Origin of the sequence: Acidithiobacillus sp., assembly GCF_027322205.1 — a bacterium.
In the GTDB taxonomy this organism is placed as follows: Bacteria; Pseudomonadota; Gammaproteobacteria; order Acidithiobacillales; family Acidithiobacillaceae; genus Acidithiobacillus.
Genome location: NZ_DAHVHY010000011.1, coordinates 1 through 44,202, shown reverse-complemented (window position 1 = coordinate 44,202; position 44,202 = coordinate 1). Strand labels below are relative to the sequence as shown.

Genomic DNA, 44,202 nt, shown 5'->3' with positions numbered 1-44,202 from the left:
CGTGCCCGCAAGCTGGTCGGTGCCGCCGGAAATGGATGAACGGGGATAAATGGTGAATGTCCTGAACCGGATTTTTCAACGCCTGAACTGGCACACCCTGGCGGCGCCGATCCTGGTGGTCATGGTTCTCGCCATGCTGATTGTTCCGCTGCCGACTTTTCTCCTCGATATTTTCTTCACCTTCAATATCACCCTAGGCCTGATCATTCTTCTGGTGAGCCTCTACATGGTGCGCCCCTTGGAGTTTGCGGCATTTCCTACCGCCTTGCTGCTGACCACATTGTTGCGCCTCTCCCTGAACGTGGCGGCGTCGCGAATTATTTTACTCCATGGCCAGAATGGCCCTGGTGCTGCAGGTCAGGTAATTGAATCATTTGGTGAATTTGTAGTTGGCGGGGATTATGTCGTAGGCATTATTGTTTTTGCGATTTTGGTAATCATCAATTTCGTGGTTATCACCAAGGGCGCCGGGCGCATCGCCGAAGTCAGCGCCCGCTTCACCCTGGATGCCATGCCGGGCAAGCAGATGGCTATTGATGCCGATCTCAATGCTGGCATCATCAATCAGGAAGAGGCCCATAAGCGGCGTAGCGAAATTGCCCAAGAGGCAGACTTTTTCGGCTCCATGGATGGTGCCAGCAAGTTCGTGCGTGGCGACGCCATTGCCGCGATTATGATTTTGTTCATTAACTTGATTGGTGGCCTGATTATTGGCATTTGGCAGCATGGCCTCAGTCTGAGCACCGCAGCTCATGACTATACCCTGCTCAGCATCGGCGATGCGCTGGTAGCCCAGATTCCCGCATTGGTCATCTCCATTGCTGCGGGCATTGTGGTGACTTCAGTCAATATCGGTCAGGATTTGGGCAGGCAATTAATCAGTCAGATTTTTCAGAATCGGGATGTGCTGGTGATCGTCGCGGTGATTCTCGGCATTCTCGGCCTGATTCCGGGAATGCCGCATCTGCCCTTCCTGGGGGCGGCGGCGGTGCTGTGGGGCATTATCTGGTACCGCAAACGCCAGCAGCCCAAGGCTGAAGCCGCTGATGCGTCGTTGCCAGTGGCAGAGTCCGAGGAGGTGACCTGGGCCAGTGTCGAACCACTCGATCCCCTCGGCCTGGAGGTCGGCTATCGGTTGATTCCGCTGGTGGACAAAGGGCAGGGCGGTGAACTGCTGGCGCGAATTCGCGGGGTACGCAAAAAATTTGCCCAGGACTTCGGCTTTCTGGTGCCGGCAGTGCATGTTCGTGACAACCTCGAATTGCGCCCGACGGCGTACCGGATCACGGTCAAAGGCGTTGAAGTAGCCGGGGGGGATATTTTTCCCGATTTGCTGCTCGCTATCGACCCGGGCAACGTCCTCGGCAAGCTGGATGGCACTCCGACCACTGATCCGTCCTTCGGTTTGCCGGCACTGTGGATCAACAAAGAGCAGCGCGACAAGGCCGTTGCCCTTGGTTACACCGCTGTTGATCCGGCCACGGTGATCGCCACCCATCTGCATCAGGTGCTACAGTCTCACGGCGCGGAATTGCTCGGTCGCGAAGAGGTGGAGGGATTGCTGTCCCATCTTGCTAGCCGATCCCCCAAGCTGGTAGAAGATGTTATCCCGAAGATGCTCTCCCCCGACAAGCTCAAGAAGGTTCTGCAGAATCTGCTGAATGAGGGCGTGCCAATTCGCGACATGCGCACCATCGTCGAGATTTTGGCGGAGCATGCGCCACAGAGCCAGGATGTTGACGAGCTTACCGCTGCGGTGCGTACCGCGTTGGGACCTTACATTGTGCAGGGGCTCTTCCCTGGACTGGGCGAACTGCCGGTCGCGGTGCTGGATGGACAGTTGGAACACTTATTGCAAGAGAGCCTGCGCAACAGTAATGGCGAGGTTTTGGAGCCAGGGCTGGCGCAGCGGGTACTGGAGCGGGCAGGGGAGTTAATGCAGCAGATGGAGGCTGGCGGTATGCAGCCGGTGTTGTTGGCGATGGCCCCCATGCGCGCCTTTCTCGCGCGTTTCCTGGCGCGGACGGCACCGCGAATGCGGGTGCTCTCTTATGCGGAGATTCCCGAAAACAAACGAATCAGGGTGGTGGCAACACTTGGAGCTTAAAGGGTGGGACCGCAATCCGTAGGGAGAAACAAACCAGTGAAGATCAAGCGATTCAGCGGGTCGAGTACCCGAGATGTGTTACAGCAGATTCGTATGTCTTTGGGTCCTGACGCCGTTATTCTGTCTAATCGTGACGTGAATGGCGAGGTGGAAATTGTGGCGGCCATCGACTTTGATGAGCAGCAATGTACAGAGGCGCATGCAACTCCGACCTGGCCAGGGCCGCTACAGGTTGGAGACTTGTCACCCACCCCGGAGCCACAAGTCTCCAGCCTGCAGCGGACTGTGGCTATCCCCGAAACCAGCGTCCCGGTAGTCAGTTCGGTGGCGCCGACGTCGCCCCTGCGTAGTGAGCTCCAGGCATTACGGCAATTGGTAGAGAAGCGCTGGGGACATTCCCTGTCTGGCAAACCCGCCAAAGACAGCCTGACGGATATGGGGTTTTCTGTTGACTGGGCTGCCCATCTGGTTCAGCAGTGCCCGGAGGCAGACTGGGAAAAGACGTTAAAGTCGACCCTGGAAGATCAGATTGGCCTGAGCAGTGTTTCTCTGGAGAAAGGCGGGATTTTTGTTTTGCTGGGTCCGACGGGCTCGGGGAAAACCACAAGTATTGCCAAACTTGCCGCTGCCCAGGTTCTCCGCCATGGTCCCCATTCTGTTGCGCTGCTGACCACGGATACCTATCGTATTGCGGGAGTCGAACAACTGGAGATCTATGCGCGGATTTTGGGTGTGCCACTGGAAGTGATCAGGAGTCCTGAAGATCTTCTGCAGGCATTAAATAAGCACAATCAGCGCCCCTGGATTTTTATTGATACCATCGGCATGAGTCCGCGTGATCCCCGTCTCGGCGAGCAACTGCAGTGGCTGGCAGCTTTGGGGACGGGGGCACATCGTTTTTTGATGATTCCTGCCGGGTTAAGTGGCAAGAGTTTGCCTACCGTACTGGCCCCTTATGCAGGCATTCCTTTGGCCGGAGCCATTCTTTCTAAAGTGGATGAAACCCCTGCTTTTGGTGGCGTACTGGAGTGGTTGGCGCAACAACATTTACCCGTCGCATATTACAGTGACGGGCAGAAGGTTCCGGAGGATCTGCATGAGGCGCAGTGGGAGAGCTTGATGCGCTTGTTGCAAACGTCTTCGGAGAGCACCGCGCCGGGCAGCAAGGCCCAGAATCACTCCCATCATGGTGCATGAAATGCAAAAATCGGCAGGTGCAGATATCCTCTTGGATCAGGCGGAGGGGTTGCGCAGGATGCGAGTGCAAAAGGCGGTTAAGGTAATCGCTGTGGCCAGCGGTAAGGGGGGGGTAGGCAAGACCAACATTGCGGCTAATCTGGCGATAGCACTCGCACAAAAGGGTGCGAAGCCATTGTTGTTCGATGCGGATCTGGGGCTGGGGAATATAGACATTCTGCTCGGGTTGAGTCCCCGCTATAATCTTTCCCATGTCATTTCCGGTGAAAAGAGCATTCAGGATGTACTGGTGACTGGTCCGCGGGGAATTCGAATATTACCTGCCGCCAGCGGTATTGCGCGCATGGCCGTTCTTGACAATCAGGCTCAGGCGAGCCTGATTCATGCGGTCAGCCAACTTGATATAGAGGTGGATTATCTGCTCATTGATCTTGCCGCCGGTATCGCCGGGGATGTACTGACGTTTAGTCGTGCCGCGCAAGATGTGATTGTGATCGTTTCCAACGAGCCGGCTTCTATTACCGATGCCTACGCGCTGATCAAGGTGCTCAGCCGCGATCATGGCGTTAAGCGTTTCCGGGTATTACCCAACATGGTACGCGATCAGCACGAAGGCCAGTTGCTTTTTCAGCGGGTGGCGGCGGTGGCGGATCGTTATTTGGACGTTACGCTTGATCTGGTTGGCACGGTCCCCATGGATATGGCGCTGCGGAGCGCTGTGCGTTCACAACGGGCTATCGTGGATCTCTATCCGGATAGCCCAGCGGCGTGCGCGATACGAGAACTGGCGAGCACCGTGCGCAGTTGGCCACTGCCCAGTGGGTCGGCGGGACACATGACGTTTTTCATGGAACGTCTGCTCTCCGCCGAGAGGGCGCAGCAAAGTTTATGAGCGCGGGCATAGCGATGGACCGGATTGCCGAATTGAGTGCGCAGGTCGCACGCTACACGCCTCTGGTACAGCGTATCGCCCAGCGTATCTGTGCCCGGTTGCCGGCCAACATTGAGCTGGCAGATCTCCTGCAGACAGGGTTACTCGGCTTGATGGACGCCCTTGAAAGCCAGTCTGGAGATGATAGCGAGGCTTTCATCGCTTATGCCAGCACGCGGATTCGCGGCAGCATACTCGACGAATTACGCGCCCAGGACTGGTTGCCGCGCAGAGCGCGCGCCAAGGAGCAATCCATTCGTAAGGCCATGAGCCGACTGGAGCAGCGTCTTGGCCGGGCTCCCGAAGAAGAAGAAATAGCCGAGGAGCTCGGCTGGACCTTGGGGGCTTACCAGACAGCCGTCCGGGAGGGTGGCGGTCAGATGCTTTATCTCGAAGACCTGGCCACCGACAACGAGGCTTTCGTTGGTCGCTATTTGCGGGATGCGTCGGCGGATATTCAGAGCGTCCTTGCTTCGACGGAGTTCGCCCGAGATCTGCAGAGTGGAATCAGCACGTTGCCAGAGCGGGAGCAGTTGGTTCTCGCCTTGTATTATCAGGACGAACTGACGCTGAAAGAAATCGGCAGCGTGCTGGAAGTCAGTGAATCCCGTGTCAGCCAGATCATGCGCCAGGCGGTGTTGCGGTTGCGGTCGAGTCTGGGAGACTGGTGCGATGGCGATGATTAAGGGTTTTTGGCTGAGGCAACCGAAGAAGAGAGGCCCGTTGTGGATTTTTTGACCGTGATTGGTCTGGTGGTGGCCTTCGGGGGGATTTTTGTTGGTCAACTGCTGGAGGGAGGGAAGCTCAGCTCTATTCTTCAGTTGACCGCCTTTATCATCGTGATCGGTGGTACCACTGGCGCGGTGATGGTGCAGTATACCCTGCCTGTATTTATACGCTCGCTAAAAATGCTGCCCTGGATGGTACTGCCCCCTAAAACAGATCCGCAGCCGGTTATCGCGCAGCTTCTGGAATGGAGCAACACCGCACGGAAGAACGGCTTACTGGCATTGGAGAGTTTGATCGATGGTGTCAGCGACCCCTTTTTACAAAAGGGCTTGCAGATGCTGGTTGACGGCGCAGAGCCCGGTAAAATCCGTGCCACTCTGGAAGTCGACCTGGATTCCCGTTCCGAAATGGGGCGGCAGGCAGCTAAGGTGTTTGAATCGGCGGGTGGATACTCGCCCACTATTGGTATTCTTGGTGCAGTTCTGGGCTTGATTCATGTCATGGAAAATCTCGCCGACCCGGCAAAACTGGGGGCGGGTATTGCAACAGCATTCGTTGCTACTATTTATGGTGTCGGATCTGCCAATCTGCTCTTCCTCCCCATATCTAACAAGCTCAAAGGCGTCGTCCATCAGCAAAACTACTTGCGCGAGATGGTCATTGAGGGTTTGGTCGGTATTGCTGAGGGTGAAAATCCCAAGATTATTGAAGGACGGTTGCAGAGTTTTTACACACGCTGAGCTTCTCGGGTATAGAAATCAATCAGATGTTGCGATAGCCTAAAGGCGTACGTGTTCGGCACGATGTCTGGAGTATCGCATTCATGGTCGATTTTCCGCTCAAACCCACAGGTGATGGTATACAGCCGGTACAGCCGCCCCTGCGTCCGGTTTTCAATAAAGGACGTAAGGATAGCTCCCGCTCCAAACCTTCTCGTCAGCGTGAAGAAAAAGCACCGGATCCTGGACATCAGATTGATGAGTTTGCCTGAGCAGCCATATAAATTCGGCATCTGCCCTCATGCTTGGCGCGATAGAGGGCTTCATCGGCTATAGCAATGCTTTGTTCCTGACTGAGCCCCTGTTGCCATGCACTGATACCACCGCTAAAGCTCACCCGCAGAGGGTGATCCCGGGTTACGAAATGGTGGGTACGCAATCGCTCCTGTACTCGTTGTAAAATGCGGTAGGCCGCTGCGGATAAGGTGTCCGGCATGAGGATGACGAACTCCTCTCCACCAAAACGCGCTATGGTGTCGCTGCCGCGCAGGGTTTCGCGTAGAATTTGGGCGATTCCCCGGAGCACCTGATCCCCCAGATCGTGGCCATAGGTATCGTTGACACACTTGAAGTGATCCAGATCAATAATGGCCGTTGCCAGTGGCTGTCCCAGCCGTTGCGCCCGCGCCATTTCACGGGCAAATGCGGCCTCCAGGCCTCGCCGGTTGAGGCTCCCGGTGAGTGGATCAATATGCACGAGCTGGCTTACCGCGGTCATTTCTTCTTCCAGGTCGTGAATTCTGGTCTGGGCAGATCGCAGGCGATTTTTTGCCGCAAGGAGCGCCTCTCGCATCTCAGTCGACTGGGTTTTAATGGTTTTGCTGGTGTCAATGACCGCTGCCACGATTTGCTGAATATGTTTCCAGTCGTCGGCCTGATTCAGCTCATCGGCCAGGCGTTCCAATTGCTGGTGCGCATTTCCGCTCTGCCCGGCCAGACTATCAATAGTGATTAACACCAGATTGACGAGGTCACGAATCGCCTGTCTTGCCTCTTTTACGCCGGTTCTGAGCTTGCCTTGCTGATAAAGAACTTCTTTTACTCCCGCTATGGCCCGATTCATTGCGGACATGTCCTGAGGGTCGCGGGCAAGCTCCTGAATAACGTGAATTTGACCGGAAAGCCATTGATTTTCTTCGACGAGATCAGACACATTATCCAATAACAGGCGCAAAAGTTGTTGTAACCCTTCACGCAAGCTTCGTTCGTCAGTTTCCATCTGATCGGCGTAATCCCAGAGGCGTCGGGCATGGGGCAATAGCATTCCGGGATCAATATCCGGTTCCGCCAACAGGTCGTCAAGATGTTTTAATGTGTCGGTAATCCTGGGATCATTCAGCATACTGGGGGCTAAGGTCTGACGAACACTTTTTATCCAAAGTTGCCGCCAGGGCTGACAGTCGCCAGGTGCAGCGGAGCTGATCCCGGAGGGCGGCCCGGATTCTGCGCACTGTGTGGGCATACGCTCCCATTGGGTGAGTAATCCGGTCAGATTATGCGCCACAGTGTCGAGGCTTTGGCCTTCCAGGGCGCGGTCTCTCGCCATCAGCTTTTGCAGGTAAGAAAGGCCGGTTTGGGGGCGATCCCATTCACGGATCAGGCGGCGACAAAGTTCCGGCCAATCGGCAGGTACGGGTGCGCGAGGCGCGGCAGTGCAGGAGGCGCGCACGCCTATGGGCATTCCCTGAATCTCCCGATAAAAACGTTCGAAATGTTCTGGGGTAGGGGAGAGTTGGGCTTCGGCTATGCGCTGCAGGGCTTTTCGCGCGATTTCGGAAGATTTTTCGATGGTCACGCGCGATTGATCTCGGTCAGGGAGCTGCATGGGTAAGCCGATATAATAGCGGAACTTAAAAACAATGGAATAGCGCTCTGGGTTATGGTATCAGGCGTGCCTGATTCCTGCCCTCCTGCTTGGCCTGATACAGCGCCGCGTCGGCGATATGCACTATCCCTTCGGGAGACATATGGCTGGCGAGGGGGGCGATTCCTATGGAGATGGTGATAGAGATGGGATGGCCATCTGTCGCCTGAAAAGGATCCATCGCGATTTTCTGGCAGAGCCGCTGCACAGTGAGTAACGCACAATCTTTTCTAAGTCCTGGAAAAATAGCTAAAAACTCCTCGCCGCCATAGCGGTACAGGCCATCATAATGACGTAAAGCAAAGCGCAGGCGGCGTGCGATTTCGCGCAGCACGATATCGCCGACCGCATGGCCATAGGTGTCATTGAGCGATTTGAAGTGGTCTACATCTATCATGGCAATGAAGCCAGTAGCCCCGCGATCTATCAATGCCTGTTCTCGTGCCAGATCTTGCTCCATACGCCGACGGTTAGGTAAATTGGTGAGGAGGTCCATCTCTCCCAACTTTTTACTAAAGGTGACAATTTCCTCAAAGCACTGTTGTTCCAGAAGGTTGGCAGCATCCATGATGGGCACTAGCGCGGAACAAGGACAATTTTTTGACGTGTCTTCAGATGAACTCTGCAATCGATGCAAAATATCGTGATAGGAGGCTTCTAAGGCATGCCAATATACTTTTTGGGAGGATGGTATACGAGCCTCAGGACCATGTAATGCCTGTAAAACCGGCTGTTCTGTGTGGCGTGGCAACATTTTGCCCTGCAGGTATGCACGCAGCCAAGTCTGCCAAAACTCCTTCCAGACATTATAAAAGTGAATCAAGTCATCTAAATACATGCTTTCTTCAGCAAGAGAGGGGTTTGCTCTGCCAGAGAGAGAAGTATTCTGTAATTGGGCTGTCATGGGATCACCTCCTGTCGGTACCAAAAAGCAAAAATCATGCCATTGATTATGTGAGACTCCTTTCCATTCCATACAGACAATCACCGCTTCAGCGGCAATAGAGCGCCACTTTTCCTGCTTTGTCACCTTCAGTTTTTCCTGCGATGTGCCGTTACTTCTCATCAGGGGAGGAGGGAGAACGTGTTATGCAGCAGATACCCATTGCTACATCGGCGGCCTTGAATCCGGATGTGGTACGATTTAATACAGACGGACTCATTTTGCTGGGTCTGGACGGTGTTGAGAAATATATTCGCCAGATTCGGCGGGCCATAGAGCAGCAGGATTTCGCCGCAAAACAGCGTGCGATGGATCGTGTCCAGCAGGTCGTGCAGCATCTGCTGGTCATGCTGGATGAAAATCTCCCAGTGGCGCATTTACAGCGTCTGGATAGCCTCTATCGATACCTTCTGCTCAAACTGGCGCATGTGAATTTGTTCAGTGATCTGCAGGGGATTGCCGAATGTAAGCCCATCCTGAGTGATTTACGTTTAGAATGGGCGGCGATTCTCTATCCCTTTACCAATGACCAGCGAGACCGGCTGAAGCAGGTCGATTTTGCGCAGTTTCTGCTTGGCTGAATGGGAAAGATCGAGTATATAAGATCCGGGTAACGTATTCATACATTAGGAATGACAATAGGCAAGGAAGCCATGGCAGAAGAGAAAAAGTCCGGTAAAGGCAAACGGTTGATCTTCCTGATCATTGCGGTAGTGCTGCTCATCACCGGGGCGGGCTCTGTCTGGTGGTTTTTAATGCGTCCGGCGACTGCACCAACGCCTGCACAAATCGCCAAAGAAAAATTGCAAGACACGAAATTTATTAATCTGGGTTCTATGGTGACCAACCTGCAGAGCAGTGATGGGAGCACCCACTACATTCAGGTGCAGATCCAGTTGAAGACCTATGATCCCGCCGTCGAAAGCTCCGTAAAATCATTTATGCCGGAAATCCGCAACAGCATTCTGATGCTCCTCAGCGCCCAGAGTGCCAACAAGGTTAGTGAGCCAGCGGTACGTGATCAGTTGCTGCAGCAGATCAGGCAGCAGGTGAACAAAATCCTGGAGACGGATGGTGGCACCTTAAAAATGCCAGTGACGGAAGCGAACCCGCCCATCGCCGCGGTCTACTTTGCCAGTTTCGTTGTCCAGTAAGCGGATGGTGGCATTATGTTCTTGATCATTGGCTATGTAATCGCCCTCGGCGCCATTTTTGGTGGATTCGTATTGGAGGGTGGAAAAATCGGTGCGCTGATTCAACCCTATGAACTGTTGATGATTGGTGGTGGGGCTTTCGGTGCCTTTTTTGCAGCCACTTTCCCAAGAACCTTTAAATCCGTGCTCAAATCGCTACCCATGGCGTTCAAGGGCTCCAAGTATAGCAAGGCAGCTTATATGGAGCTCCTAAGCCTGCTCAATGAGTTGTTCGCAAAAATTCGTCAGGGTGGCCTGATGTCTATTGAGGGTGATGTGGATGATCCGCAGTCCAGTGAGCTGTTCAAAAAATATCCTCGCATCATCGCTGATCATCACGTGCTGGAGTTTCTGACGGATTATTTACGCCTTATGGTGGGCGGAAATCTGGGTGCATTTGAGATGGAGAATCTCATGGACGTCGATATCGATACCCATCACCGGGAACTGGAAATCCCCATTCATGCGCTGACACGTACCGCAGACGGTATGCCTGCATTTGGTATTGTGGCAGCGGTGATGGGCGTAGTGAACACTATGGGGTCCGTAGACAAACCACCCTCGGTATTGGGTGAATTGATTGCAGCCGCATTGGTGGGAACATTTTTGGGGATTCTTTTGGGTTATGCCGTGGTATCGCCGTTGGCTGCACGGCTGGAGGATCGCGCTGCTGAAGGGAGTAAAATGTTCGAGTGTATTAAGGTCGCCTTGCTGGCGACGATGAATGCCTATCCGCCCCAAGTCGCCGTCGAGTTTGGGCGCAAGGTGCTTTATTCGACAGAGCGCCCCAGCTTTCAGGAGTTGGATACCCATTTACGTGAGCTGAAAGGGAAGTAGTGTCTCATGGCGGGTAATGATAAAAACCGACCGATAATCATCAAGCGCATAAAGAAAGTGAATGGTGGTGGCCACGGTGGTGCCTGGAAAATCGCCTATGCGGATTTTATTACGGCCATGATGGCCTTTTTTTTGCTGATGTGGCTCTTGGGATCAACCACAAAAGCGCAGTTGCAAGGTATTGCACAATGGTTTAAAAATCCTGAACAGGTTTCTCTTATGGGTGGTCCGGGTAGCGGGTCTGCCAGTTCCATTTTATCAGGCGGCGGTAGCAATCTGAATAAAACTGCCGGTGAAGTGCAACGTGGTCAGAAACATCAGGTGATTGCGAGCAATGAGACACCAGCCAATGGCTCGGAACATGTCGATCAGCATAACCTCGAACATCTTAAAAAAGTACTGGATGCGCAAATTGCCAGCAATCCGGCGCTGGGGGCATTCCGTAAACATCTGCTTATCAATATCACCCCGGAAGGATTGCGTATTCAGGTTGTGGATAGCACGAAAAAATCCATGTTTCCCAGCGGGAGCACCATACTGGAACCGTATGCCCGCGCCATTTTTCAGGCTATAGCGCCGACCCTAAATGAATTACCTAACGCGATCAGTATAACGGGCCATACAGACGCATTGCGTTATCTCAATGGTGGGAAAGGCTACAGTAACTACAATTTATCCGCAGGTCGGGCAAACGCGGTGCGGCAGACCCTGGTACAAAGTGGACTGGATGAAAGCAAGATCCTGCGGGTTGTCGGTATGGGATCGGCGGTACTATACGTTCCCAATGAACCGGATTCCCCGTTGAATCGCCGGGTAAGTATTGTGGTGCTCAGTCAGGAGGCGGCCAGACGTATTGTTCATAATCAGCAGGCAGAAAGCAATGTGGCATCATCCGGCGCAGCAAAGCAGGTCTTACAAAAGGTTTCACTGAAGGCTGGTGTCGTTGCTCCAGCCATTAGCTTATTTTAAAGTCGCTGCCCAGGCCATGGACTCCAGCGACATGTTGGTGATGTCTGCTACCGATAAGCCCAGCGCTTGACCAACATTCCGCACGACCTCGATATTGCCACTTTCGGCCGCCTCGACGATAAGGAGCAGCATGCCATCTTCCCCCTCATGCCGCAGTATGGCGGCATGCATTTCCCGTGATAGTCGCAACTCATCCAGCAGTTCAGGCAGTGGTTGATTGAGGCAGACATCCAGCAGGGAGAGCATACCCGCTAAAAATGAGCGATGCAGTGCCAGTGGTTGCGCATCCAGTTTAGGAGAACGCTCACGTAGCAGCTCAGCAAGGCGTGCGCGAGTCGCGGCCATCGTCAGCAACGGCGTTTTACGCGCACCTTGGCTGGCAAAAAGCAACAGCGTTAACCAGCGTTGCAAGGGGTGTCTGCCCAGTAAAATGAGCGCCCGGCGAATACTGTCAATTTCCTGGCCACGGGTCAGTCCTGCAGAATTCAGATAGCGGAGTAACTGAAAAGATAAGCCAGGATCGCGGCGAAAAGTTTCTTCGATATCACCGACTGGATTTTCTTCGGCAAGCAGGTTTAACAGATTGAAGATGGTGCGCTGATTGGCAGCAAGACTTCTCCCAGTGATGATTTCCGGACGCATGAAATAGTAACCCTGGCTATAATCTACCCCCGCCTCAAAGCAGTGTCGCGCCATGTTTTGGGTCTCAACCCGAGTAGCGATAATGGCTGGAGTATTTGCAAGATCAGCTTTGCGAACTAGTTTTATCCACGCCTCCCATTCGCTGGGTTCATTGAGATAGGTATCTATTTTGACGAAATCCACGACCTTGAGTAAACCGACCTGCCATGGCGCCGCTTCAAAACGGTCCAAAGCGAGGCGAAAGCCGCATTTGCGTAAATTTATAATATTATCAATAAACTCACGTGTTGGCGCTTCGGTAATGGTAAATTCCGGAATCACTTGTGTGGCTGGAAAAAGTTCTAAGCTTTTTTCATCAAAATTGCTATTGGTAAAATTAATAAAAGCTGGTTTTCCACCGAGTAACTGTTCGATATTGAATACGCTGAATGTTTTTATCAGTACTCGGGCCGAGCAAAGGAACGGATCTTCCAGTGGTCCGCTGGCTTCTTCTCGCGCAAACAGTTCATAGCCTATCACCTCGCCATGGTGACCCAGAATGGCTTGGCGGGCAACGAGTTCTTGGGTAGCATCGAGCGTGGGCGTGTTCGCAAATTCCGAGTTCATTTCATACCGTCATGAGGCGATCTAACAAGGTTTTTGAGATGCCGGTTACTTCCAGCAGGCGTGCCGTATAAGCGCGGTCCGTGAGATACTGACAGAGATCCAGCATGCGCAGGATGGCCGCTGTTAAAGCGCCTTCGCTGTATTGTTGAGAAACGCCGTGGGTACCTAATAATTGCGGTAAAGCGGCTCGCAAAAAGCTCATGGCAAAAGCGGTATAGAGCGGTGGAATGCGTTTCTGCACATTGTTGCTGCCCTCCTGATGCTGGGCTTCCAGGAACTGCTGATCGTGGGGACCCGTGAACAGGTTGCCTAACCAATGCGTCAGATGTCGCGGAAAATCCTGATGTGCAGCAGCGAGCCTCTGCTCTACTTCGGGGACAGTCTTCAGGTGCTGCAGGAAGAGGGCAACGACTTCCGGCAGCAGCGCCAGTGCCTGGGGTGCAGCAGACTGAATGAGATGCACATCTGTCTCTTTCAGCCCTGCCATCTGCACAAAAATCGCCAGGTTCTGATCTTTGTTCACGATGTCTAAAAAATCCATACACTCTCCCCCCGTCTGTCTCACTGATGTTCTACCCCAGTCTGGTGGAGATTAGACGAGATCGGCAAGATTGCCAGACTGACGGGACAGGTCGACCGAGTGCTGCTAAGATGATAGAAAAGCAGGGGTCTGGTGTGACAGGCAGGGCCGGTTGGAATCCCGGCCGGGAGACAGAGAGGAAAACAATAACGATGACGGAACAGATTCATGAGGCCCGCCAGCACCTCTTTGCTGAACGCTATCGGGTCAGTTCTTGGTTGCATGCGACTAACATCCTGAGTAGCCTCATTCGGGATCATACTTTTTGTACCTTGTGGCTGGACGATCACACCGAGAGTTTCAATACGCTACTGCTCGATATGCAGGAGAAGTTTCTCTGGGTGGATGTCCCGCTCAATTTTCCGCAGAACATGCGCCCGGAATCGTTTGTTACGATTATTGCCCGTCTTGATGGTCTGCTTAGCGGATTCCGTAGCAGCATAGTTCGGATGGAAAAAGAGGTGGTCGTGATCCGCCACCCAGATGCCCTTTATCAACTGCAGCGTCGGCAGTTATACCGGGTCCCGCCGACCGTGCAGGATCCGGATCAGGTAGAGGTGTATCGGCAGGGCGCGCAGATGATTACAGGACGGATGCAGGACATCAGTGCAGGTGGCTTGCGCATTCTTAGCCGTCGTCCAAAAGATTTCCCTTTTTTGCCGGGGGAACAGATACCGCAAATCATTTTCGGTATTCGTGACAGTGCGCCACTGCATATGCCAGCCATCGTACGTTTTGTGGATACTTATGCGACGGATGTCTCTGGTGTTATTCTGGGAGTTGCGTTTCAGGATCCACCCGCTGCAGATCAGGGGAAAGTCGCGCAATATGTGCAGACCCGTGACCGGGAAATCTTACGTTTGTTGAACATTGGGTTACGCAGTTCTGCCAAGGCAGAACCCGCGTCCTGGAAAGGCAGGATCAAGCGCTGGTGGGAAACATGATCACAAAGGATGCAAGCTGATGTGGTTTATTTTGCTGGTTATCGCGTTGATTATCATTGCTGCTCAAGCGATGCTGTGGCGTTTGCAGCGTCACCTGTTGGCTGCTTTGCAAATTTCTCAAGAACGCACGCGCGCGTTGGAGGAGGCGGTGCAGCGTATCATTGGCGGTCAGTCGCAAAAAGAAGCTGAAGCACCCCAGCGCGCGCGCAACGCGCCTGACAGAGCAATTGATGCTTGGTCCTTGCCGGAGGAGGGTGACGAGGTAAACCGCTATCAGCGCGCCCATATGCTGGCCGATTCCGGGCGCAACGCGCACTACATTGCCAGCACCTGCCAGATCGGGGAGGAAGAGGCAGAGCTCCTGATCCGCCTTAAAAGTCGGCCATCACCCTGATGACACCCTCCGCTAATGCCTTGGTGCCCATGCGCATTGTTGATGCGGTACTTAATTCCCATGTGGCTACGGCACTGGCGAAAAGTATAACACCTGGCACCACCCTGGAGGGGCGGGTTTTGCGAAGCTCTCAGATGCAGACGCTCATAGAGGTCGCAGGTAAAACGCTGGCTTTTCACTTGCCCGGCCAGTGGGCAACGGGAGAGCGCTTGCAGTTGCTCTACTTGGGTGGTGGCGCCCGCCCCACCTTTCTGCTTGCGACTTCGGCAGCAGTGCGGTTACCAGACCGTGTAGGTTTGTCGAATACTGTGCAATCTCTTCTCGATTGGCCTCCAGCAGAGGGTGGCAGCGCGCTCCGCGGAATCCAGCCCCTGCTGCCCCAACCTCCCATAGAAAGTGCGTCGCTGGCGCAAATGCTGCAACAGTCCATAAATCAGAGCGGACTCTTTTATGAAAGTCACCTGGCAGCTTGGGTGCAGGGTCAACTGCCGCTGCAAAATCTGCGCGCAGAGCCACAAAATGGGCCGTTATCCCCGGTGCCGACACCCGTGAGTCAGGGCGCTCGGAGGGTAATCTCTGCTCTGTCGGTCAGTCAAGCCTCGGGGCCGGTCTTGCCAGGTCGTGTCGCAGGGGCGATGACATACGCGCAGATTGCAAACCTCGGAAGACCGCCGGTCAGTTTTACGTCTGCCGCGTTGCCCGGAGCTCTCACCGGCCTTGTGGGCCAGCAGATTCAGGTGCTGAACCAGCAGCAAATCAACTGGATCGGCCCAGTATGGCCGGGGCAGTTCGTGCAATGGATGATCAGTCGACGCGATGAGCATACGGGCGATCATGGACAGGCAGCGACTGCGGATCGGGAGGCCACCCAGCATTGGGACAGCACATTGACATTGCATCTGCCTCATTTGGGGAGTATTCAGGCGAAGCTGCGCTTGCATCGCAATACACTGAGTTTGGCTATCATGGCGGATCGGGCGGACGCCCTAAGAAGTCGCTGGGGGGATTTGGAGGCGGCTTTGCAGGCACTGGGTTTGCGCGTAACGCAGCACAAGATCCATACAGGCGATGGGGGATAAACCGGAAAACTCACGCAATGCCGTGGCCTTGCGCTATCCTGGCAAGGATTCGGCCCCTATGGTGGTCGCGAAGGGGCGGGGGCTGGTTGCTGAGCAAATCATTGCGAAAGCCCGTGAAGCAGGGGTTTTCGTGCATGAGTCAAAGGAGCTAGTCAGCCTGTTAATGCAGATTGATCTCGATCAGCAGATTCCGCCACAACTCTATCAGGCGGTTGCGGAGATTTTGGCATGGGTTTACCGCATAGAACAGGATGGGGCCGCGAATCTCCAGGATCATATCAAATAGGGCTGAGACCTGCCCTTGTTGGACAAGTAAAGGATCATCCCGCAAGATACGCCCAATATGCGGGTTGGTGCCCGGCGGCTGCTTTTGGAGGGTACTTTGGATTGCAACACATGATTAAACAATGCGGCAACAGCGTTGAGGGACGCTGCATGGGTATAAAAAAAGCAAGCAAGAAATCTGGTAGATTCCTTGCTTGCTCTGTTTGTGGTACCGGGGACTGGATTCGAACCAGCACAAGCTTTCGCTCACTAGGACCTGAACCTAGCGCGTCTACCAATTCCGCCACCTCGGCGTGGACGGAATAATCATTTATTGAGGAGCATTTGTCAATGCCGGAAACACAAGAACCTGCATCGCTTAGTGAGCGTGATCCTATGTTTGAGCGGGAAAAAGAAAAATATGAACGGCCGATCGTCAGCCGGGAGTATATTCTCAGCTTTCTAGAGGGTGCCGGTCAGCCACTCACCTTAGAAGACATGATCGCTGAACTGGAAGTCGCCGAAGATGATCAGGAAGCCTTAAGGCGTCGTCTGCGGGCTATGGAGCGGGATGGTCAACTGGTGCGCAACCGGCGTGGTGCCTATGGCATCGTAGAAGCCATGGAACTGGTGCGCGGCACGGTGAGCGCCCATCCCGATGGCTTTGGTTTCCTGATTCCCGAGGGAGGCGGAAAGGATCTCTTCCTCTCCCCGCGGGAAATGCGTAAGGTGTTCCACGGCGATACCATTCTGGGGCGGGCGGTAGGAGAGGATCGGCGCGGACGCATCGAAGGGGCAGTCGTGCGCATTCTGGAGCGAGCACTCAAGCACATTGTAGGCCGTTACTTCGCCGATGGCAGTGTGCATTATGTGGTGCCGGAGGACCGCCGTATTCCCCAAGAGTTCGCCGTGGTGGAGGGGGGTGAACTAGCACCGGTCCATGGTCAGATTGTGACCTTGGAGATTACCCAATACCCCGACGGTCGTAATATGCCCCAAGGACACGTCGTGGAGATTCTCGGTGAACACATGGCTCCGGGTATGGAAGTCGAAATTGCCGTTCGTAACTATGGTCTGCCCCATCAGTGGCCAGGAGAAGTGCTTGCCGAAATCATGCACTTCTCGGAGATGGTACCGGAGGCGATGAAGGAAGGTCGCCGCGATCTGAGAGACCTGCCGCTGGTCACCATTGATGGCGCCGACGCCAAGGACTTTGACGACGCGGTTTACGCCGAGGAAATCGAAAATGGTTTTCGCCTGATTGTCGCCATCGCTGACGTAGCCACTTATGTGCGCCCGGACTCTGCACTGGACAAGGAGGCGGTGACCCGCGGTAATTCTGTCTATTTCCCGCGGCGGGTGATTCCCATGCTGCCCGAGATACTGTCCAACGGACTCTGCTCCCTCAACCCTCACGTGGATCGTCTCTGCATGCTCTGTGAAATGGAGATGGATGCGACGGGCGAGGTGCGGCGCTTCCGCTTTGACCGGGGCGTCATGCGCTCTCAACGCCGTTTTACCTACGATGAGGTGGCGGCCATATTGGCGGGTGATGGGGACTTAAGGGCGCAGGACGCGGCCATGGTCCCGCACTTGGAGGCCCTGCACCGCCTCTACGAAAGCTTTGCCAAGGCCCGTGAGCGGCGGGGCACTATTGAGTTTGACTCACAGGAAAGCCGCATTGTTTACAATGATCAGTTGCGCATTGAAAAAATCGTGGCGGTTACCCGCAATGTCGCGCATCGGATCATCGAAGAATGCATGCTTGCGGCCAATGTTTGTGCAGCGCAATTCTTCAGAATTCACGAATTGCCCATGCTTTATCGGGTCCATCCAGAGCCCACGAGTGAAAAGCTCGAAGATTTGCGCCGTTTCCTGGGTGAACTCGGCGTGCCGGTGCGTTTGCCTGCCCATCCGCGCAGTGCTGATCTGGCGAAAATCATCGAAGATACCCGTGAGCGCAGTGATTCCAGTCTGGTTCAGACTGTTATTCTGCGCAGTCTTTCACAGGCGTACTATACCGTGGATACCGGCATGCATTTCGGTCTGGCCTTCCCGGCTTATACCCACTTTACCTCGCCCATCCGCCGCTATCCGGATCTCGTGGTGCACCGCGGTATTCAGGCCTTGCTGGACGCTGCTGGTGCGGAGCCCAAGTGGTTCCCCCCAAAGGCATTGCAGGAACTGGGCCAGCATTGTTCCATGACCGAGCGTCGCGCCGATGAAGCCAGTCGTGAAGCGGTAAATTGGCTCAAGTGTGAATTTATGATGGATAAAGTCGGGGAGACCTATATGGGCATCATTACCGGCGTCACCGGATTTGGTCTCTTTGTGGCGTTGCGGGAAATTTATGTGGAGGGTCTTATCCATATCAGCACCCTCGGTGAAGACTATTTTCATTTTGATGCACAGCACTACCGGATTATCGGTGATCGCAGCAAGGAGACCTTTCAGCTCGGTGATGAAATCGAAATCAGGGTGATGAACGTCAATTTGGACGAGCGGAAGATGGATTTCGAGCGGGTAATGCCAGAGGGGCAGGGTGGTGGCGCCGCGAAAACTCGCAGGAGTCGGCGGAGCAGGAAAGACTAGAGAAGAGCTACCGGCACCGCTCCGCGGAGGGGCGTCGCCGGTTCTGTACTCATGCCTTGATCATACCATTTTCCAGATAAAGCGGATCATAGTCGAAGATAATGGTCTGATCGGATAATATCAGGCTGGTATCTTTGTTGGCATAATCCAAACGACTCAATAGCCCCTTGATGAGTTGGATGCGGGCGATTTTTTTGTCGTCTGCATCGACAATGGTCCAGGGTGTAAAACTGGTGTGGGTACGCGCAAACATGACGTTGCGCGCGCTACTGTAGTCCTTCCAATATTTGACTGCCTGGTCATCAATGGGGCTGGTTTTCCATTGTTTGAGTGGGTCTTCTTTGCGTGCTTCCAGTCGGTTTTTTTGCTCACTTTTGGAAATATCCAGATACACCTTAATGAAATGGATACCCGAACGGACCAGCATGCCTTCAAAATCTGTGACCTCGGCAAAAAATTCTTCATATTGCGCATCAGTGCAAAAACCCATGACTTTTTCCACGCCAGCACGGTTATACCAGCTCCGGTTAAAAAAGACGATTTCTGCGGCGGCGGGCAAATAAGGAGTATAGCGCTGGAAATACCACTGACTTTCTTCGCGATCTGAGGGCTTACCTAAAGCCACGACCCGTGTTTCGCGGGGACTGAGGTGCTGGATGATGCGTTTGATGCTGCCGTCCTTACCAGCGGCATCACGTCCTTCCAGAATGACCAGAATTTTGTCATTCTTGCGGATAATGTGGCGTTGCAGTTTGACCAGCTCAATCTGGAGCTGATGTAACTCTTCTTTATAATGCTGTTTTCCCGTAATTTTGTCTTCTTCATGCTTGGTCATGATGCATCCTTTTTAATGACGGATAAGGTGGTGCTTAAAACAGGCTGCGTGCCGCCTTACCGATGCCCTCGGCGCTCATGGGGTGCTGATCCGCAAAACGGGCCAGATCATAGGCGGTAAGGCCATGGGCGGCAGCGGTGCCGATCTGGCCGATAAGTTGGCCAGCATCAATCCCTACCACCCAGCCACCTAATAAACGCAGGCTGTTTGCGGCGAAGAACAGTTGAATTCCACCTTCCATGCGTTCCAGGATCTGCGCCCGGGAGTCTTCGGTGAAGTCGTAGCGACCAGTCAGAAGCTTTATACCCTGTGCTTCTGCCAGGGTCGGGGTAAGACCTACGTAGGCGGCGGCAGGCAGGCTAAAGATGGTGGTAGGGACGTGACTGAAATCCGCATAATCCAGGGGAATATTGCCGCCGAGAATATTGTGTGCCGCCACCATCGACTGACGCACGGCGGCGTGGAACAACGGCACGCGGCCATTCACATCACCACAGGCATAAATATGCGGATGGACCGTTTGTAAACTCGGCCCCACGTCTATGCCTTTTCTCGTCACTGCAATGCCAATCTCTGTGGTACCTGCGGGAATAATGGGGCGTCTGCCCACGGCCATCAGAACAACGTCGCCCTCCAGAGTATCGGACAGTTCCGCGCGGGTATAATGTACCCGCCGTCCTCCCTCATGGGTTGCTGTCACTGCCGTCACGTCTACACTCGTGAGAATGCGAATGCTTGGATCCAGCAACGGCGTTAGCAGTTCCACCATACCTGGATCCATGCCGTTGAGGGGTTGCTCACCTTTCTGGAGTAGGGTGACCCTGGTACCAAAGGCAGCGAAGAAGGTGGCGGTTTCCAGACCGATATAACCGCCACCGATGACAATCATCCGCTCCGGGAGGGTTTTGAGGGTGGGGTCTGGTTTATACAGATCATGGCTGGTAAGGCAGAGTTCGGCCCCGGGAATCGGGGGAATGAATACATCAGAGCCGCTGGCAATAATAATCTGTGCACAATGGAACCGTTGCTCGCCGCCAGGCGTGCTGACAGCCACTTCGTGGGGACTGAGCAGTCGCGCCGTTCCCTGAATAAGTTTAATATTTCGTGCGGCGGCCAGTTCGGCGGCGTGTTGTTCATAGCGGCGTGCCTGGATGGCATCTTTGTGTACCGTGATTTTCGTGAAATCGATATTGATGGTGCCTGGCAGACCATGCCCGGCAAAGCGCTGTTGGGACTGGTAGATTTCGGCAGTTTCCCGAATGGCTTTAGAGGGTACGCAACCCTCATAAAGGCAGTTTCCGCTCATCACCCCTTTAGGGTCCACCATGACTACAGAACGTCCCGCTTTAGCCAGTCGAAAAGCGGCGGGATAAGCGCCCCCTCCAGCGCCGATGGTTAACGAGTCAACGTGTTGGATGGCCATTGCACACCTCCGTGTGGGAAAGTCTGGTTCATTGTGGCAGCAAATGTTCCCGGCTTGCGGTTACTTGCCGGGCAAACTCGCCTGAAGGTCGTCGCTGGCCTGATTACGATTCGGGGAGGCTCAGATCCTGAACTTCGAGCCCCATCAGGTTCAGGCGGGCCTTCAGGTCGCGGATGGCGACCTGAACGGGCGCCTCTTGCCCCGCCACACCCAACTCGATTTGCGGACCAGTCGCCGTGAAGCTGGGCAGGCTGGAAAAGCGTATGTCTGGATGGGCAGCACAAAAGCTTTCCATGAGAGGGACCAGGTTGCCTTCCCGCGCACTGGGTAAAAGAACCCGTGCCTCTATGTCAGCCACCAAGGGAGGAAAATGCTGCTCCAGCACCCAGTCACTCATGGGCTCCGCCATTTGCGGAAATCCTGGGAAGAAGTATCCATTACCTATGGAAAATCCCGGCACATTATTGACCGGGTTAGGGATCAGTCTTGCCCCGGCGGGCAGATTGGCCATCCGTACCCGCACCGGTTCCGCCTCGTCACCGAACTGTTGGCGAATCAATGCCTCTGCCTCAGTGTGTCGGGACAAGGTAACGCCGGCAGCCGCTGCGGCGCAATCGCGGGTCAAGTCGTCGGGGGTTGCGCCTAAACCGCCAAAGGAGAAAAACGGCACAGATTGCGCCATGGCCCAGCGCAACTGGGTCAGCAGAATATCCCGGGTATCGGGCACGATCAGGCACCAGGCGACGCTATAACCGCGTCGCGCCAGTTGCTGGCGGCCGCGGAGAAAATGGCGGTCTTCCCGTTTGCCGGAGAGTATCTCGGTGCCGATGATCACCAGGCCAACATCTTTGCTCATGGGGAACTCTCCAGAGAAGGGGCAATGGCCTCGCGCGTGGCCATCTGTGGTGGCTCTCGCCACTGGGCGCGTCCGGCGGCGAGAGCCACCCGGCCACCCAGCAGCCATGCCAGCGCCTGCGGATAAATACGATGTTCTGCGTCGAGCACGCGCGCGGCAAGAGACTGTTCATCATCTGCTGGCAGGACTGCCACGGCCGCCTGGATGATAATGGGGCCGGCATCCAACTCCGCCGTAACAAAATGGACGCTGGCACCATGCCAGCACACACCCTGCTCCAGCGCCTGGGCATGGGTATGCAAGCCGGGAAAGGCGGGAAGCAGGGAAGGGTGGACGTTCAGCATTCTGCCCTCATAGTGCTGGACGAAAGCGGGAGTGAGTTGACGCATGAACCCTGCCAGCACCACGACATCCGGGGCGTAGTCATCAATCTGCTTCTGCAGGGCGGCATCGAAGTCTGTCCTGGTCCTGTAGTCCCGATGATCGACAGCAAGGGCAGGAATGCCTGCCGTCATCGCCAGTTCCAGCGCTCTGGCGGCGGGGCGGTTACTGATGACTGCAACGACTTGCGTGTCCGGTATCTGCCCGCTACGGCAAGCGGCAAGGATGCTTTGCAGGTTGCTTCCCCGGCCGGAAACCAGAATCACCAGCCTTTTAGTCAAGAAAACGTACTCCCTCACCGTCTTGACGTGGCACCAACTGCCCGACAACGAAGGCCTGCTCACCGTGCTCTGTTATAGATTGCACGGCGGCCTTCCTGGATTCCCAGGGAACCACGGCGACCATACCGATACCCATGTTGAAAACCCGCCGCATTTCCTCCACGGAGACCTCTCCCTGCTCCTGTAACCATTGGAAAATGGCCGGCATTTGCCAGCTTTGGGGATCAATGCGAGCGGCAAGCGCTGCGGGCAGTGAACGGGGCAAGTTTTCTACCAATCCACCGCCGGTAATGTGAGAGAGCGCGTGTACCATAACCGCCTTGCGCAGGGCCTGAATGGCATTCACATAAATCCGGGTCGGTTGCAGCAGCAGATCCACCAGCGGCTCACCGTTGATCTGGACATGGGCGTGGGCACCGCTGCGTACGAGAATTTCCCGAATCAGAGAGTAGCCGTTACTGTGCGGCCCGGACGAGGCAATGCCAATCACCGCATCTCCTTCCCGGCAGGCCGCCCCCGTCAGGATATCGGACTTCTCGACGATACCCACCGCAAAGCCCGCAAGATCATAATGCCCAGCCGCGTACATACCAGGCATTTCTGCAGTTTCCCCTCCCAGCAAAGCACAGCCAGCCTGCCGACAACCCTCGGCCACCCCGGTGATAACCACTTCGGCTACGGCATTATCCAACTGCCCGCAGGCATAGTAGTCGAGGAACCAGAGGGGCTCTGCGCCAGAAACGAGAATATCGTTGACACACATAGCGACCAGATCAATGCCGATGCTGTCATGTTGATTGGCTTCCAGGGCGAGCAACAGCTTGGTGCCTACCCCATCGGTGCCTGACACCAGTACCGGTTCGCGATACCCGCCGGGTAGGGCGAACAGTCCGCCGAAACCGCCAATACCGCCGAGCACGCCTGGGCGGTGGGTACTTTGGGCAAGGGGTTTGATACGGTCCACCAGCGCATTGCCAGCGTCAATGTTCACCCCGGCGTTGCGATAGGTCAAAGGTTTTGGGGTATCCACGGTGATTTCCTCAATGGAGTTTTGGTCATGGTATGGAGGCGTATGGCGCCTGTCAAAGGGGGTAACCAGCGGGGTCGTGGGGTGAACCGCGTCCAATAAAAAAGAGCGGCGAACCGCTCTGTTATACATTAGTCCCTACAACGGATCAGAACCGCTTGAAAATCTGGCCACTTTTGGCCGCCTGGAAGCGTGCTTCTACCACACCCCAGTTCATGTTCTTGTGAATGGCAGCCAGGTAATCGGCGCGACCGAGGGCCTTCCAGTCCACCATGTAGGCATGCTCGAAGACATCAACGATAACCAGCGGCACAAAACCGCCCACATTACCGTCTTCATGAAGCTGGACAAAGTGGTTGTTAATCTGACCGGTGGTGCCGTCGTAGTAGGCGATAGCCCAACCTACGCTCCGGCTTTTAGCGGCAGACATAAGATCTTCATGCCATGCCTCAGTACTGCCAAACTGCTCAGTGACCGCTGTTTTGAAGCCGGGTGCCTGATCGATGCTGCTGCCGGGCTTCAACTGGGCAAAGTAGTACTCATGCAAAACCATGCCGTTATATTCGAAGCCAAAGCGCCGGCGACGATCTGCATAGGTGAGTGACCCGGTTTTGCCAGCGGCACGCATTTCCGCAAGCTCTTTGTGCAACGCATTGCTTTGATTGATATAACCAACATAAAGTCCCCAGTGATCATTGATTTGGGCATCCGAGATGCCATCCAGGCCGCTGGGCTTTAATTCTTCGCGCACGCTATATTCGGACATTCGCTATTCTCCTGATTTCAAGTTTGGAACTGAACCAACGCTCTTCGGATTGTAGTCAGTGGTTGGGCGATCTGCAAACGACCTCCCGGTCGTCTGAGCCGGTGCTGCCCGTAATTCTACTTGACAGTTGCGGCACCCTTGCCTAGCTTCACTGCGATGAACTTGCCGAATCTATTGACCTTGTTGCGAATCTTTCTGGTACCAGTGATTTTCTACGCGCTGGCGAAGGGGCTTTTCGTCGTGGCTCTGATCATTTTTTTGGCGGCGGCGATTACTGACGCACTGGATGGTTGGATAGCTCGTCATTTTTGTCTCCAGACCCGCTTGGGGGCTGTCCTCGATCCGCTGGCTGATAAGTTACTCGTAGTGACGACGGTCATCACGCTGACCTGGTTGCAGCGTATTCCTTTGTGGGTGACTGTTGCCATTATCTCCCGGGACCTGCTGATCGTCGGTGGCAGCCTGCTCTACCTGCTATTGATTGGAAGATTTAGTGTCTGCCCAACGCTGCTGTCGAAATGGAATACTGCGTTGCAGCTTGTCGTCATAGTGCTGGTGCTGTTATTGGCGGCATGCCATTGGCATGTCCCGCTGCTGCCAATCTTTGCGTTAGTGTTCCTGATGGCCGTTGTGTCCGGGGGGCAGTATGTCTGGGTCTGGAGCCGCAAGGCAATTGCTCAGGAGGGAGCCTCCAGCGAATCATGAGTGAGATGCAACAACTTGTTCTCCCCTTGGGGGTGAAGTCACAAACAAGCCTGGAAGACTTTTATCCCCATCCGAATGCCGAGGCGCTGCGAGCGGTGTTGAACTTGGTAGCGGAACGGCAGAGCCATTGTCTTTACCTTTATGGGCCGGGTGGAGTGGGTAAAAGTCATTTACTGCTGGGGGCAGCATCCGCAGTTGCTGGATGGATACCTTATCTAGACTGCAGCGATATCACAAATCCGTTCAATATGATAACGGATCCGGAAATGTTCTCCAGTCTGGCAGAGGCTCCTCTGTTGTGTCTGGATAATGTCGAAACCTGGGCAGGTCAGCACGATAAGGAAACTTTTTTCTTTGATATCTATAATGAACGTATGGGTTGCGGGCACCCGATACTTCTTGCTGGTCGACAACCACCTCAGCTTACTGAATGGGTGCTCCCGGACTGGGCAAGCCGGGTGAGTGCGGGTTTGCAATACGCCCTGCGTTTTCCCAGTGATGCGGAGAGGAGTGTTATTTTACAGGAAATGGCGCAGCGCCGAGGCCTGCAGATTGGTATGGACGCCACTCATTATCTGTTACGGCATTATCCGCGCGATCTTGGTGCGCTGGATCGCATGCTGAGCGTTCTGGATACCAAGAGCTGGGAGCAGCAACGAGAAGTAACCATCCCTTTCATACGCCTTTGTCTGGCTGCGGAGAGCTTGTGATGACGGAAAAAACACCGCCGCGCCAATGCTTTCGCGAGAAGGACAAGGCACTAACACCCGTTCTCAAGGAAAATGCCAATCGTTGGCAGCGGATGGCCCACCGAATATACTGTGCATGGCATGGTTTTTGGCTTGACGAATGTATCGACCGTGCGGGCTTGCTCGCTTATACCACCCTCTTTGGTTTAATACCGGTGGTGGTATTGGTCTTCAGTCTATGGAATCTGGTGGGGTTCAGCGTGGTCCATCGTGCCCAGATTGATCATTTGATTTTACGCAGCTTTGTCCCGCAGACGGGGGGTGCGATTCTGCGTCAGGTAAACAACCTCGCAGCGCGCGGTGCCCAATTGGGTTTGTTTGGCATATTAGGGTTGAGCATCACCGCGATTTTTCTGCTTCATGAAGTAGAGCGACATTTCAACGCCATCTGGGGTGTCACTCCGACTTGCCTGTGGTGTCGCGTTTTACGCTACGTGGCTATGCTGGTGTTCGGCCCGTTCAGCTTTGTGCTCATCCTCCTGCCGCTGCTTGGTCCCCTGCAACCGCTGCTGGCCTACCTGGCATATATCCCGGTCTTGCCCCCCTTCCTGAGTTATGCGTTTACCCTGCTGGTGGTCACAGTGGTGATGGCAGTGCTCTACAAAATACTGCCCTCGGCGGTTACGCGCTGGCGGGATGTCTTTGTTGGCGGCGTATCCGCCGCCATCCTGTTCGAAGCCGCCAAGATTGTGCTGGCGGGTTATCTGCGATTTTCAGCCTTCGAAACCATATATGGTGCTTTGGGTGCCTTTCCTGTTTTTCTCCTCTGGCTATATATGGCCTGGGTGATTGTCTTGTTCGGCGCGGAGATAGCAGCGGCGGCGATTGTCCGTGATAATCATTAGGGATATTTCACTCGGCGCATTAGTATGCCGAATGGAGAGGAAAAGTCGCTGGCAAACTCTTTACTTGCAGCGCCGTGATCGCTACTATGCCGCGCTTATGTTCTCCGCCAAAGCATCCAGCTTGCTGATCGCCCGGGTGTCTGTCCATGGTGACAGGCTGGAGGGCATTATTGATCCTTGTGGATGGTTGCGCTTGGCTGAGGCACTGATCAGTGTGCAGACAGTGACAGTGAGTGTGGACCTTGATCTGATCCGCAGGGGGCAGGTAATTGCCGCTGATGGACATATAGAGGTACTTGGTGAGGTTCGCTGCGAACGCTGTATGGGTGCTATGCCATTACGGCTTTCTGTAACCGTGCATAGCGGATTGGCAGAACAGGAGTCGGCAGTGCTCGCTCTGGATTCTACTTTAGAGGCGGTTATTGCTGAAAATGGCGTGGTTGCTCAGCAAGCCTGGCTGGAAGATGAAGTACTACTGGCCTTGCCGATGATTCCACGCTGTGCGGAGTGGAAGTCAGGCATTTGCCCGGTTTCCGGGCTTGATCCGTTAACCGTTGTTAAATGAAGTGCAGTACATTTTGATACAAATCGGGAGAAATTGAGTCATGGCCGTTCCACAAAGTAAAACTTCCCATTCTCGTCGTAACATGCGACGTGCCCACGATTTTCTAGTGACCATAAATCGTTCCGTATGCGCCAATTGTGGGGCGGCAAAGTTGCCTCATCATGTGTGCCCGGAATGTGGTTTCTATAAAGGCCGCGAGATCGTGAAGAAGGCGGTCGAAGCCTGACCGCGCTATCGCACCAGAGCATCCTGAGGGCTTTGCGATGCCGCATATTGCGGTAGATGCCATGAGTGGTGATGCCGGGCCGTCGACGGTGGTGCTCGCCATCCGTGATCTGCTCAAGGATTACCCCGATGTGATTTTTCACATGGTCGGCGATGCGAATACCCTCCAGGCGGAGCTTGCACGATCACGCTTGCAAGGTTCAATGCAGATCGTTGTACATCACGCCAGTCAGGTAGTGGCGATGGATGAGGCACCGTCACAGGCCTTACGCGGCAAACGGGACTCGTCCATGCATGTCGCCATCGGCCTGTTGCGGGAAGGGCATGCTGATGCGGTGGTCAGTGCGGGCAACACGGGTGCGCTGATGGCGCTCGGCAAAGTGTTTCTTCGCACCATTCCCGGCATAGACCGACCGGCTATTGCGGCGTTTCTGCCGACGACGGCAGGGCGTTTCCTCGCGCTGGATTTGGGTGCCAATGTCGATTGTCATCCGGAACATCTCCTGCAGTTCGCGGTAATGGGTTCGATACTTGCCGAGCGTGTCATGGGTCTCGCCAAGCCGCGGGTCGGCCTGCTCAATATTGGCTCTGAAGACATCAAGGGCAATGAGCAGGTCAAAGAGGCCGCGCTACTCCTGCGTGCTGCCAAGCTGAATTTTATTGGCAATGTGGAAGGTTCCGATCTTTATCGGGGCATCGCTGATGTGGTGGTGTGTGACGGCTTCGTGGGTAATGTAGCGCTGAAGACGTCTGAAGGACTGGCGTGGATGATCAGTCAGGAACTGCGTGCCAGCTATACCAACGGCTGGTATGGGCGTATTGCGTATTTGGTCAATCGTCCCATCTTGCAGCGTCTGCGGCGCCGCCTCGACTCTCGCCAGTACAATGGCGCCACCCTGTTGGGACTGAATGGCATCGTCATCAAGAGTCACGGAAACGCTGACCGCTTTGCCTTTGCCTGTGCCGTGGAGGTGGCTATCGCCGAAGCCAAGCATCGCCTGACCTTGCGTATTGCCGAAGTAATTCAGAAAAGTCTTGATCCTGCGGTGCGAAGCAGCGCGTGAAACTCATGTTTAGCCGTATTGTCGCCACTGGTGGCTATTTGCCGGAGCGTGTTCTCAGCAACCACGAACTGGAACGGATGGTGGAGACTAGCGATGCCTGGATTTTCGCGCGCACGGGGATCCGCTCCCGCCATATCGCCGCTCCCGACGAAAAAACCGTAGATATGGCGGCAGCAGCAGCGCGCCAGGCGCTGGCAGATGCTGGTCTCCAGGCGGAGGATTTAGACCTCATTATTGTTGCGACGACGACCCCGGACCAGATATTCCCTAGTACCGCCTGTCTGCTGCAAGCCCGTTTGGGGAACCATGGTGCGCCGGCCTTTGATATTCAAGCGGTTTGCACCGGTTTTATCTATGCGCTGGCGACCGCTGATCGTTTCATCCGCAGCGGCGGGGCGCGGCATGCGCTGGTCGTCGGCGCAGAGAGCATGTCCCGTATTGTCGATTGGACGGATCGCAGCACCTGTATTCTTTTTGGTGATGGTGCCGGTGCCGCAATCCTTAGTGCCAGTGACGAACCTGGCATTATCTCCACCCACCTACATGCGGATGGTGCCTATGCCGACTTACTGCAGGTGCCTGGTGGCGAGACCCGGATGACCATGCAGGGCAATGCAGTGTTTCGCATGGCTGTGCGTACCTTGGGTGAGATTGTGCAGGAAACGCTTGCAGCAAATGCCCTGACACCAGAGGACATCGACTGGCTGGTGCCACACCAGGCCAACATCCGTATTATTCAGGCGACGGCCGATAAGTTAGGCCTGCCTATGAAGCGGGTGGTGACGACGGTAGAGCATCATGGTAATACTTCCGCAGCTTCGGTACCTTTAGCTTTGGATGACGCAGCCCGGCATCGTTGTTTTCAGCCGGGGCAGCGTCTCCTGCTGGAGGCGTTTGGGGGTGGCTTCACCTGGGGATCAGCGCTCCTGCGTTGGGGCTGAACGCCCTGCACACCAATTTGTACTGAGAGGAGGTTCGTTTGCACGGCTCTATCGCCTTTGTTTTCCCCGGTCAGGGTTCGCAGTCTTTGAACATGCTGGCTGACTTGGCCACCAGTCATCCGTTGGTCAAGGAGATTTTCGCAGAAGCTTCTGCCCAGTTGGGCGAGGACCTGTGGGCGCTTACTCAGGATGGACCTGTCGAAAAACTCCATCAGACGCGCTGGACGCAACCGGTGATGCTGGCTGCCGGATACGCTGTTTACCGGGTCTGGGAAGAGGAGGGCGGTGTCTTCCCCGACTTTGTCGCCGGTCACTCGCTGGGTGAATATACGGCTTTGGTGGTTGCGGATGCGGTGGATTTCCCGGATGCAGTACGTCTGGTCGCTGAACGTGGCCGTCTGATGCAGTTGGCGGTGCCGGAAGGTGTGGGTGCCATGGCGGCCATCATTGGTCTCGGCGATGATGAAGTAAAACAACTTTGTGCTCAGGAAGCACGTGGTGAAGTGCTCGCAGCGGCCAATTTTAACGCGCCCGGACAGGTGGTGGCCGCAGGTAATCAGGCCGCCATTGGGCGCTTGGTAGAGTCGGCTCGTGCAGCAGGCGCGAAGCGCGTTGTAGTGCTCCCGGTCAGTGTGCCCAGTCATTGCAGCTTGATGATACCGGCTGCCGAACATTTTCAGACTACCCTGGAATCTGTGCAGTTCCGCAGCCCTAAGGCGATGGTGGTACATAATGCCGATGTGCAAAGCCATAACACCCCTGATTCCATTCGTGCCGCCCTTGCTAAGCAGTTGTACTCGCCGGTACGCTGGACCGATACGATGCGTCATCTCGCCCGACAGGGGGCTATGACCTTTGTGGAAATGGGTCCTGGTCGTGTGCTGTCGGGGTTGGGGAAGCGTATTGAGCCTGGTCTGACCATGCTTCATATTGAAGATGGCAAAAGCCTCAAAGCTACTCTGGAGGTGATCTGATGACGGGATCTTTGGAGGGTCAGTTAGCCCTGATCACCGGCGGCAGTCGCGGCATCGGACAGGAGATCGCCCGCGTACTGGGCAGGCGGGGTGCATCGGTCGTCGCCACGGCAACCACACCTGCCGGTGCGGAACGAATTAGTGCAGATCTGGCGGCACATGGTATTCGTGGCGCCGGGGTGGCACTGGATGTGACCGATGACGTGGCCATGTCCGCTGTGCTCGCGCAGATACAGGTATCCCATGGTGCGCCGACTATTCTGGTGAACAATGCGGGGATCACCCGTGATCAATTGCTGTTGCGGATGAAAGATGATGACTGGGATGTCGTTATGGCAACCAATTTGCGTGCGGTATATCGTTTGAGCAAGCTATGCGTGCGCGATATGCTTAAAGCCCGTTTTGGACGTATTATCAGCATCACGTCGGTGGTCGGTGCGATGGGTAATGCTGGACAGACCAATTATGCGGCCGCCAAGGCGGGGGTGGCTGGTTTTACCCGGGCTATGGCGAGGGAGGTGGCGGCGCGGCAGGTAACCGTCAATTGTGTGGCTCCTGGCTTTATCAGCACGGATATGACCGAAGGGCTTAATGAAGCGCAGCGCGGCACGCTCCTGCAGCAGATTCCTGCGGGAAGGTTGGGTGTGGTGGCCGATGTGGCTGCTGCAGTTGCTTATTTAGCGAGTCCGGATGCGGGTTATGTAACTGGACAGGTTCTGCATGTCAATGGCGGCATGTGGATGGGGTAATGCATTCGTGGCTTTACAGGACTGTACGCCCTGTGGTCCAATCTCGCCGACAATAATTTTTTACCAACAGAGGAGCTTCTCCTAATGGATAATGTGGCAGAACGTGTAAAGAAGGTCGTAGTAGAGCAGTTGGGTGTCAACGAAGATGAAGTGACCAATGAAGCCTCTTTTGTCGATGATCTGGGTGCTGACTCGCTGGATACCGTGGAACTGGTGATGGCGTTGGAAGAAGAATTTGATTGCGAAATCCCCGACGAAGAAGCGGAGAAGATTGCGACTGTGCAACAGGCCATTGACTATGTGTCTGCGCATATGCCAGCCAAGGATGCCTGAGTATTCCCCAACAAGGTGATGAGGAGAACAGGCGTTTGAAGAGACGTGTAGTGATTACCGGGCTGGGAATTGTGTCACCCGTCGGTGTGGGTCTTCCGGCGGCGTGGGATTCCATAATCCAGGGACGTAGTGGTATTGGCCGGGTAACCCGCATTGACCCTGCCCCCTATAGCTCCCAGATTGCGGGAGAGGTGCGTGGCTTTGATATTGGTCAGTACATCCCGGCCAAGGAAGCCCGCAAGATGGATTTATTCATCCATTATGGCCTTGTTGCGGCGATGGAAGCGATTGCGGATTCCGGATTGCAGATCAGTGCAGACATTGCGGATCGGGTGGGAGTTTCTATCGGCAGTGGCATTGGTGGCTTGCCCGGTATTGAATCCGAGCATCAGATTGTTACCGAGAGCGGCCCGCGCCGTATCTCACCTTTTTTTATTCCGCGTTGTATCGTCAATATGGTGTCTGGCCATGTTTCCATCATGTATGGCGCTAAAGGACCGAGCATTGCCATGGCGACGGCCTGTTCTACAGGTACGCACTCCATCGGTGATGCGGCGCGACTCATTGAGTATGGTGACGCCGATGTCATGATTGCCGGTGGTGCCGAGGCGGCTATCAGTCCCTTGGGACTGGGTGGATTCTGCGCGGCGCGGGCGCTTTCAACGCGTAATGATGATCCTGAGAAGGCCAGTCGTCCCTGGGATAAAGACCGGGATGGTTTCGTGCTGGGCGAAGGTGCGGGTGTTCTCGTGCTGGAGGAATATGAATTTGCGCGGCGTCGTGGCGCGCGTATCTATGCGGAGTTGTCCGGTTATGGCATGAGTTCTGATGCCTACCATATGACACAACCGGCGCCTGCAGGGGAGGGTGCCGCCCGCTGTATGCAAGCTGCGTTGCGTAACGCTGCAGTGGCTCCGGAAATGGTGGGGTACATCAACGCGCATGGGACGTCGACCCCGCTTGGAGACCGTTCAGAAACCGACGCCGTGCATGTGGTCTTCGGCGATCATGCACGGCGGTTGGCCATGAGCTCCACCAAGTCCATGACGGGCCATCTTCTGGGTGCCGCAGGGGGGATCGAAGCAATTTTTACGGCGTTGGCGCTCTATCATGGCATTCTGCCACCCACCATCAATCTGGATCAGGCCGATGAGGGATGTGACCTGGATTATGTGTCTCTTGAAGCGCGGGAAGCCGTTGTAGAAGTTGCGTTAAGCAATTCCTTCGGATTTGGCGGTACCAACAGTTCTCTGGTCTTCCGCCGCTTTAGCGACTGATTCGCTCGGTGGGGATGATTACCGCCACGGTGGATGGAAATCACTTCGTGGCAGGGGAGTGCGATGCTGCCTTAGACCGCGCATTACATTACGGGGATGGGCTTTTTGAAACCATCGCGGTAATAAAGGGCGTCCCCCTGTTTTGGGATGCCCATCTGGCGCGTCTCAAGCGTGGCGCGACCATTCTGAATATCCCGATGCCTCCCCCAAGCCTCTGGTACGATGATTTACGGCATTTATTGAATGGCGTCCCGGCATACCCACGCCTCTTCGTCAAGCTGCTCCTCAGTCGGGGCGCGGGTTGGGGTTATGGCAGTTCCGGTGCCGGTCCCGCGCGACGCTATCTATGGTTATCCCAATGGCCGGAGCGTGATCCTCGCTATTGGGAACCTGGTGTCGCCGCCACGATCTGTCCGGTTGTTTTGTTAACCGGCGCCCCGTATCTCGGCGTTAAGTCGCTGAATCGTCTGAATCAGGTCATAGCCCGCGATGCCCTGGCTTCGGAATATGCGGAGGGGGTCATGTTGGACCAGTCAGGGGTGCTGCGCGAGGGAATCATGTCCAATCTGTTTTGGGTAAAAGCCGGTATTGTCTACACCCCAGAACTGGAAGATGGGGGCATCGCCGGCATTCAGCGGGGCGCTATTCTGGAATGGCTGCGCGCGCGTGGCGTGCCGACTATGCTGGGTCGCTATCGGGCCGTGGCACTTCAGGAGGCTGATGAAATATTTTTCAGCAATAGCCTGATTGGCATCTGGCCAGTGCGTCACTTTGTGGAGCGCTCGCTACCCGGACATGACGGACCGATAGCATCCGCTTTGCTCGCATGGTGCAGGGGCATGGGACTGGGGCTGCAGCCATGACCCGCCAACGCGGTGCAGTCCTGTTAATTATTTTGATTGCGTTATTCCCTTTTGGATTTTACGGCATCAGCATGTATTGGCCGGAAACTTTGCCGGCGAAGGGGGTGACGGTCCCCATTCCTTTGGGCGCCAGTGACGCGCAAAGTATCGCTAGTCTGGCGCGTTCCGGGGTGTTGCAGCATCCGCGATTGTTTCGTTTGGCTTGGGCTTTGGCCGGGCATCCGCCCATACAGGCCGGGCTGTATGAGTTTCAGGGACGTATTAACCAGGCGCAGGTACTCCACCGGTTAATTGCCGGGCAATCCACGCCACTTAATCTGCTGATTGTGCCCGGCTGGCGTTTGCAGCATATTTATCGGGAAATACACGATAAGGCTCCTTATCTGGGTCTGCAGAACTTGCCACAGGGTGAGACAGCGGCACGTCGACTCGCACAGCAGGGTGTCGGCGCGCAGGGAAGTGCGGAGGGCTGGCTTTTTCCCGATAGTTACCGTTACGTTCCGGGTACCACCGCGCTGAGTGTGTTGCGGCGTGCCTATGTGCGCATGCAGCGGGAATTACAGTCCTTGTGGGCCGGACGTGCTCCTGGATTGCCGCTGGGTAATCCCTACCAGGCCCTGATTCTGGCTTCCATCGTACAAAAGGAGGGCGCGCCGCCCGCAGAGCAAGCGCATATTGCCGCCGTGTTTCTCAATCGCTTGCGGCAGGGGATGCCTTTGCAGTCTGATCCTACCGTGATTTACGCTTTGGGCGAGCGCTATACTGGGCTGTTGACGCCTCAGGAGATGCATGTGGAGAGCCCCTATAACACCTACTTGCACACCGGATTGCCGCCTACCCCCATTGCGATGCCGGGACTCAGTAGTCTGATGGCCGTACTGCATCCTGCGGACAGTGCCGACCTCTATTTTATCGCTCAAGGCGATGAATACCATTATTCAGAGGGTTACACGCAACATCTTGAGCAGATACAGCGTTATCTCCAGCATACCGGAGGAGCAGGTTTGTGAACGCGAAGGCGGCGTCACTGAAGAATGGATTTTTCCTCACCTTAGAGGGTATTGAGGGTGCAGGAAAGAGTTCAGCGGTGCCGGTGCTGGCGGAATATTGTCGTCAGCAGGGTTACGCGGTGGAACTCACCCGAGAACCTGGCGGAGGGCCTCTCGGTGAGGCTTTGCGTGCGATTTTTCTGGATGACCGCCTGCACCTGGATGCGGACGAGGAACTGCTTCTGCTCTACGCCGGGCGTCGGGATCATTGGCAGACCCGTATTGCCCCTGCGCTGGCTGCCGGGAAAGTGGTCATCAGTGACCGCTATGAGGATTCCACCTATGCCTATCAGAGCGGCGGGCGGGGTGTCCCCCCCGAACATATTGCAGAATTGGCACGTTGGGCGGGAATTGCGCGTCGTCCAGACCTGACCTTGTGGTTTGATGTGCCGCCGGAATTGGGCGCGGCACGCATTCGCGCACGTCGACTGGATCGTCTGGAGCAAGAAGATCAAGCCTTCTTTAGGCGGGTGAGAGCGGTTTTTGCAGAACGCTGCGCGGCTGAACCAGAAAGAATCTTGCGCGTGGATGCGACCCAAACTCTGCCGGTGGTGCATGACATTTTGCGGGTACAGCTTGCGCTGCGCCTGACGGCCCATTGTTCATGAGTGCGCACCGCCCGCCGCCCGCCGAATGGCAGCCGATACAAAGCTTGCTGCAAGCCGGGTTGCCCCAGGCGATGCTCGCTGTCGGCGAATCGGGGACGCTGGTCGGGCAGTACTGCGATGATTTGCAGCAGGTGGCCTTGTGTTTCGCGCCATCAACGCAGGGGCTGCCCTGTGGGAGCTGTCGTTCCTGCCGTTTGTTGGCAGAGGGTAGTCATCCGGATCTGCTCGTTATTACAGCAGAAACGGGAAAGCGTATTGCGATTGAGTTGGTGCGCCATGCCAACGAGTTCCTCACTTTCACCCCTCAGGTCAGCGCGCGTCGCTGGCTACGTGTTGAACCGGCCGAAGCGATGACTGCGGCAGCCGCTAATGCCCTTCTCAAAACCCTGGAGGAGCCTGCCGCGCGTGCGCACATTCTTTTGCTCAGTGAACGCCCGTCGCAGCTTCTGGCTACCATCCGGTCACGTTTGCAAAGATTGCCTTTTCCAGTGATGCGACCAGGACAGTGTATGGTCTGGCTGGAAGGACTCGGCATACCTCCTGCGGAGGCGCTTTGGTTAAGCCGACAGTTTGAGAATCGGCCGTTGCGTGCCTGGCAGCTCTGGGAATCCGGTTGGGTGACGCTACGCCAAACCTGGATCGACGCGTTATTGAACCTCCCTCAGCAGGGTCCTGTTGCTGCTTTGCGTTTGGCCGATCACTGGGCTAAAGACACTGACTTGCTGCTGCTGCGCGAGTTGATGTTGAGCTTGTTGGCGGATTTGCTTCGTCTCCGTAATCATCGCCTGGACAACATCGTGCATTTAGACTATTTGCAGTTGCTAGAGGCCATGGCGCAGTCGGCTCAGGCGATCTCCCTCTGGGAGACGCTGGAGGATTGGATCCGACTGCCTGAGTCTCTCGTGCAGAATCGCAATGTGGGCATGATGCTGGAAACGTTACTGTTGAGCTGGGTAAGCATTTGGTCCAGGGAGAAGGCGCATGGGATTACAAGCTGAGACAGGAGGTGCGGCCAAAGCGCTGTCCGTAGTGCTGCGGGATGCTAATGCGGTGCAGCGTTACTACATGCCAAACATTAGGGGAGGGGGGGTATTGGTGGAGACACCGAATCTCCTGCCCATAGGCACGGAAGTGCTACTTATGATCAGCCTTCCCGACAGCCAGCCGCGTGCGCCTGTTATGGGGAAGGTGGTGTGGGTGACACCACCGGATAATCGTGACGGTCGACCGCCAGCCATTGGTGTTCAATTCGTAAATGATCGCTCTGGTGTCCTGATTCGTATTCAAAACGCCCTGTCGGGCCTGCCCAGGAACGATGGCGAGGTGCTGAGTTTTTGATATACGCCGTTTTGCGCTGTTTCCATATAGGGTCATTGCTCTATCGCTGGCGTCTGGGTTACACTTCGTCCCCTCAGGAGAGGTGACCGAGCGGCCGAAGGTGCAGCACTGGAAATGCTGTGTACTCCAAAAGGGTACCGTGGGTTCGAATCCCACCCTCTCCGCCAATCACCGTCCATCAGCGGACAGTCTCAGGTTTTTCTATGGCGACAAAGATCGGTCCCCTCGCAGTGGTAGCTGGTGAACTCCGTCAGGCCCGGAAGGGAGCAGCGGCAACCGGTGATCCAGGTGCCGGGGTGCGGCTGATTGGCGTCGCCACCCTATATTTCAGGCCCGCATGAGCGCCTACCTCGCACTTGCCCGCCGCTGGCGGCCACAACACTTTGACGATTTTGTAGGGCAGGGGGCTGTGGTCGCTGCCTTGCGCCATGCCCTGGATTCCGGTCGCATTCATCATGCTTTCCTGTTCACCGGGACGCGGGGCGTCGGCAAAACGACTCTGGCGCGGTTACTGGCCAAGTGCCTGAATTGTGAGCATGGTGTTAGCAGTAATCCTTGCGGAGAGTGCAGTGCCTGTCGCGGTATTGCCGCGGGAAATTTTGTTGATCTGCTGGAGGTGGATGCGGCGAGCCGCACCCGGGTGGATGAAACCCGTGACCTGCTGGACAACGTGCAGTACGCGCCTACGGTGGGTCGATACAAAGTGTACCTTATCGACGAGGTACACATGTTATCCACGCACAGCTTCAACGCACTGCTGAAAACCCTTGAAGAACCGCCGGAGCATGTCAAGTTTCTGTTGGCGACCACGGATCCGCAGAAACTGCCGGTAACCGTACTCTCCCGCTGTCTGCAGTTTAATTTGCGGAGGCTGGATATTCCGCAAATTCAGGGACGATTGCAGCAGATCATGGCGGCCGAGCAGCTACCTGCCGAGGATGCCGCATTACAGGTATTGTCCCGCGCTGCGGACGGGAGCCTGCGCGACGCCCTGAGTTTGCTGGATCAGGCCATTGTTCATGGTGGGGGTGCGGTCCAGCGTGACAGCGTGCTCGCGATGCTTGGGCGCAGCAGTGACGATGCAGTGCTGGGTCTGGTCGAAGCGTTGGTGGACCGGGATGCTACGCAGGTATTCGCCATACTGGATGATCATCTGGCGCGGGGTATGGATGGTGCCGGACTGCTCGATTTAGTCATAGAGGGCGTGCATCGTCTCAGCTTGGCGCAATTTCTTCCAGTTGATTCGGAGCGCGATGATGCAAATGTGATCGCGCGCCTGCGTGGGCGAATCAGCCCGCTTACCTTGCAGTCCTGGTATTTTTTGCTCCTCTCGGCACGCCGTGACTTTGCGCTTTATCCAGAAAGTCGCATGGCACTGGAAATGGCTGTTCTGCGGGTGTTGAGTTTTTCCGGAGCAGTATCGCCAGACTTGCCGCCTGCTGTGCTCCCAGGTCCTGGCACTCCGCATTTTATTGAATCATCGGCGCCGGCAGCGGAGGTGACTGCACCGGCGTCGCCTCTGTCGGCACTATCGCTTTCCTACCATTCACGGGATGCAGTTCGGGAAGCACCGCCGATAGCAAAGCCGGATAGGGTGGCTGAGACGGCGCCCTCGACGGACTGGCGTTGTGTGGTGGAGTCGCTGGCGGTTTCTCCCATGCTTGCCGAGTACCTGCGCTATGGACAGGCCTTGCGCTGTGATTCAGAAGCTGTGGAATTGGCCGTGGAGCCCAATTATTTGCCATTCCTCGTCAAGGCCGAGGCCCGCAGGGCGTTACATCACGCGCTTACTGCGTATTTTGGCCGGGAGCCGCGGCTGAGCATTGTACCCCTTACCAGAGAAGTCGGAGTGGGGAGCCTGGTGCAGGAAGAGAAAGCGCGCGCGGCATCCCGGCAGGCCGAGGCCGAGGCACGCGTCGCCGCGGATCCGCGCATAGGCGCATTCCTGGAAGTTTTGGATGCCCGTGTGGAATCCATTGAAATTATGGCACCCGCCGCAAAGGGCGGTGCCGTCAGCTCACAGTGAAGGGTAAACAGGGAGGTAATGGAAGATGAAGGGTGGACTGGGAAATATCATGAAGCAGGCGCAGCAGCTCCAGGAGCGTTTGCAAAAGACGCAGGAGGAGCTTGCACAGGTAGAGGTGCAGGGCCATGCGGGCGGTAGTCTGGTGGAAGTCACTATGACCTGCCGACATGACGTACGGCGGGTTCGCATTGATCCCTCTCTGCTTGCCGATGGCGATCAGGAAATGCTCGAGGATCTCTTGGCTGCTGCCATGAACGATGCCGTGCGCAATGCCGAGAAGGTCAGCGCGGAGCGGATGTCGGAAGTGACGGGTGGCATGAATATTCCGGGCATGAGCCTGCCTTTCTAGGCACTTATGGCGGACGTTCCGAGTATGGATGCCTTGGTGGCGCTGCTCCGTCGCCTGCCGGGTATTGGCCCGCGTTCGGCGCAACGGATCAGCTATGAGTTGCTGGTGCGTAAGCGCGATCTCATGCCGCAACTGGCCGCGGCCTTGCAGCAGGCCCATGCCGTGGTCCGTTTTTGTAAGCGCTGCAATAATCTGAGCGAAGCGCCATTGTGTGCCGTCTGTCGTTCTGAACACCGGGACCGTTCCATTTTGTGTGTCGTGGAATCGCCTGCTGATCTGCGCGCTATCGAAGATACGGGTGCCTTCGTCGGCGAGTTCTTTGTGTTGATGGGGCATTTGTCGCCCTTGGACGGCATCGGCCCCGAAGCCCTGCATATTGATCGCTTCAGCGCGCGTTTGGGTGAAGCAGACTTGCGGGAAGTTATTTTTGCGACCAATCCCACCCTGGAAGGGGAGGCCACGGCACAGTTTCTCGCGGGGCTGGTTCCTGGCGGTATCACAATCAGCCGTATTGCACGCGGCGTACCGGTGGGTGGCGAGTTGGAATATGTTGATCGTAGCACCCTCGGGCGTGCGTTGCATGGTCGCCGCTTGCTTGATGACTGAGCACTTACCCATTATTTGTAAAGATAAAAGCAATTAAATTTTGAGAGGAAGCAGCGATCATGACAGCCACAGGAGTCACGCCTCCAGGCGGGAATGTGTTTTTTTTGCTGATGGGCGCCATTCTGGTGTTTGCCATGCACGGCGGATTCGCCTTTCTGGAACTGGGTACGGTACGCCGTCGCAGCCAGGTGAATGCACTGGTCAAAATTCTCAGTGATTTTGGTATATCCACCATCGTTTATTTTTTTGTGGGTTATCACATCGCCTATGGCATCAGCTTTTTCGGTGATGTGAAGACCCTGACTACGGGTAATCACGGTTTTGAGATGGTGCGCTTTTTTTTCCTGCTCACCTTCGCCGCCGCGGTACCGGCTATTATTTCCGGTGGTATCGCCGAGCGGGCGCGGTTTTATCCTCAATTGCTGGCAACGGCCTTTCTGGTGGGGCTGGTTTATCCCTTTTATGAAGGCATCGTCTGGAATAACCATTATGGCATTCAGGCCTGGTTTGCCAGCACTTTCGGCGCGCCTTTTCACGATTTCGCGGGCTCGGTGGTGGTGCACGCCATGGGTGGATGGATGGCGCTGATGGCGGTCTGGCTGCTGGGTTCACGCAAGGGGCGTTACGGGAAAGATGGTGCAGTGCATGCCATGCCGCCGTCCAACATTCCCTTTCTGGCGCTGGGTTCCTGGATTCTGATTATCGGCTGGTTTGGCTTTAACGTGATGAGTGCGCAGCAACTTGCGGCTGTGCAGGGTCTGGTGGCGCTCAATTCGCTTATGGCGCTGGTGGGCGGCATGCTGGCGGCACTGGCGGTAGGGAAGGGCGATCCGGGCTTCGTACACAATGGCGCTCTCGCGGGTCTGGTCGCGATTTGCGCCGGTTCCGATGTGGTGCAACCCATTGGGGCTTTGGCCATTGGCGCTATTGCCGGCATTATTTTTGTCTACCTCTTCACCTTTGTGCAGCATCGCCTGCGTCTGGATGACGTGCTTGGCGTATGGCCGCTCCATGGTGTTTGCGGTGTGTGGGGTGGATTGGCCGTCGGTATTTTCGGACATCAGTTCCTCGGTGGCGCCGGTGGAGTCAGTTTCTGGTCCCAGTTGCTGGGCACCTCGCTGGGCGTGCTGATCGCCCTGGCGGGCAGTGCCATCGTCTACGGCAGCATCAAGTACTTCATCGGGATTCGTCTGGATCCCGAGGCGGAATATGCGGGGGCGGATTTGAGCTTGCACCATGTCAGCGCGTATCCTGAAGAGGATATTGAGAGGGCGTGACCATGAATGAAGCCTTTGTTGCCCTGAACTGGCGGACAGTCCCGGCCTTGCCGGCACGCAGCCCGCAGGCGCACAAAGGGAGCTTCGGGCACGTTTTCGCGGTGGGCGGAGGGCCGGGCATGGGCGGGGCACTGGCGCTGGCCTGTGCCGCCGCCTACCGGGTGGGTGCCGGACTGGTGACGGCCGTCGGGCATCCCTCGGCCATCCCTTATCTGGCGGCACATCTGCCTGAAGCTACCTGGCGGGACTGGCCTGCGAGTTTCGGGGATTTGCCGGATCAAGCTGTCCTGGCCGTTGGCCCGGGCTTGGGTCAGGGTCTGGCCGCCCATGATCTTTTGCTGGAGATCGGTGCGCTGTCCTGTCCCCAGGTCTGGGACGCCGATGCCCTGAACATTCTGGCGCGTTTTGGTCCGGAACTGTTGGCCGCCGATGCAGTTCGTCTGTTTACCCCCCATCCGGGGGAGGCGGCGCGCCTGTTAGGGGTGACGGCCGCCGCCGTCCAGGCCGATCGTGCCGCGGCCATCTGCCGATTGCAGACCCGCTATGGCGGGCATTGGGTGCTCAAGGGCCACCATAGTCTGTTACTGGGTAGTGGCGGTCATTGGCTTTGCCCACTGGGCAATCCCGGTATGGCAACGGGCGGCAGCGGGGATGTCCTCACCGGTATCCTCGCGGGTCTGCTCGCCCAAGATTTGGAAGCAGACAAGGCCTTGTCCCTCGGCGTGTGCCTGCACGCCCGCGCGGGCGACCTCGCTGCCGCGCAGATGGGCGAGGCCAGCCTGCTGGCCGGGGATATCCTGGCGGCAGTGCCCCACGCATTACAGGAGTTGACGCAAAATCATGACGGAAACTGAAGTGTTGCGGGAGTGGGATCGCCGTTATTTCTGGCATCCCTTCACCCAGATGCAGTGTTATGGGGACGATGATCCGTGGATCATTGAGCGTGCCGAAGGCAATTACGTGTACGACACGGAAGGCCATCGCTGTCTGGACGCCATTGCCAGCCTGTGGTGCAATATCCACGGTCATCGTCACCCGCGCTTAGACGCGGCTTTGCTCGCACAGGTGGGCAAGGTCGCGCACAGTACCGTACTCGGAGCGAGCAATCCTCCCGCTATTCGTCTTGCCAAGGCGCTCGTCGACATCACTCCGACCTCTTTGCAGCATTGCTTTTTTTCCGAGGACGGGTCCGAAGCGGTTGAGGTCGCGATCAAAATGGCGGCGCAATACTGGTCTAATCTGGGTCGTCCCGAAAAGCATCTCTTTCTGACCCTGGATAATGCCTATCATGGGGATACCATCGGGGCAGTTTCGGTAGGTGGGTTCCCATTATTCCATGAGGTCTATGGCAATCTCCTGTTCCCAACGCTGCGCCTGCCCAGCCCCTATGTATTGCAATGGGAGCACTGTACCGGAGACTCCGGACGGGCCACGTCCGCATGGCTTGCGGCGCTCGAAACGACCCTCCAGAAACAGGGCGGAGAGATCGCGGCACTGATTCTGGAAGGTGGAGTGCAGGGTGCTGCGGGTATATTGCCTTTTCCTCCTGGCATTCTGGCAGGAGCGCAACGCCTGTGTCGGGCTTATGAGGTTTTGCTCATCATTGACGAAGTGGCGACCGGCTTTGGCCGCAGCGGCAAGCTTTTTTCCTGTGAGTGGGAGTCTGTGGAGCCAGATCTGCTGGCCTTGGGTAAGGGGCTGAGCGGTGGTTACTTGCCGGTGGCCGCGACCCTCACCGCAGAACACGTTTATGCCGCCTTCCTTGCGCCTTTCGGGGAGGCCCGGCAGTTTTACTACGGGCATACCTATACCGCCAATCCTCTGGCCTGTGCAGTTGCGCTGGAGAACCTGGCCCTCTTTGCGGAAGGCGGTGTGCTGGCTGCTTTGCCCGGTAAAATCGCCCAGTTACGGGCTGGGCTGCAGCGTTTTCACGGCCAGTCGTGGGTCGGGGAGGTCCGCCAGTTCGGTTTGATGGCCGCCATCGCTTTGCGCGACCCCAGGACGAATGCGCCCTATCCCTACGGAGATCGCGTCGAATACGCGGTGTGCCGGCGGGCTCGGGAGATGGGCGTTTACAGCCGCCCTCTCGGCGATCTCCTCACCATAGTCCCGCCGCTGTCGGTGACAGCAGCGGAAATAGACACTATCCTCAACGTATTATATGACGCCATGGCGGAAGGACGATCCTGATGAAAACGGCCCAAGATATCATGACCCGGGAGGTTATCACCGTGCTGGCCGACGATCCGGTCGATAAAGTGGGGGATGTGCTCCTCAGTTCCGGGCATCATAGCCTGCCGGTGGTAAATGGTGATGGTCATCTGGTCGGGATGATCGGTGAACGGGATCTGATTGACGCCCACCGCAAGGTGCATCTGCCGACCATGCTCACTATTCTTGATGGTCTGATTCCTCTGGGCGGTATGCATGAATACGAGGAAGAACTGCGCAAAGTCACGGCGGTGACCGCCAGTCAGTTGGCCAGCTCCCACGTCATTACCGCAGCCCCCGATGAGGATACGGACGCGGTCGCCGAAAAACTCTTGCGGAAAGACGTGCATGCGGTGCCGGTGGTCGACAGCCAGGGCCAGCTCTTGGGTATCATCAGCCGTTCGGACATTCTCCAGCATCTGCTGAAGCCCTGAACCGGGTATCTGATGCACTGGGATTTCGCAGATGCTGAAGCCTGCCGGGACTGGGGACGACAGTTTGCCCAGCGCATTCATATCCCTGCGGTTATTTATCTTGAGGGTGACCTGGGGGTCGGTAAAACCACCTTGGCCCAGGCTATCTTAAAGGCGCTGGGCGTTACCCAGAACATTAAAAGCCCGACCTATACCCTGATGGAACAGTATCCGACCCGCATCGGACCCGCTCTGCATCTTGATTTGTATCGTCTGCAAGAGCCGGAAGAGCTGGAATTTATCGGTATCCGCGATTATCTGACAGAACCGGCCCTGTGGCTGGTGGAGTGGCCGGAGCGGGGCGCGGGTTTCCTGCCCCTTGCCGATTTGTCACTCACCCTCCGTATTCTGGACAACGGCAGTCACCGTCTGGAATGGCCGGGGCATCAGCCCCGTGTTCAGGACTGGACCTCTTTCTTAACACCCGCGTCCACCCGGAAAATCTGCCATGGAGAATGAGCTGGCGCCCCGCGTTCATCGTCTGGATAGTACCCTCGCCAACCAGATTGCGGCTGGCGAGGTGGTGGAACGCCCTGCCTCCATCCTGAAAGAACTTCTGGAAAACAGTCTGGATGCCGGAGCGACGCGGATTACCATCCATCTGGAAGGCGGCGGGATGGATCTGCTCAGCGTGGAAGATGACGGCGTTGGCATCCTCCCGGAAGACCTGGCGCTGGCCTTGGAGCGCCACGCGACCAGTAAAGTGGCCACCTGGGAGGATCTGCAGGCGATTCACACCATGGGCTTCCGTGGCGA

The 44,202-nt window shown here is 56.0% G+C and carries 50 protein-coding genes, 2 tRNA genes and 1 other RNA gene; 42 read left to right on the top strand and 11 right to left on the bottom strand.

Going from position 1 to position 44,202, the window contains the following annotated elements; all coding sequences use genetic code 11:
- Positions 1-49: 49 nt before the first annotated feature.
- The 6 genes from flhA to M7F93_RS03420 all read left to right on the top strand — a co-directional run bounded on the left by flhA (position 50) and on the right by M7F93_RS03420 (position 5,955).
- Positions 50-2,107, top strand: coding sequence for a flagellar biosynthesis protein FlhA (flhA, locus tag M7F93_RS03445; protein WP_298169125.1), 2,058 nt, complete (start codon positions 50-52; stop codon positions 2,105-2,107).
- Positions 2,108-2,110: 3 nt separating this feature from the next.
- Positions 2,111-3,304: a flagellar biosynthesis protein FlhF gene (gene flhF / locus M7F93_RS03440; RefSeq protein WP_366144671.1), complete on the top strand. Its 1,194-nt coding sequence runs from the start codon at positions 2,111-2,113 to the stop codon at positions 3,302-3,304.
- A 1-nt stretch (position 3,305) separates the two neighbouring features.
- Positions 3,306-4,196 (top strand): MinD/ParA family protein, encoded by an 891-nt coding sequence (locus M7F93_RS03435; RefSeq protein WP_298169119.1) that lies wholly within the window; start codon positions 3,306-3,308, stop codon positions 4,194-4,196.
- Positions 4,193-4,921, top strand: a complete 729-nt coding sequence (gene fliA / locus M7F93_RS03430; protein ID WP_298169116.1) for an RNA polymerase sigma factor FliA — start codon at positions 4,193-4,195, stop codon at positions 4,919-4,921. The genes M7F93_RS03435 and fliA overlap by 4 nt, the downstream gene beginning before the upstream one ends.
- 39 nt (positions 4,922-4,960) lie before the next feature.
- The gene (locus M7F93_RS03425; protein ID WP_298169113.1) at positions 4,961-5,704 is read left to right on the top strand and encodes a flagellar motor protein; all 744 of its coding nucleotides are present in this window, start codon (positions 4,961-4,963) and stop codon (positions 5,702-5,704) included.
- Between the two features lie 83 nt (positions 5,705-5,787).
- Positions 5,788-5,955 carry a hypothetical protein gene (locus M7F93_RS03420; protein ID WP_298169111.1) on the top strand — a complete coding sequence of 56 codons (168 nt, stop codon included), beginning with the start codon at positions 5,788-5,790 and terminating at the stop codon, positions 5,953-5,955.
- Here M7F93_RS03420 and M7F93_RS03415 read toward each other — a convergent pair.
- Positions 5,934-7,538, bottom strand: a complete 1,605-nt coding sequence (locus M7F93_RS03415; RefSeq protein WP_298169108.1) for a GGDEF domain-containing protein — start codon at positions 7,536-7,538, stop codon at positions 5,934-5,936. The genes M7F93_RS03420 and M7F93_RS03415 overlap by 22 nt on opposite strands.
- 82 nt (positions 7,539-7,620) lie before the next feature.
- Positions 7,621-8,637 carry a GGDEF domain-containing protein gene (locus tag M7F93_RS03410; RefSeq protein WP_298169105.1) on the bottom strand — a complete coding sequence of 339 codons (1,017 nt, stop codon included), beginning with the start codon at positions 8,635-8,637 and terminating at the stop codon, positions 7,621-7,623.
- Positions 8,638-8,696: 59 nt separating this feature from the next.
- On the opposite strand from M7F93_RS03410, the gene M7F93_RS03405 reads away from it, so the two are divergent.
- The 4 genes from M7F93_RS03405 (at position 8,697) to motB (ending at position 11,549) form a co-directional block, all read left to right on the top strand.
- Positions 8,697-9,131 carry a flagellar export chaperone FliS gene (locus M7F93_RS03405; RefSeq protein WP_298169101.1) on the top strand — a complete coding sequence of 145 codons (435 nt, stop codon included), beginning with the start codon at positions 8,697-8,699 and terminating at the stop codon, positions 9,129-9,131.
- Positions 9,132-9,203: 72 nt separating this feature from the next.
- A complete protein-coding gene (locus M7F93_RS03400; RefSeq protein WP_298169098.1) occupies positions 9,204-9,704 on the top strand; it encodes a flagellar basal body-associated FliL family protein in 501 nt (166 codons plus the stop codon).
- Between the two features lie 15 nt (positions 9,705-9,719).
- Positions 9,720-10,580 carry a flagellar motor stator protein MotA gene (gene motA / locus M7F93_RS03395; protein ID WP_298169095.1) on the top strand — a complete coding sequence of 287 codons (861 nt, stop codon included), beginning with the start codon at positions 9,720-9,722 and terminating at the stop codon, positions 10,578-10,580.
- A 6-nt stretch (positions 10,581-10,586) separates the two neighbouring features.
- Complete coding sequence (gene motB, locus M7F93_RS03390; RefSeq protein ID WP_298169092.1) at positions 10,587-11,549, top strand: flagellar motor protein MotB; 963 nt, start codon at positions 10,587-10,589, stop codon at positions 11,547-11,549.
- Here the strand turns inward: motB and M7F93_RS03385 are convergent.
- Both M7F93_RS03385 and M7F93_RS03380 read right to left on the bottom strand, forming a co-directional pair.
- Positions 11,541-12,797 (bottom strand): EAL and HDOD domain-containing protein, encoded by a 1,257-nt coding sequence (locus M7F93_RS03385; RefSeq protein WP_298169090.1) that lies wholly within the window; start codon positions 12,795-12,797, stop codon positions 11,541-11,543. The genes motB and M7F93_RS03385 overlap by 9 nt on opposite strands.
- Before the next feature lies 1 nt (position 12,798).
- On the bottom strand, positions 12,799-13,338 hold the full coding sequence (locus M7F93_RS03380; protein WP_298169087.1) for a protoglobin domain-containing protein: 540 nt from the start codon (positions 13,336-13,338) through the stop codon (positions 12,799-12,801).
- 191 nt (positions 13,339-13,529) lie between these two features.
- Between M7F93_RS03380 and M7F93_RS03375 the strand changes: the two genes are divergently transcribed.
- Genes M7F93_RS03375 through M7F93_RS03360 form a run of 4 tightly spaced genes read left to right on the top strand, consistent with a single transcriptional unit; the run spans position 13,530 to position 16,080 of the window.
- Entirely contained in the window at positions 13,530-14,321 is a 792-nt protein-coding gene (locus M7F93_RS03375; RefSeq protein WP_298169084.1) for a flagellar brake protein, read from the top strand.
- A 19-nt stretch (positions 14,322-14,340) separates the two neighbouring features.
- Positions 14,341-14,715 (top strand): hypothetical protein, encoded by a 375-nt coding sequence (locus M7F93_RS03370; protein ID WP_298169081.1) that lies wholly within the window; start codon positions 14,341-14,343, stop codon positions 14,713-14,715.
- Positions 14,715-15,794 carry a flagellar hook-length control protein FliK gene (gene fliK / locus M7F93_RS03365; RefSeq protein WP_298169078.1) on the top strand — a complete coding sequence of 360 codons (1,080 nt, stop codon included), beginning with the start codon at positions 14,715-14,717 and terminating at the stop codon, positions 15,792-15,794. Before M7F93_RS03370 ends, fliK begins: the two co-directional genes overlap by 1 nt.
- A complete protein-coding gene (locus M7F93_RS03360) occupies positions 15,784-16,080 on the top strand; it encodes an EscU/YscU/HrcU family type III secretion system export apparatus switch protein (RefSeq protein ID WP_298169075.1) in 297 nt (98 codons plus the stop codon). Before fliK ends, M7F93_RS03360 begins: the two co-directional genes overlap by 11 nt.
- Before the next feature lie 205 nt (positions 16,081-16,285).
- On the opposite strand, the gene M7F93_RS03355 is transcribed toward M7F93_RS03360, so the two are convergent.
- Positions 16,286-16,372 (bottom strand) — tRNA-Leu (locus M7F93_RS03355).
- Positions 16,373-16,409: 37 nt separating this feature from the next.
- On the opposite strand from M7F93_RS03355, the gene rnr reads away from it, so the two are divergent.
- On the top strand, positions 16,410-18,650 hold the full coding sequence (gene rnr, locus M7F93_RS03350; protein ID WP_298169072.1) for a ribonuclease R: 2,241 nt from the start codon (positions 16,410-16,412) through the stop codon (positions 18,648-18,650).
- A gap of 49 nt (positions 18,651-18,699) precedes the next feature.
- On the opposite strand, the gene ppk2 is transcribed toward rnr, so the two are convergent.
- From ppk2 to M7F93_RS03320, 6 genes are all read right to left on the bottom strand, one after another.
- Entirely contained in the window at positions 18,700-19,485 is a 786-nt protein-coding gene (gene ppk2 / locus M7F93_RS03345) for a polyphosphate kinase 2 (RefSeq protein ID WP_298169068.1), read from the bottom strand.
- 34 nt (positions 19,486-19,519) lie between these two features.
- Positions 19,520-20,908 (bottom strand): dihydrolipoyl dehydrogenase, encoded by a 1,389-nt coding sequence (locus M7F93_RS03340; RefSeq protein ID WP_298169063.1) that lies wholly within the window; start codon positions 20,906-20,908, stop codon positions 19,520-19,522.
- A 103-nt stretch (positions 20,909-21,011) separates the two neighbouring features.
- Positions 21,012-21,764, bottom strand: a complete 753-nt coding sequence (locus M7F93_RS03335; RefSeq protein ID WP_298169060.1) for a competence/damage-inducible protein A — start codon at positions 21,762-21,764, stop codon at positions 21,012-21,014.
- Positions 21,761-22,426 (bottom strand): phosphoribosylglycinamide formyltransferase, encoded by a 666-nt coding sequence (purN, locus tag M7F93_RS03330; RefSeq protein ID WP_298169057.1) that lies wholly within the window; start codon positions 22,424-22,426, stop codon positions 21,761-21,763. The genes M7F93_RS03335 and purN overlap by 4 nt, the downstream gene beginning before the upstream one ends.
- Complete coding sequence (purM, locus tag M7F93_RS03325) at positions 22,419-23,456, bottom strand: phosphoribosylformylglycinamidine cyclo-ligase (RefSeq protein ID WP_298169054.1); 1,038 nt, start codon at positions 23,454-23,456, stop codon at positions 22,419-22,421. Before purM ends, purN begins: the two co-directional genes overlap by 8 nt.
- A 145-nt stretch (positions 23,457-23,601) precedes the next feature.
- A complete protein-coding gene (locus M7F93_RS03320) occupies positions 23,602-24,219 on the bottom strand; it encodes a superoxide dismutase (RefSeq protein ID WP_298169051.1) in 618 nt (205 codons plus the stop codon).
- A gap of 156 nt (positions 24,220-24,375) precedes the next feature.
- Between M7F93_RS03320 and M7F93_RS03315 the strand changes: the two genes are divergently transcribed.
- The 27 genes from M7F93_RS03315 to M7F93_RS03185 form a co-directional block, all read left to right on the top strand.
- Positions 24,376-24,924, top strand: a complete 549-nt coding sequence (locus M7F93_RS03315) for a CDP-alcohol phosphatidyltransferase family protein (RefSeq protein ID WP_298169048.1) — start codon at positions 24,376-24,378, stop codon at positions 24,922-24,924.
- Positions 24,921-25,634 carry a DnaA regulatory inactivator Hda gene (gene hda, locus M7F93_RS03310; RefSeq protein ID WP_298169046.1) on the top strand — a complete coding sequence of 238 codons (714 nt, stop codon included), beginning with the start codon at positions 24,921-24,923 and terminating at the stop codon, positions 25,632-25,634. The genes M7F93_RS03315 and hda overlap by 4 nt, the downstream gene beginning before the upstream one ends.
- Positions 25,634-26,518, top strand: a complete 885-nt coding sequence (locus tag M7F93_RS03305) for a YihY/virulence factor BrkB family protein (RefSeq protein WP_298169043.1) — start codon at positions 25,634-25,636, stop codon at positions 26,516-26,518. Before hda ends, M7F93_RS03305 begins: the two co-directional genes overlap by 1 nt.
- A 31-nt stretch (positions 26,519-26,549) precedes the next feature.
- On the top strand, positions 26,550-27,083 hold the full coding sequence (locus M7F93_RS03300; RefSeq protein WP_298169040.1) for a YceD family protein: 534 nt from the start codon (positions 26,550-26,552) through the stop codon (positions 27,081-27,083).
- 40 nt (positions 27,084-27,123) lie between these two features.
- Positions 27,124-27,309, top strand: a complete 186-nt coding sequence (gene rpmF, locus M7F93_RS03295; protein ID WP_298169037.1) for a 50S ribosomal protein L32 — start codon at positions 27,124-27,126, stop codon at positions 27,307-27,309.
- A 37-nt stretch (positions 27,310-27,346) separates the two neighbouring features.
- Complete coding sequence (gene plsX, locus M7F93_RS03290) at positions 27,347-28,372, top strand: phosphate acyltransferase PlsX (protein ID WP_298169034.1); 1,026 nt, start codon at positions 27,347-27,349, stop codon at positions 28,370-28,372.
- A 5-nt stretch (positions 28,373-28,377) separates the two neighbouring features.
- A complete protein-coding gene (locus M7F93_RS03285; protein ID WP_298169132.1) occupies positions 28,378-29,313 on the top strand; it encodes a beta-ketoacyl-ACP synthase III in 936 nt (311 codons plus the stop codon).
- 38 nt (positions 29,314-29,351) lie between these two features.
- Positions 29,352-30,287, top strand: a complete 936-nt coding sequence (fabD, locus tag M7F93_RS03280) for an ACP S-malonyltransferase (RefSeq protein WP_298169031.1) — start codon at positions 29,352-29,354, stop codon at positions 30,285-30,287.
- On the top strand, positions 30,287-31,036 hold the full coding sequence (gene fabG / locus M7F93_RS03275) for a 3-oxoacyl-ACP reductase FabG (RefSeq protein WP_298169028.1): 750 nt from the start codon (positions 30,287-30,289) through the stop codon (positions 31,034-31,036). Before fabD ends, fabG begins: the two co-directional genes overlap by 1 nt.
- 84 nt (positions 31,037-31,120) lie before the next feature.
- Positions 31,121-31,369: an acyl carrier protein gene (gene acpP, locus M7F93_RS03270; RefSeq protein WP_035192391.1), complete on the top strand. Its 249-nt coding sequence runs from the start codon at positions 31,121-31,123 to the stop codon at positions 31,367-31,369.
- 35 nt (positions 31,370-31,404) lie between these two features.
- Entirely contained in the window at positions 31,405-32,646 is a 1,242-nt protein-coding gene (gene fabF, locus M7F93_RS03265) for a beta-ketoacyl-ACP synthase II (RefSeq protein WP_298169015.1), read from the top strand.
- 14 nt (positions 32,647-32,660) lie between these two features.
- A complete protein-coding gene (gene pabC / locus M7F93_RS03260; RefSeq protein ID WP_298169010.1) occupies positions 32,661-33,509 on the top strand; it encodes an aminodeoxychorismate lyase in 849 nt (282 codons plus the stop codon).
- Complete coding sequence (gene mltG / locus M7F93_RS03255; protein WP_298169007.1) at positions 33,506-34,519, top strand: endolytic transglycosylase MltG; 1,014 nt, start codon at positions 33,506-33,508, stop codon at positions 34,517-34,519. Before pabC ends, mltG begins: the two co-directional genes overlap by 4 nt.
- The gene (gene tmk / locus M7F93_RS03250) at positions 34,516-35,166 is read left to right on the top strand and encodes a dTMP kinase (RefSeq protein ID WP_298169004.1); all 651 of its coding nucleotides are present in this window, start codon (positions 34,516-34,518) and stop codon (positions 35,164-35,166) included. The genes mltG and tmk overlap by 4 nt, the downstream gene beginning before the upstream one ends.
- Positions 35,163-36,164, top strand: a complete 1,002-nt coding sequence (locus M7F93_RS03245) for a DNA polymerase III subunit delta' C-terminal domain-containing protein (protein WP_298169001.1) — start codon at positions 35,163-35,165, stop codon at positions 36,162-36,164. The genes tmk and M7F93_RS03245 overlap by 4 nt, the downstream gene beginning before the upstream one ends.
- Positions 36,148-36,504 (top strand): PilZ domain-containing protein, encoded by a 357-nt coding sequence (locus M7F93_RS03240; protein WP_298168998.1) that lies wholly within the window; start codon positions 36,148-36,150, stop codon positions 36,502-36,504. The genes M7F93_RS03245 and M7F93_RS03240 overlap by 17 nt, the downstream gene beginning before the upstream one ends.
- Before the next feature lie 76 nt (positions 36,505-36,580).
- Positions 36,581-36,671 (top strand) — tRNA-Ser (locus M7F93_RS03235).
- Positions 36,672-36,718: 47 nt separating this feature from the next.
- Positions 36,719-36,815: signal recognition particle sRNA small type (ffs, locus tag M7F93_RS03230), an RNA gene on the top strand.
- Positions 36,816-36,841: 26 nt separating this feature from the next.
- On the top strand, positions 36,842-38,530 hold the full coding sequence (dnaX, locus tag M7F93_RS03225; protein WP_298168995.1) for a DNA polymerase III subunit gamma/tau: 1,689 nt from the start codon (positions 36,842-36,844) through the stop codon (positions 38,528-38,530).
- A 25-nt stretch (positions 38,531-38,555) separates the two neighbouring features.
- Entirely contained in the window at positions 38,556-38,879 is a 324-nt protein-coding gene (locus M7F93_RS03220; protein WP_298168992.1) for a YbaB/EbfC family nucleoid-associated protein, read from the top strand.
- A gap of 6 nt (positions 38,880-38,885) precedes the next feature.
- A complete protein-coding gene (gene recR, locus M7F93_RS03215; RefSeq protein WP_298168989.1) occupies positions 38,886-39,485 on the top strand; it encodes a recombination mediator RecR in 600 nt (199 codons plus the stop codon).
- Between the two features lie 59 nt (positions 39,486-39,544).
- Positions 39,545-40,762 (top strand): ammonium transporter, encoded by a 1,218-nt coding sequence (locus M7F93_RS03210; protein WP_298168986.1) that lies wholly within the window; start codon positions 39,545-39,547, stop codon positions 40,760-40,762.
- 2 nt (positions 40,763-40,764) lie between these two features.
- Complete coding sequence (locus M7F93_RS03205) at positions 40,765-41,616, top strand: NAD(P)H-hydrate dehydratase (RefSeq protein WP_298169129.1); 852 nt, start codon at positions 40,765-40,767, stop codon at positions 41,614-41,616.
- Complete coding sequence (gene bioA / locus M7F93_RS03200) at positions 41,603-42,952, top strand: adenosylmethionine--8-amino-7-oxononanoate transaminase (protein WP_298168983.1); 1,350 nt, start codon at positions 41,603-41,605, stop codon at positions 42,950-42,952. The genes M7F93_RS03205 and bioA overlap by 14 nt, the downstream gene beginning before the upstream one ends.
- Positions 42,952-43,407 (top strand): CBS domain-containing protein, encoded by a 456-nt coding sequence (locus tag M7F93_RS03195; RefSeq protein WP_298168980.1) that lies wholly within the window; start codon positions 42,952-42,954, stop codon positions 43,405-43,407. Before bioA ends, M7F93_RS03195 begins: the two co-directional genes overlap by 1 nt.
- A gap of 12 nt (positions 43,408-43,419) precedes the next feature.
- Positions 43,420-43,905, top strand: coding sequence for a tRNA (adenosine(37)-N6)-threonylcarbamoyltransferase complex ATPase subunit type 1 TsaE (gene tsaE / locus M7F93_RS03190; RefSeq protein WP_298168977.1), 486 nt, complete (start codon positions 43,420-43,422; stop codon positions 43,903-43,905).
- A partial coding sequence (locus M7F93_RS03185; RefSeq protein ID WP_298168974.1) for an ATP-binding protein occupies positions 43,895-44,202 on the top strand: 308 nt, incomplete at its 3' end. The genes tsaE and M7F93_RS03185, both read left to right, overlap by 11 nt.

Coding starts and splice junctions, on each gene's coding strand:
- flhA (WP_298169125.1), top strand. CDS start 50: ATGGTGAATGTCCTGAACCGGATTTTTCAACGCCTGAACTGGCACACC.
- M7F93_RS03435 (WP_298169119.1), top strand. CDS start 3,306: ATGCAAAAATCGGCAGGTGCAGATATCCTCTTGGATCAGGCGGAGGGG.
- fliA (WP_298169116.1), top strand. CDS start 4,193: ATGAGCGCGGGCATAGCGATGGACCGGATTGCCGAATTGAGTGCGCAG.
- M7F93_RS03420 (WP_298169111.1), top strand. CDS start 5,788: ATGGTCGATTTTCCGCTCAAACCCACAGGTGATGGTATACAGCCGGTA.
- M7F93_RS03405 (WP_298169101.1), top strand. CDS start 8,697: ATGCAGCAGATACCCATTGCTACATCGGCGGCCTTGAATCCGGATGTG.
- M7F93_RS03400 (WP_298169098.1), top strand. CDS start 9,204: ATGGCAGAAGAGAAAAAGTCCGGTAAAGGCAAACGGTTGATCTTCCTG.
- motA (WP_298169095.1), top strand. CDS start 9,720: ATGTTCTTGATCATTGGCTATGTAATCGCCCTCGGCGCCATTTTTGGT.
- motB (WP_298169092.1), top strand. CDS start 10,587: ATGGCGGGTAATGATAAAAACCGACCGATAATCATCAAGCGCATAAAG.
- M7F93_RS03385 (WP_298169090.1), bottom strand. CDS start 12,797: ATGAACTCGGAATTTGCGAACACGCCCACGCTCGATGCTACCCAAGAA.
- M7F93_RS03380 (WP_298169087.1), bottom strand. CDS start 13,338: ATGGATTTTTTAGACATCGTGAACAAAGATCAGAACCTGGCGATTTTT.
- M7F93_RS03375 (WP_298169084.1), top strand. CDS start 13,530: ATGACGGAACAGATTCATGAGGCCCGCCAGCACCTCTTTGCTGAACGC.
- M7F93_RS03370 (WP_298169081.1), top strand. CDS start 14,341: ATGTGGTTTATTTTGCTGGTTATCGCGTTGATTATCATTGCTGCTCAA.
- fliK (WP_298169078.1), top strand. CDS start 14,715: ATGACACCCTCCGCTAATGCCTTGGTGCCCATGCGCATTGTTGATGCG.
- M7F93_RS03360 (WP_298169075.1), top strand. CDS start 15,784: ATGGGGGATAAACCGGAAAACTCACGCAATGCCGTGGCCTTGCGCTAT.
- rnr (WP_298169072.1), top strand. CDS start 16,410: ATGCCGGAAACACAAGAACCTGCATCGCTTAGTGAGCGTGATCCTATG.
- ppk2 (WP_298169068.1), bottom strand. CDS start 19,485: ATGACCAAGCATGAAGAAGACAAAATTACGGGAAAACAGCATTATAAA.
- M7F93_RS03340 (WP_298169063.1), bottom strand. CDS start 20,908: ATGGCCATCCAACACGTTGACTCGTTAACCATCGGCGCTGGAGGGGGC.
- M7F93_RS03335 (WP_298169060.1), bottom strand. CDS start 21,764: ATGAGCAAAGATGTTGGCCTGGTGATCATCGGCACCGAGATACTCTCC.
- M7F93_RS03320 (WP_298169051.1), bottom strand. CDS start 24,219: ATGTCCGAATATAGCGTGCGCGAAGAATTAAAGCCCAGCGGCCTGGAT.
- M7F93_RS03315 (WP_298169048.1), top strand. CDS start 24,376: ATGAACTTGCCGAATCTATTGACCTTGTTGCGAATCTTTCTGGTACCA.
- hda (WP_298169046.1), top strand. CDS start 24,921: ATGAGTGAGATGCAACAACTTGTTCTCCCCTTGGGGGTGAAGTCACAA.
- M7F93_RS03305 (WP_298169043.1), top strand. CDS start 25,634: ATGACGGAAAAAACACCGCCGCGCCAATGCTTTCGCGAGAAGGACAAG.
- M7F93_RS03300 (WP_298169040.1), top strand. CDS start 26,550: ATGGAGAGGAAAAGTCGCTGGCAAACTCTTTACTTGCAGCGCCGTGAT.
- rpmF (WP_298169037.1), top strand. CDS start 27,124: ATGGCCGTTCCACAAAGTAAAACTTCCCATTCTCGTCGTAACATGCGA.
- plsX (WP_298169034.1), top strand. CDS start 27,347: ATGCCGCATATTGCGGTAGATGCCATGAGTGGTGATGCCGGGCCGTCG.
- M7F93_RS03285 (WP_298169132.1), top strand. CDS start 28,378: ATGTTTAGCCGTATTGTCGCCACTGGTGGCTATTTGCCGGAGCGTGTT.
- fabG (WP_298169028.1), top strand. CDS start 30,287: ATGACGGGATCTTTGGAGGGTCAGTTAGCCCTGATCACCGGCGGCAGT.
- acpP (WP_035192391.1), top strand. CDS start 31,121: ATGGATAATGTGGCAGAACGTGTAAAGAAGGTCGTAGTAGAGCAGTTG.
- pabC (WP_298169010.1), top strand. CDS start 32,661: ATGATTACCGCCACGGTGGATGGAAATCACTTCGTGGCAGGGGAGTGC.
- mltG (WP_298169007.1), top strand. CDS start 33,506: ATGACCCGCCAACGCGGTGCAGTCCTGTTAATTATTTTGATTGCGTTA.
- M7F93_RS03245 (WP_298169001.1), top strand. CDS start 35,163: ATGAGTGCGCACCGCCCGCCGCCCGCCGAATGGCAGCCGATACAAAGC.
- M7F93_RS03240 (WP_298168998.1), top strand. CDS start 36,148: ATGGGATTACAAGCTGAGACAGGAGGTGCGGCCAAAGCGCTGTCCGTA.
- dnaX (WP_298168995.1), top strand. CDS start 36,842: ATGAGCGCCTACCTCGCACTTGCCCGCCGCTGGCGGCCACAACACTTT.
- M7F93_RS03220 (WP_298168992.1), top strand. CDS start 38,556: ATGAAGGGTGGACTGGGAAATATCATGAAGCAGGCGCAGCAGCTCCAG.
- recR (WP_298168989.1), top strand. CDS start 38,886: ATGGCGGACGTTCCGAGTATGGATGCCTTGGTGGCGCTGCTCCGTCGC.
- M7F93_RS03210 (WP_298168986.1), top strand. CDS start 39,545: ATGACAGCCACAGGAGTCACGCCTCCAGGCGGGAATGTGTTTTTTTTG.
- M7F93_RS03205 (WP_298169129.1), top strand. CDS start 40,765: ATGAATGAAGCCTTTGTTGCCCTGAACTGGCGGACAGTCCCGGCCTTG.
- bioA (WP_298168983.1), top strand. CDS start 41,603: ATGACGGAAACTGAAGTGTTGCGGGAGTGGGATCGCCGTTATTTCTGG.
- M7F93_RS03195 (WP_298168980.1), top strand. CDS start 42,952: ATGAAAACGGCCCAAGATATCATGACCCGGGAGGTTATCACCGTGCTG.
- tsaE (WP_298168977.1), top strand. CDS start 43,420: ATGCACTGGGATTTCGCAGATGCTGAAGCCTGCCGGGACTGGGGACGA.